Source organism: Streptomyces sp. NPDC006393, from assembly GCF_040628575.1.
In the GTDB taxonomy this organism is placed as follows: domain Bacteria; phylum Actinomycetota; class Actinomycetes; order Streptomycetales; family Streptomycetaceae; genus Streptomyces.
The window spans coordinates 1-47,031 of sequence record NZ_JBEXZD010000058.1; the positions used below are offsets into that span (position 1 = coordinate 1).

Sequence of the window (47,031 nt, forward strand, 5' to 3'; positions counted from 1 at the left end):
GCCGATCCCCGCGATCATGCCGCCCGCGGCGACGGACAGGACCACCGCCAGCGGATGGACCCGGACCGCCCGGCCCAGGATGAACGGCTGGAGCACATGCCCCTCGATCTGCTGCACCGCCAGCACCACGACCAGCACCATCACCGCCGTGAACACACCCTGGGTGACCAGCGCCACCACCACCGCCAGCGCGCCGGACACCACCGCGCCCACCAGCGGGACGAACGCGAACAGGAAGATGAACACCGCCAGCGGCACGGCCATCGGCACGTCCAGGAAGTAGATCCCCAGGCCGATGAAGATGGCGTCGATCAGCGCCACGATCACCGTGCCCCGCACATACGCCGTCAGCGTGCGCCAGGCGCGCGGACCGGCACCGGCCACGCCCGGCCGCGCCGCCGCCGGCACCAGCTTCAGCGTCCACTCCCAGATCCGCCGGCCGTCGTAGAGCAGGAACAGCGTGGAGAAGATGGTCAGGAGGATCCCGGTGAGCGCCTCCACGACCACCGTCACGCCCTCCAGGCCGGCCGAGGTGATCTGGTCGGTGTTGGCTCCGATGGCCTCGCGCAGGTTCTTGGCGATCTGGTTGATCTGCTTGTCGGTGACGTGGAACGGGCTGTTCAGCAGCCACTTGCGCAGCTCGTCGATGCCGTCCTGGACCTGGTTGGAGAGGTTGTCGATGTTCTCCATGACCTGCCAGGTCACGAACCATCCGATCAGGCCCATGATGACGAAGCCGAGGATGGCGGTGAGCGCGGTGGCGGGCCCGCGCGGCAAGCCGTAGCGCCGCAGCCGCGCCACGGTCGGCTGCATCAGCGCCGTGATGAGCAGCGCGCCCACGAAGGCGAGGACCACCAGCTGGACGGCGCTGATGACCCGCATCAGCACCCACACCGTGCCGGCGAGCACCAGCACCCGCCAGCCGGCCTCGGCGGCCACCCGCACACCCCAGGGCACGGCCTGGGCGGGATCGGGCCGGGCCGGCCCGACGGTCACGTGGTCGGGAACCGGCGTGGCGTCCACGGCGGGCTCCGGTCCGGGCCCGGTGTGCTCCTTCTCCACCTCGGCACGGCGCTCGTCCAACCGCTCACCCATCTCGGTCAGCCCCGCGCCGAGCCGTCCGAGCCACCCTGGCACTCGCGACATGATCCGTCCTCTTCCCCCGTCTCTCCCCACCACTCCCCCCCTGGAGTCGTCCCGTCAGACGCTACATGGCAACAGCCCCTCTCCCTAGGACGGGGAGGGGCTGTGCAGGGTTGAGAGGCACGGGGCGGAACCCGGGCCGGACCGGAAGTCCTTCGGGCTCCGTCGTCCCGGTACCGGTGGTCCGGCTCAGTACCAGTGGTTGGCCGACCAGAACGACCAGGCCTCGCACGGGCTGCCGTAGCGGCTGTTCATGTAGTTGAGGCCCCACTTGATCTGGGTGGCCGGGTTGGTCCGCCAGTCGGCGCCGGCGGAGGCGTACTTGCCGGCCGGCAGTGCCTGGAAGAGGCCGTAGGCACCGGAGGAGGCGTTGACCGCCTGGTAGTTCCAGCTGGACTCGTGGTTCACGATGTTGCTGAAGCACTGGAACTGTCCGCTGGGCACCATCTGACGCGCCATCGCCTGGATCTGCGCGACGCTGTAGGAGCTCTGGACGGGGAAGCTGGAGGAGTCGCGGGCCGCGCTGCGGCTGGCCGCCTTCTCCAGTTCGGCGCGCTCCTTGGCCTCCTTGGCGGCCTTCTCGGCCTCGGCCTTCTTCGCGTACGCCGTCTCGGCGGCCGCCTTGCGCGCGGCCTCCTCGGCGTCCTTCTTGGCGCTCGTGTCCGCGGCGATGGCCTGGGCGTCGGCCTGCTGCGCGAGGGAGGCCGTCTGTACCTGGGCCTGCTGACCCGCGGGTATGTCGGCGAGCAGCGTCGCGTCGGCTGCCGTCGCTTCGGCGTCGTTGTTCTGCGCGGTGCTGCCCGAGGCAACGCCGACGACGCTTCCGACAGCGGTGACCGCGGTGGCCGAGGCCACTGCGAATCCCCGGACCGAGATCCGGCTCACACGGTTTCCTTCCAGCATCGCCCGCTTCGGTGACCCTGGCGGACGCAATCGTGCCCCTGGCACTGGCCTCCCAACTGCGGGGTCACGGGAGGCGCGGGCCCGGTGGGCAACTCCCGTCACGGGAGCGCCGCGTGGTGCTCGGGCGGCATACGACGACGCTATGCAGTTGGGGGTGGTGCTCAAGTGGTGCTGCACCGCTGGGGGTACAGGTGTGTCGTATGCGGGGCCTGACAGGAGTGAGACTCTGCCGTACCCCGACACCGCAAGGCAATTCTGAGTTGCGTGTGAAAGCTCACATCCCGTTTGGACCACGCGATTCCGCGAATGTCCCACACACGAAGGCGCCGCCCGGCTAGGCTCTCGGGCTTTGCCCGAGCCGCCGGACGGCGCCAACTCCCGCACATGTGCCCGATTGTGGGACAGCGGTGCGAACGAGGATCAACGGATCAGATGTGCCCGTCCTCCAGCATTTCGGTCACCAGTGCGGCGATCTGCGAGCGCTCGGACCGGGTCAGCGTCACATGGGCGAAGAGCGGATGTCCCTTCAGCTTCTCGACCACGGCGACCACACCGTCGTAGCGGCCGACCCGCAGATTGTCCCGTTGTGCCACGTCATGGGTGAGAACCACCCGTGAACCCGCGCCGATCCGGGACAGCACGGTCAGCAGGACGTTCCGCTCCAGCGACTGGGCCTCGTCCACGATGACGAACGCGTCGTGCAGCGACCGGCCGCGGATGTGGGTGAGCGGCAGCACCTCCAGCATCCCGCGCGCGGTGACCTCCTCGATGACCTCCCGGGAGGTGACCGCCGACAGCGTGTCGAAGACCGCCTGCGCCCAGGGGCTCATCTTCTCCGCCTCGGTGCCGGGCAGATAGCCGAGCTCCTGCCCGCCGACCGCGTACAGCGGGCGGAAGACCATCACCTTCTGGTGCTGACGGCGCTCCAGCACCGCCTCCAGCCCCGCGCACAGCGCCAGCGCCGACTTGCCGGTGCCGGCCCGGCCGCCCATGGACACGATCCCGACGTCCGGGTCGAGCAGCAGGTCGAGCGCGATGCGCTGCTCGGCGCTGCGGCCCTTGATGCCGAACGCCTCCCGGTCGCCGCGGACCAGCCGGACGTTGCCCTCGGCCGTCACCCGGCCCAGCGCCTTGCCGCGCTCCGACTGGATCGTCAGACCCGTGTGCACCGGCAGTTCGGCGGCTTCGGGGACGTAGACGTGCCCCTCCTCGAAGAGGATGTCCACCTGTTCGCCCGGCAGGGTGAGTTCGGACATGCCGGTCCAGCCGGAGTTCTCCGTGATGGCGAGCTCGGCCCGGTACTCCTCGGCCAGGAGCCCCACGGAGGACGCCTTGATCCGCAGCGGCAGGTCCTTGGAGACGACCGTGACGTCGTACCCCTCGGCCTGGAGGTTGCGGGCGACCGCGAGGATGCGGGAGTCGTTGTCCCCCAGGCGGTAGCCGGTGGGCAGCACGCTGGGGTCCGAGTGGTTCAGCTCGACCCGGACCGTTCCGCCGAGGTCCCCGATCGGGATGGGGGCGTCGAGGCGGCCGTGCCGGACCCGGTAGTCGTCCAGCAGGCGCAGGGCCTGCCGGGCGAAGTAACCGAGTTCGGGATGGTGCCGCTTGGCCTCCAGTTCCGTGACCACGACGACGGGGAGCACGACCTCGTGCTCGTCGAAGCGGGTCAGGGCGTTCGGGTCCGCCAGCAGGACGCTGGTGTCGAGAACGTAGGTGCGCCGATCTGGCTTGTGGCGCTTTGTGCTGGTCACCACGGAAGGACGTACCCCCTCGGATGAGGTCGGGGAGCGACGAAGCTGATGCCGGGCCGGGAGGGCGGGGGCATAGGGGCCGGTCGCCGGCCCCCGCACACGGGGGCCGGGAACCGGCCCTGAAGCGTCCTTCTCCGTGCTGTGACCGCACGGTGCGGCTGGTGCAAAGGGCCTCCCGGGCGGACGGCTCCGAGCCGCCCGCTGAGATCCGACACCCGTGGTTCGGGTGTCGACCTGTCTGGCTTATGCCCTCGAACATGCGCCGCCATGCAAATGCATGGAACGGCACACGGATGAACTGCTGGTGACCAGCGGGTACGTCGCCGGTGGCCGGCGCCTGCCCGTCAGCCGCCGTAACGGCGGTGGCGGGCCGCGTAGTCGCGCAGCGCGCGCAGGAAGTCGACCTTGCGGAAGGCCGGCCAGAAGACCTCGCAGAAGTAGTACTCGGAGTGCGCGGTCTGCCAGAGCATGAACCCGGACAGCCGCTGCTCGCCGCTGGTGCGGATGACCAGGTCCGGGTCGGGCTGGGCCTTGGTGTACAGGTGGCGGCCGATCATGTCGACGTCGACGGCCTCGGCGAGGTCCTCCATGGAGACGCCCCGCTCGTGGGCGTCGTGGAGCATGGAGCGCACCGCGTCGGCGATCTCCTGGCGGCCGCCGTAGCCGATGGCGACGTTGACGAGTATGCCGTTGACGTCGGCGGTGGCCTCCTCGGCCTCCTTCAGGGTGGCCTGCATGCCCGGCGGGAGCAGGTCCATGGTGCCGACGTGGTGGACGCGCCAGCGGCCGTCGGCGGCCAGCGAACGCACGACGTCCTCGATGATGCCGAGGAGGGGGACGAGTTCCTCCTGGGGGCGGTCGAAATTGTCCGTGGACAGCAGCCAGAGGGTGACGACCTCGACGTCCGTCTCGGAGCACCAGCCGAGGAACTCCTCGATGTTGTCGGCGCCCGCCCGGTGACCGTGCACGGTGGTGGAACCCGCGGCCTTCGCCCAGCGCCGGTTGCCGTCCATGATGACGCCGATGTGCTTGGGCACCTGAGCGTGGTCCAGGTGGCCTTCCACCCGGCGCGCGTACAGCCTGACCAGCAGGCCGCGCAGCTTGTCGCGCAGGTTCACGTGTTCGTCAGCCCCTCCGTATGGATCGGACAGGCGCGGCCGGGGTGTTCCCTGTCCGTGCGGCGGCCTGGTCCGTATGGCGGTCCCCGGGGGCGAAGCCTACCCCCGGTACACCCAGGGTCTCCCAAAGGGTTGTCATGCGCGCCCTGAAGCGGCGTCCGGTTCCCACTTGTGGCAGAGCCGTGTCGAAACCCGTACCCGCGAGACGTGTATCAAACGGGGGCCCGGTCGCTCGTACAAGAAAACGGGCCGGTCCGTGGGGGGGAGACGGACCGGCCCGAGGGGGGGTTTCCACCATAACCCTTCGTAAGTGATGCTGCGTGCATCAGCGCGCCACAACTACTCTCCGAAATCGTCCGGCGACGCGTCGAGAGCGCTGGAAGCGGCCATTCCGCACCGGATCATGGCCGGATCACAGCGGATTCACAGGAAAAACGGGCGGGATACGGCGGGATCCGGAGGGATTGCGCCATCTGGGGACCACTCGGCGAGTTGTTCCCGCGTCCCTCCCACGGGCGACCGGGTCGCGAACGTCCGCTTGACGCCGACCACCGCCCGGCCTCGGCCGTCCTGGGCACGCGGAGCCGCCGCCATCAGCGGGCACGGCGTCGCGCAGCCCCCTCCACTGCGCGATGCCACCCGCGCAGCTTTGCTCACGCGAATTACGTTGGTCTGAACTTACTCGAGCCATGGTGGTGAGGGGAGAGGCCTGCGGTAACGATGTGGAAACTGTGACGCCCGAGTGGGCGCCCGGGTGCGGGTCGTCCGGCGCGTCACGGCCTCAACCGGACCTACGGGCCTCGACGAGATGGCGGGTGCTGTGCGCCACGAACGGGCCCTCCTGCCGGATCCGCTCGTGCAGCTCCCGGAGCCGTTGCCCGTACGCCTCGACCGTGAAGCCGGGGACCATCCAGATCACCTTGCGCAGGAAGTGCACGACGGCTGCGATGTCGTGGAACTCCACGCGCAGCCGCTCGGCGCGCAGATCGACGACCTCCAGACCGGCGGCCTCCGCGTCCGCCCGCTCCCGGTCGGGGTGCCGGGCGCCACGCGACTCCTCCGGTTGCGGCCCCAGGAAGTACTCGACGAGCTCGAAGACACTGGCGGGCCCCACATGCTGGGCGAAGTACGTACCGCCGGGCTCGAGGACACGGGCGATCTCCTCCCAGTGCGGGCGGACGGGGTGCCGGCTGACGACGAGGTCGAAGGCGGCGTCCGCGAACGGCAGCGGCGCGTCCTCGGCGGAGGCCACGACCACCACCCCGTGCGGACGGAGCAGCTCGGTCGCCTTCGTCACATTGGGCGGCCATCCCTCGGTGGCGGCGAGCAGCGCGGGGCGGCGGCCGGCGCGGCCGAGGGCGAAGCCGAGGACCTCTCCTCCGCCGGTCTGCACGTCGAGCACGGCGTGCGCGCCGGACAGCCGGCCGGCCATCGAGACGGCGTACCCCCAGGACGGCCGCGCCTCGGTGGCCCGCCCCTCGAACCACGAGAAGTCCCATCCCTCGGTGGGCACGGCGGCCCCTTCGGCGACGAGGTCTTCGAACGAGCGGTGCTGCGGGTCTGCTGCCATGCGATGATCGTCGCAGGCGGGGACGGTGAAGGCTCCTGATTTTCGCCCGGCGCCGCGAGCAGGGCCTGTCGCAAGCACGGGGGCCTGTCGCAAGCACGGGGGCCTGTCACAAGCACGGGGGCCTGTCGCAAGCAGGCAATGTCGCGAGCAGGACATACGGTCACGGCACCAGTGGCCGTACCTCCTCGGCGGTGAAGCGGATGAAGCCCTCGGGGTCCGGTTCGTCGGCCGTGGGCTGGAGGATCACCGTGTCGGCACCGGCGTCGGCGAGGGCCCGGACGGCCTGGGCGACGGCCGCGGCGTCCCCGGCCGCGCCCAGGCCGGGGACGTCGGACCGGCCCTCGGCGGCCAGCTCGGCGCGCAGCCGGGTCTCGGCGCCGGGACCGGTCGCGGTGAGGAGGTAGACGACGACGCGGTGCGCGTCGGTGCGGCCGGCCGCGTGGCGCCCCTCGTCGATGCGGCGGCGGGCCCGGCGTACGCCGTCAGGGGGCGTGACCGCGGTGAGGATCGTGCCGTCGGCCGCCTCGCCGGACAGGCGCAGCGTGCGCGGGCCGGTGGCTCCGGCGAAGACCGGGACGGCGGTCTCCGGTGGCGGCGGCCAGTCCAGGGCCACGTCGTCCAGACGGACGTAGCGGCCGTCCTTGGTCGTGACCCGCTCCCCGCGCAACAGGGCCCGCAGGGCGCCCAGGTGTTCGCGCAGCAGGGTCAGCGGGGACTCCGCCCGCGCGCCGACCTGCTCCATCCAGTCCTGGACGCCGTGCCCGACGCCGAGGATCGCGCGGCCGGGGAAGAGCCGGTGCAGCGTGGCGGCCTCCATGGCGGTGACGGCGACATTGCGCAGGGGCACGGGCAGCAGGCCGACCCCGACCCGCACCCGCTCCGTCCAGGCCAGCGCGGCGGCCGCCGTGGAGATCCCGCCCTCCAGGAAGCAGTCCTCCCACAGCCACAGTTCCTCGAGGCCCGCGTCGTCGGCGAGGCGGGCGATCGAGCGCAGCCGCTCGGGGGGCAGTTGGGGCCGGAAGACAGCACCGAGTCCAGTCATGACGACTTACTCCCCACCGGCCCCACTTCTCACGCCCCGGGCCTGATCCTCAGCCCGGCGCCACGCTCCTCAGCCGGGCGCCACACACATCACGCCGCGCCCCTCGCTCATCACGCCGCGCGCCACGCTCCTCACGCCGCCACCCCGCCCCTCACGCCACCGCGAACGCGCCCAGCAGCAGCCCCGTGAACGCCCCGCCGATCATGAACGGCCCCAGCGGCATCGCGGACCTGCGCCCCGCCCGCCGCAGCACGACCAGGCCGAGCCCGTAGCAGGCGCCGTAGAGGATCCCGGCGAAACCGCCCACGACCAGGACGGACCAGCCGTACCACCCGAGGACCGCCCCGAGCGCCAGCGCCAGTTTGACGTCGCCGAAGCCCATCCCGGAGGGATTGACGAGGAAGAGGACGAAGTACGCGGCGCCCAGGGCGAGTCCGCCGAGCAGCGCCGTCGGCCACGACCCCGCGGCGGCCGGCAGCAACGCGGCGACGCCCAGCAGTACGGCGGTCGCGGCGGCGAGCGGCAGCGTCAGGACGTCCGGCAGTCGGTGCACCCGGTGGTCGACGAGCGCGAGCAGCACGCCGACCGGCGCGGCGAGCAGCCAGACCACGACCTCCGGCCGGGGGCCGGTCGCGGCGGCGAGCGCCGCACAGACGAGGCCGGTCACGGCGCCGACGGCCGGGCTGCTCGGCCCGTACGCCCCACAGCCCGCGGCGGCGGTGCAGCGCGCCCGCCCCGCCCAGCCCCCGAACGGCCCCGTGATCGCGTGCCCGTCCGGGCACTGCCCGCGCCACGCCTCGCCGGCGTCGACCGAGAACCGGTGGGCGGCGCGGGGCACCAGCAGCCCGGCGCCCGCGCCCCACAGGGCGGCGAGGACGATCAGCAGTACGCGCACGCCCGGACCCTAGTCCCGGTCCGCCGGGCGCGGCATGGGCCCGTGGGCCCATGTGGGGCCCACTGCCGTGCGGATACGGTCGCTTGGCGACACGAGAAGGCAAGTGGGGAGGCGGCAAGTGGGGAGGCGGCAAGTGGGGAGGCGGCAAGTGGGGAGGCGGCCGGGGATGGGGCGACGCTGGCGGGACGGACGGGGTGAGTTGGTGGTGCACGGTCCCGGGCAGCGGACCGACCGGGAGGGTGCGGCGCCGGTGGTGGTCCCGGTGGAGCTGGCGACCTCCTACCGCGCCCGCACCAAAGGGCTCCTCGGCCGTGACACGGTCGACGGCGCGATCCTCCTCTCCCCCGCGGGCAGCGTGCACACCTTCGGTATGCGCATCCCCATCGACGTGGCCTACCTGGACCGCGGCCTGCGCGTCCTGACCGTCCGCACCATGAAGCCCGGCCGCCTGGGCCTGCCCCGCCTCCGCTCCCGCCACGTCCTGGAGGCGGAGGCGGGCGCCATGGCGGGGTGGGGGCTGCGGGCGGGGGCGCGGGTGGAGGTACGGGCGGAGGTACGGGCGGAGGCGGAGTAGGGCCGGGCGCCTGCGGTGGGTCAGGTCGTTCCACGGCCGCGGCAGCTCGCGCGGCGCCGCGGGCGGGAGGTGACCGGTCACGGCGGATCAGCCGTCCTCCAGCTCCACGATCGGATGGTCGGTCACGGCCGCCGCGAGGACGAAGGGCGCGTCGCCGTCGCTCTGGTTGACGGAGACGGCGAGCCAGCGGTCGCCCCGGCCGGGTCCGGCCTGCGGCGGGCCCCACACCGCGAGGTCGCCGAGGAGGTCCTGGGCGCACAGCGCCTCGAAGAACGGGGGCATCGGCTCACCGGCGATCCGGCGGAACAGCGGCACCCGCATGCCCACCGGCCGATGAGCGCCCCAGCGCCGGTCCAGCGCCCCGGCCAGCGCGGCCAGATGCGCGTGTGCCGTCTCCTCCGCCGTGTTCCACTCGGGCGCGTACACCCCGACGAGGGAAACGCTCTCCCAGAGCGGTACGAGCACGAAGCCCTCGCCCCGGGTGACGGACCACTCGCCCCTGACCGGGTCGTCCTCGCTCGTCGTCGGTCCGTGCGCGGGGACGTCCGCGGCGAGCAGGCCGTCGACATCGCGAAGAGCCCGGTCCAGGGCGAACGGCTCACCGGCGCGGGAGGTCACAGAGTCGCCCGGTCCATGGGGCGGGGCAGGGGCCGCAGCGCGCCGGCGTCCCGCAGCCGCTCATGGACCCGGACCACGGGGGCTGTGTCGCCCGGGGGCGCGATGTCGAGCAACACGCCGCCCCCGCGCACCTCCTTGCGCGGCACGGCCAGCTCCTCGGGCAGCAGAGCGGCCCGCGCCGGGGAGAGATAGCCGGCCCACCCCACACCCGGGTCGCCGACCTCGTGCCCGGCCTCGTCCTCCAGGGCGTCCATCACGTCGTCGTCCGTCACGTCGCCGAAATCGGGCGCCCAGGCCTCGGCCACGACGGCCAGGAGTTCGATGCCGGGCAGTTCCACGTCCGCCGGTGCGCGGAGGCCGATCACGAGCGACTGGAGGAGGAACTCCGGAGTGCCGCCCGCCAGCCCGCTCACCTCGACCTCCCAGCCCGGTGCTCCCGCGGCGACCAGGCGCAGCGCGATGCCGTTGCCCTCCGACCAGTCGTCAGCCGCCCGGGCCGCGGACAGCGCGTCGAGCAACGCGGGCTCTGTTCCGGACACTTGACCAGCCGGTCCGGCAGCGCGGAGCACGTCCCACGTCCCCGGCAGATCCGCCTGGGGAAGCAGCCGGGCCAGCTGCTCCAGCGTCGCTCTCCAACGGCCGGCCAGTTGCTCGACCGGTTCCTCCCGAGGGCCCCAGAAGCCCCGCACCAGACGTCGCATCCCCACGCCTCCGTCGTCGCCTCTCGTGTCAGGTCCGATCGCCGTCACCATAGTCGAGCCGCTTGCCGCGCCCGGGCTACCCGAACGCCCCGGGCCTGCGCGTCCCGCCGACCGGCTTCTGCTCGGTGTGGACGACCTTGATGTTCAGTCCCTCCTCGCGGAAGGCACGGCGTGCGGCCCTGGCGACCTCGGGATTGGAGAAGTGCCATTCCACGGTCTTGCCACCGGCCGCCGCCACCTGCCTCTTCGCCTCGGCGACGAATTCGGCCTTGCCGGAGGGAGTGAGTTCGCCCGGACTGCTCTTGGAGAGGTAGCCGTCGTAGCCGTTCTTCGCCTCCAGGTACGTCTGCCTGCTCGAGTCCCAGCCGTCGAACTCGACGTCGGGCACCCCCTCCTTGGGGTACGGAACGACGTACTCCTGGCCGCGGACCGTGCCGGTGACCTGCTCCTGGTAACGGAGCCACGACTCGTTCTTCCAGTTGGGCGCCGGGTTGCGGTCCCGGCTCGCCCAGTAGCCGTCGCCGTGGTCGGCGTCGCCGAGAGGGTGGTTCTTCAGGTTCTCCGCCCAGTCCGGCGGGTTGTAGTTGCGCGGGTCGGACGTGTCGTCGTGCTTCGGCTCGGGGTACTGCTTCTTGTTCTGCGCGGCCTTCGCGGCACGCCCGGGCTCCTCCGCCCGCTTCTTGGCGAGGTAGGCCTCACGTTCCTTCTTACGGGCCTCCTCGGCCGCCTTCTTGGCCTCCTCGTCGCAGCCGCCCTCGGCGAGGACGACGTACGGGGTGGAGGCGCCGGCGGCCAGGACGGTGGTGCCGGTGCCGGAGGAGCCGGTGAGCGGGCCGCCGGGCTCCTCGCGCGGGCCGTCGCCGTACGGGACCCTGCGCGCCGGGGCGGAGAGGACGCAGCCGGACTCCCGGGCCTTCTTCTCGGCCTCGTCCGCCGCCTCGTCGGCACGCTTGGCCGCCTTCTCGGCGCCCTCGACGTCCCCGGCCCCGGCCGCCCTCTTGGCGTCCTCGGCCGCCTCTCCCGCCTTCTCCGCGAGCTTGCCCAGCTTCCCGAGCCTGCCGATCTTCCCCAGGTCCCCGACCTTCTCGACGACCTTGGCGGCGTCGTACCCGGGGATGAAGAGGGAGCCGATGTTCCAGATGACGTGGGTGACGGCGCGGGTCTTGTCGCCGTTCTTCCAGTCACCGGCGGTGTCGTCGCCGACGAACGTGTCGTAGAGGACCGACCCGCCCGTCTTCAGCGTGGAGCCGCCCCAGTCCAGGACGGCCCCGAAGTAGTCGCCCTTGGACCATTTGTCGCGGGCGCCCGCCGAGTTGTCCCACCAGTCCTCGCCCAGCTGCTTGCCGTAGCCGCCGATACCCTTGAGCGTGTCGAGGGGGTGGCGGGCCATGTCGTAGATCCCGGTGACGTCACCCCACACCCCGTCGACGAAGAGCCCTTGCCCGACCTGCTTCACCTGATGACCGGCACAGCCGAAGAAGGCGCCGACTCCTGAGAAGCAGCCGTGGTCCTCCTTCTCGCCGCTGCCGGGGTGGGCGTCGCCGGCGTTGCCGCTGGGCTGATTGGTCTTTCCGCTGCTGCCGTTGGCGTTGCCGCTGTCGACGCCCGTGGGGCCGGAGGCGTCGGTGCTCGTGGGGCCGGAGGCGTCGGTGCCCGCGGGGCCGGAGGCGTCGGTGCCCGTGCCGTCGGTCGTCGCGGCCGGGCACCCCATGCCGGCGACCTTGCAGACCTGTGTCTGGATGCCCCCGAGTATCTGCGTGCCGAGGCCGCTGACCACCAGCGCGAGCACGATGGCCGCGACGATGGCGACCAGCCCCGCGTACTCGACGGCGGTCTGCCCCTCGTCCCCCCGCCGCCACCGAATCATCCGGGCGAACGAGAACGGCCGGCGCTCGGCCCGCTCCGCCTCGGGGAGCCGGTACCACTCCCGGCTCTCGCCCTGGAGGAGGAAGCAGAGGACAAGGAGGGGAAGGAAGACCTGAAGCGCGCCACGCGTCGACCCGCCGGCGAGGTTGGCGATCCCACCCAGGACCAGCCACACCTGAACCCCGACCAGCCCGCGCCGGACCCGCTCCCCGCCCTCCCGGCTCCGCCGGGCGAGCCACCAGCCGAGCACTCCGGGCGCCGCCGCATAGGCGGTGAGGGCGAGGACACCGCCGTCGAGAGTGCCGTACGACCCCGCGGTCAGCAGCAGCCCGACCCCGCCGAGGACGGTGGCGGCGAACAACACGTGCACGAGCACGAACGCCATGGAGAGGGAGCGGGGCAAGCCCCTCCGCCCCCCGGGCCCGCCGGTCCCGGCCGCCCCTCCGAACTCCGGCACTCCCCCGCCCGAGGCCATGTCGCCTCCCCCAACTCGGGTGCACAACCTGGCCCGAGGTTAGGAAGAGGCAGAGCACCCGACATGGGCCCGCGGACCCAATACGGTGCCCAATCCTCGGGAATCCAAGGAACTCGCGGAGCGCGGTCGGCCGGGAGTCTCTCCGCCATCCCGGTGGCAGAAGTCGGCACCAGTGGAGAATTTGTGCCAACGGTCTACCCAAAAGGCCTGGTCCGGGGGGAGGTGGCGTGGCACCAATCCTCCACTCGCTCCTCCCTCTCTCAGGTCTGCGGCACACAGCGGCCGGAGAGGTAGGCGCGAGCACCAGCCCTCGGCAGCACCACCCACATCCGCGTGCCGCCACCCGGCTCACGGGCGTCGCCGAAACCCCAGTCGCCGCCACAGGCACGGACCACGCACGCCGACAGCCACAGCGTCGAGCGACGGTGGGCGTCGCAGGCCTCGGTGAGGCGGGGTGGGTGTGGCGCGGATGCCCGTCGTAGAGGACGACGCGGAAGGCGCCGTCCCGGTAGCGGAGACACACGTACACCTCCGGCGAGGCACTGAAACGGCAGGCACAGGCGGCCAGTTCGCTCGCCACCTGGACGGCGGGTTCGGTGATGTCGGCAAGACCGTGGGCGCGCAGGACCGTGCGGGTGGCCGCACGAACGATCGCCGGGGTGCGCGGGGCGGCTGGGAGGGTGAGGCTGTAGCAAAGGGTGAGCAACTACGGATGCGCGGACCAGGCCCTTGTCGAGGCTTTGTCCGCCATGGCCGCAGATCGCGACAAAGGGTGGTGGGAGGCGTATCGCGGCCAACTGCCCGAGGGCTTCCTGGACATCGCGGAGATGGAGTGGCACGCCGAACGGGTACGGATCGCGGTGAGCGTGCACCTGCCCGGCCTGCCACAGACCGAGGAACACGCGCATGCCGTCTTCCAGGCGGTGATCCCCGCCCTGTCGGAGTCCGACATCGAGGTCCGCGTGTCGCAGCGCATGGACCGACAGCAGGTCTTCGACCGCCCGGTCCCTCCCCGGCTCGACGCCATCGTCCACGAGGCCGCCTTGCGCATGGAGTTCGGCGGCACCGCCGTCGCCCGCAGGCAGCTGGAACACCTCTTGCGAACGTCTGAGCGCGACGCCGTGACGCTACGGGTAATCCCCTTCAAAGCGGGAGGCTTCCCCGGAGCCGGGCAGTCGGTCGTGTACGCCGAGTCGTCCGTACCCCAACTCGACACCGTGGAACTCGACAGCACTCACGGGCCCGAGTTCATCGATTCGGAGCCCCAGCCCAGCAAGTACCGAGCCGCCCTCGCAGCAGCGGAGTCCGTGGCCCTGCCCCCGACGCGTCACGCGACTTCATCCGCGCCCTCGCCACCGACCTCTGAGGAGCCCTCACCACCATGCCAGCCATCACCTGGGAAGACCCCTTCTGCGGAGAGGGCGCCAGCTGCTTCCGCATAGGCACCGACGCCGAAGGCAACGCCTACATCGCCGGACCGCCCCCTGACCGACAGCCGGGACGCCCTCCGGGCCTTGATCCGGGAGATCAAGGCGGGGAGGGCGGATCACCTGCTGTAGGTCTCGTCAGCGGTTCAGGTCCATGACCCCGACTCCGAGGCCGACGTAGGCCTCCGGCTGGACCGAGGCCACCAGCGCCCCGTCGGGGATCGCCGGGTTCGGCCGCGCCACGTGCACGGCCGCGGCTACACCGAAGGCGACCCCGTCGCGGAGCAACTCAGCGATGCTCATGGCCATCGCGTAGTCGTCATCGATGACGCGGAGCACATCCAGGAGCAGGCCGACGTGAGCGACGACCCCCGCACGCTCGCGCTCGGCTTCCAGAAGGCACAGCACGGGTGCCCACAGCCGCACGTCATCGCTGGACGCCGCTGCGTGGATGAGACCCGAAACCTGCTTGTTGCCACCCATCGCCAGCAGTGTGGGGGTGTCGAGGACGTAGTGTTCGATCATCTGGCTCAACCGGACGACTCCGTCCCCGCAAGAGCAGCACGGTGGGCGGCGGTGGCTTCCCGCATCTTGCGCCGCATCTCGGCCGACTCCTCATCCGTCACGTAGTGCCCGAAGCGCTCGGCGAGGAGAGCGCGGGTGCGTTCGGCCCGCTCCTTGATCTGCTCGGGAGTCAGTGTCTGAGCAGCTATCTCCTGCATGAGGGCCCGCAGACTGGTCCCCCGCGCCTCGGCCACGGCGGCAAGCTGGTCACGGACTTCAGCGGGCACACGAATCATGACGTCGGACATGACGCGAGTATACGTGACGTATACGCCCGGCGGGTGGTTCAGTGCCCCAGTGGTCCGAATGGTGCGAGGCCCGGCGCCCCGATTTACCCCAGCCCTCATCCGCCCGTCCGGCCGGGGACCGGGCGCTGTCTGAGTACAGATACTCAGACGAGCTGGTGGCCGATACGGATGGGTGGGTCACGCACCGTCACTACCGTGTTACGCGACCACCGCAACGTTGCGGTCAAACGTTCACGGCGAGCTACGGCACGACACGGGGGAGGGTCCACGCATGGCGTGGGAGGAGTGGGAGCAGCTCAAGGCCACGGCGGCCCAGCGGCGATCCACGCAGATGCAGCTCAACCAGCTGCCGGCCGACCAGGGCAGCTCCGACTCGGGGGGCGGCGCTGATGCCGACCTGCGGATCAGCAAGACCCCATGGACAAGTGCATCCAGGGTGGCAGACGAACTTCGCACCGCCACCACCAGCGGACTGACCGACCTGAGGCCGGCCAGTGTGGGCACAGCGGCCGGCACCGAGGGGTTCGCCTGCACGGCCGCACTCAAAGAGACACGCACGACGTGGGAAGCGCGACTGACTGCCGTGCGGGACGAATGCGGGCGGCTGCATGGCACCCTGGCGAAGACCGGCAGGCACTTCGGTGAGGTAGACCACCAGGTCAAGGGCCGGGCGGATGGTGTTCGCGTGGGCAACACCCCGGCATGGGCCCGGTGACGTCGATGCCCACCTGGCAGCAGTTGCGTGACCTGAAGCTGTCCGAGTACCGGGACACGGCCCACGGCTGGGGCAAGGTCAGCCACCGCGCCGACGCCGCCCGCTTACGGGTCGACCGAGAGATGAGCATTCCCGTACGGTCCACCCAGAAGGGCGAAACGGCCACCACAGCAGCCGGTGAGCTCGACCGCCTCAGCCGCAACTACCAGTACATCCACAGCGAGTGCGGCCTGGTCCGAACGACCCTGGAGTCCCTCGCCGCGGATCTCGAGGCACCGCAGAGGAACCTGAAGCAGGCACTGGAGGACGCCGAGACCTTCAAGTTCACAGTGAACGATGACGGTTCGGTGACCTATCCTCCGCCTCTCGCGGACAGCGGCACGTCGACATCCGGCCTTTATGGACCGTACGCGCCGGGCGCTGCCGGAGGCACCGCGCATCCCGGTGCCCCCGTCCCCGTTCAGCCCGGCAAGGGCGAGGGCGGAGGTAATCCCAACAAGGCCAAGGCCGAGGACATCGCCGAGCGGATCGCGAACGCGGTGCGTGAAGCCGGAGAGATCGACGACCGTTACGCCGCGGTGCTGCGCAACCTCAAGGCGCCGGCCGGGCTGGACGTCACTGACGCCATGCTGGTGGACGCCGCCGAGGACATGAAGGCCGTCCGCAAGGCCGTCGGGGACTTCCTCCGCGAGGAGGACATCCCACACGGGAAGTCCCCGGGCGAGAACAGGAAGTGGTGGGACAGCCTTACCGATGAGCAGCGCGACGAATACGCGACGCTCTACCCGGCCGAGGTCGGAGCGCTCGACGGCCTGCCGTCCGAGGTCCGCGACACCTCCAATCGGTTGGTGCTTGCGGAGACGCGGGCACATGTGTGGCAGCAGTACGAGCGTCTTGGCCCTGAGCCGCCGCAGTACGTCCAGGTCGGCGACCCTCCCTCAGCCGTCGTCAACCCGATCTGGCAGCAATGGAGGGAAAAGGGCGGGGAGCAACTCCGGTCCCAGCTCAAAGGCATGGACGCGATCCAGGACCGCTTGGACGCCAGCGGGGTTCCAGGCAAGAACGGCGATCCAGGCCTGCCCCAGGCTTACCTGCTCGGCTTTGACACGAAAGGAAACGGGCACGCGATCATCGCCAACGGAAACCCGGACACGGCGGACAACACGGCGGTGTACGTTCCGGGGACGGGGGCGGGACTTGAGGGTGCGGGCAAGGACATCAAGCGGATGACGGACGTATGGCAGGAAGCCCGGACGCAAGCCCCGACTGAGTCCACGTCCACCATCACGTGGATCGGTTACGACGCTCCTCAGAACGTCCTAACCGACTCCCCGAGTCCGATCTACGCCTTGGACGCGGCCTCCGAACTGAACAATTTCCTGGGCGGCCTGCAGACTGCCCAGGGTGGTGACGCCGCCAGTCATACAACCGTGATCGCTCACAGCTACGGCACCACTGTCGTCGGGGCCGCGACCATGGACCACCGGATCGCCGCTGACGACATCGCCGTCGCCGGTAGCCCTGGCATGCTCGTCGGTGATGCGGGCGATCTCGACGTGGGCAGAGGTCATGTGTGGTCCGAAGCCGCCCGCACCGACCCGGTTCCCTACCTCGGTCGAACCTTCCTGGGAGGTCAGAAGTGGGGTGTCGAGTACTGGCACGGGGTCCCATACGCCGCGGGCTACATCACCACGATCCCATCCGACGAAGCGTTCGGAGGACACCGGATGGATGTGGACACCAGTGGGCACAGTGGCTACTGGGACAAAGGGTCGGTGTCATTGCAGAACCAAGGTGCAGTTGTCGTCGGCAACTATGGTGACGTTAAGGAAGAAAAGTGAACCCGCTCAGGCGCCGGCCACCACGCGGATGGCTCACTCTTTGTGCTCTGGCAGTTGTTCTACCCCTTGTCATGACGGGATGCGCAGAAGACGTGAAGAGCAAGAACCCCCACGACTCAGGTGCCGAGCCCATCACACTGGCTGTTGACAAGGCCAGAGCCAAAGCCAACCACATGTCCAGCGAGATTCTCGACATGATCAGCATCAGGGATGGCAAAGTGACAGAAGGAGGTGCTGGTGTCTCTCTCTGCGACGAAGACCCCGATCACCTCTACCGCATGCGCCACTCCTGGTCGATCTACGGGGTGGCGCCCGACAAGCTGGAGGCCGGTTTCCAGCGCTTGCGGAAAAGCCTTCCCCAGAACGGCTGGAACGTCGTCGAGTACGGCCACGACACCAGCCAGAACAAGAACCTGGAACTCACCGCCGATTCAGACAAGGAGCCATTCTCCGTAAATACCTCCCTGCACATCACTGGCTCCTCAGGCACAAAGCAACCGATGATCCAGGTTCGCGTTGTTTCCGGCTGCTTCCGCGCCCCCAAGGGCACAGACCTCGACAAGGAATACTGACCCGTTTCGCACCCTGTAAAGTTCCACAACCTGCTGTCAACCGGCACACTATTGACCACCACCATGCGCCGAGCGGCAATAATTTCCAGGTCGACATCTCACCATCTCACCGAATCGCTTGCACTACATCTATTCTCCTGGTACTGACGGGCTGTTCGGCCATGAAAAGCACTGAGGCTGCGGAGCGTATCGCGGCGGTCATGGCGCGCGTGGGAGCGCGCGGTTTCTCCACGTATGTGAGTGCGGCCGTCGACCGGCAGATACAGCGTGATCTGCTGGAGGAACTGCTCCAGGAGAAGGAAGCGGAGATCGGCCCGCCCACGCCCGAGGTCGAGCAATGGGCCGCGGAGATCTTCCGTGACGCCGAGTCGATGGCGGCGCACGAGGAGGTCGCGCGAAGCCAGGGAGAGGACACCGGTCCGCAACGGCATGCGCACAAGGCCGACTGAGCCATGGCCTGCTGCTTCTCGGCAGCGAGGGCCTCAGCAAGGTCATGGCCAACGACCCGTACGTCACGGGGCTCGTCCGTACCGCCCAGGCCAAGGACACCTGCCGACGAAGGCACAGGGTGATCCGGGGGCACGGCGGCGGATCAGGTCTGCGTGCGCGGGAACGTCACCTCCACCCGGCGGTTCTTCTTGCGGCCGTCCTCCGTCGCGTTGTCCGCGATGGGGTACTGCTCGGCGTAGCCGCGTACGTCGAACGTGATGTTCGGGTCGTTCAGCTCCTGGGCCAGGACGTCCTGGACGGCGTTCGCGCGCTGCTTGGACAGGACCACGCCGTGTTCGTGGGTGCCCAGGTTGTCGGTGAAGCCGAAGACGCGGACCTGGCTCGCGTGCTGCTTCTTGATCTCCTGCGCGATCCCCTCGATACGTGCCCGCGCCTGGTCGCTCAGCTTCGCGCTGTCCTTCGCGAACAGCACCTCGGCCTGGAGCGCGAACGTCACGTCCGTGTTGGTGTCCTCACGGCGCTCCTCGCCGCCCTGGTCCTCCACCACCGACTTGATGTCCAGCACCTTGGGGGCGGCGAGCGTGGCCCCCTCGGGCAGCTTCAGGTCCGGATCGTTCGGGTCCACCTTCACGGGGGCGGAGGCCGATGGTTCGGTGCCTGGTGGTTCGCTCGGGCCCGTGTCGGCGTGGGCCGCGACGGTGCCGTAGAGGTTCGCGGTGATGAGCAGGGTGGCGGTTGTGAGGGTGAGGGTGAGGCGGGTTCGGGTGTGGGTCATGGTGGCCGCCTCAGCCGGAGATCTTGATGGTGCCGCTGGAGAAGGTGGGGAGTTGCAGGCTTACGTCGGTGACGTTCGCGGGGGGTGAGGGGAACTGCATGAAGACGGGGATAGTTTGACCTGCGTCTACCGTGCCCAGCCCAGTCGTCGTCAACGGGCGCCCCTCTGTGTCCCGCAGGACGTAATACCGCTTCTTGCCCTTGGAGTCCACCAAGGTGGCGCCACCTAGCGAGATCCCGTGCTTGATGATTTCGGTCTCGTCGCCACTGACTTGGGCCGGAATGGGCACGGACTCGGCGCCGTCATTCTTCAGGTTGCCATTCACTGTGACGAACCCTCCGGAGTCCCGTTGGGCTGCGACGATCTGAATCAGCAGGCCATCTGTGCCCCTGAGCTCAGCCAGGGGTGCGGCTGACTGCCCTTGCTGAGCACTCGGCTCGGACCCGCCATCCTCGGAGGCAGAGGCCGTAGCCTCCGGCCTCTTGTCGTCACCGCCCCCACCACAGCCGGCCGCGCCCACGGCAAGACCAGCCGCAACGATCAACGCGGCCATCCCCCTGCGGGCCTTCGCAGTGAACCGAATGCTCATCACTCTGCTTCCTTCATCGCTCGTTGTTCGCTTGTCAGCCGACCAGGTGGACGTCGAAGAGGTCTTGGGCCTTGGGCAGATCGGTGAGCTCCTTCGGGTCGATGTCCCAGTACTTGCCGTCCTTGCATGTGAGGCGAGGCAGCACTTCGGACCCGGCGTTCACGGGCAAGGGCTTGAACTCACAGAGCCGCGTGATGACGGCTTCGGCATGTGCCTTGGAGCGCTTGCTCTCCGTGATGGGGACAACCGACTTGCCCATGGTCTTGTTCGTCTCGACGTCAACCGTGAAGTCCAGCGGGCCGTGCGGACTACAACCAAGCATGCGGGCGTCGTTCTGTGAGGCTAGTTCAGACGCGCGCCAGCAGGGGGAACTGAGCTCTTGACCGTCGCCTTCGAAGATCTGCTGCCACTTGCTCGGATCGAGTACGTCCTTCGTCCACTCGGCCACAAGCTGGTCACGCCTCTCCTGAGCCGCCGCGAGTGCCGCCGCATCGGCCGCCGTCTGTGCACCGCTTCGATTCACCGTCGCCTGGCCGACCGCGAAGTATGCGAGCGCAAGAAAGAGCAGGCCCCCCACCACCGTGATGTAGATGGGGAAGGCCTGCCCTGCGTCGCCGTAGCGTCGCGGTCGCGTCAATTGCCGACCTTGCCGATCAGGCCGGTGATCTTGGTCAGAATCGTCTGACCGATGCTGGTCCCCGTGATAGCCAGCACGATCGCCACCACCACCGCGATGATGCCCAGGTACTCGACCGCGGTCTGACCCCTGTCGCCGGCGCGGCGCTGGAGTGCCTGGGCCGTCGTGTTCTTCCAGCCGTTCACGCGGACCTTGGTCGCAACCGCGGTCTTCAGCATCAGGTCGCTCATGGTGTTCCCCTCCGGGTCGAGTCGTCGCGCCGCTTGCGACACCGGAAAGGTAGGGCGGAAGGCCCCTGCCGCCGGAGGGTCCCTGGGCCCATTCCCGGGCCCAAAGGGAGACCCAGCCGCCTCTCCCCCGTACCGTCGTCATCTCACGTCACCTCAGTCCTCGCGCCGACGGGCCCGGGGCCGTGCCGAGCCACTTCGCGGCGGCCTCGGCGCGGCTGGTGCTGTGGAGCTTGGCGAAGATGCGGTTGATGTGGTTCTTGACGGTCTTCTCGCTGATGAAGCAGGTGGCGGCGATCTGCTGATTGGTCATGCCGGACGCGATGAGGTCCATGATCTCCGCCTCCCTCGCGCTGAGTTGGAACCTCGACCTGTCGACGGCGGCCGGGCGGCCACCACCTGTCCACCCAGACGATGACTGTCCCACATTCGGTTGCAGTTGCGAAAGAGGTTCCGCAAAACTGGGGCTCGGACCCGGCATTGGAGCTTCTGGGGCGTGTGCAGTCGCATCTCCCAATCCCTCCGGGAGCGAGCTGGACGGCCGGTCCCGGCGCAACTGGGCCAGCAACGCTCCCGCCGCCGTGGGGGTGAAGTGGGGCCTGCCCTCCTTGATGTCCCGTACGGCGTCCACCAACTGGTCCGCCGTGAACTCGCCGTGGACCAGGTAGCCGCCCGCGCCCCGGCTCAGGGCCTCCTGGACGATCTGGGACTCGCGGCTGTAGGTCAGCATGAGGACCGGGGCGATCCGCACCAGGTACGGGAGTGCGGAGATGCCGTCCACGCCCGGCATGCGGACGTCGAGCAGGACGACGTCCGGGCGGTGTGTGTGGGCCGCCTCCCAGGCCGTCCGGCCGTCCGCCGCCTCCGCCACCACCGTGATGTCCGGGCGTCCGGAGAGCAGCGCCGTCAGGCCGGCGCGGACCACCGGGTTGTCGTCCGCCACGACCACGCGCAAGGGTGTGGGTGGTGTCGCGGACGGCAGGGTCTCGAAGGGGTTCGGTGTCTGGTCCTGCATTCGCGCCTCCTCCTCTCAAGTCCTGGGTGTCGTCGGTGCTGTCGGTGCTGTCGGTGCTGTCGGTGCTGTCGGTGCTGTCGGTGCTGTCGGTGCTGTTGATGTCGTCAGCGCGCCCACCGGGAGTTCCACCCGGACCTCCGTGCCCTTGGGGTGGTTGCCGCGGCCGACGCGGATGCGGGCGCCCACGGAGGCGGCGCGCTCGACCATGCCGACCAGGCCGAAGTGGCCCGTGCGACGCAGTTGTTCCAGCGTGGTGCCCGGGGGCAGGCCCCTTCCGTCGTCGTGGACGCTGATGCGCAGCAGGTCGCCGTGGACGCCCGCCTCCACGTCGACCCGGGTCGGGGCCGCGTGGCGGTGGGCGTTCTCCATCGCTTCCGAGGCGATGGTCAGGAGCTGACGGGCCACGGCCGGCGGGATGGGCGGTACGCCGGGGGCGCCCGTCGGGCGGTAGGCGGCGGGCAGGCCGGTGCGGTCGGCGAAGTCGCGGGTGCGGGCGGCGAGTTCGACCAGGACGTCCGTGCCATGGGTCGGGTCGTGCTCGCGGCGCAGGTCGGTCAGCAGTTCGCGGGCCTCGGCGGCGGCTCTGCGGGCCGAGCGGGCGACCAGTTCCGCCTGTTGTCTGACCAGGGCCGGGTCCATCCCGTCGGTACCCGCCGTGCCCGCCAGACCGTCGGCGGCCATCGCCACTCCGTGCAGGGTCTTCGCCACCGAGTCGTGCATCTCGCGGGCCAGGCGGGCGCGCTCGGCGCCCACCGCCTCCGTGACCGCCAGGCGGGCCTGGACCGTGGTCAGGGCGCGGGTGGCCTCACCGAAGCGGAGCAGCAGGGTGCGCTGGGTGGCGCCGACCGCGCCCGCGATCAGGCACAGGCCGGGGAACAGGGCGGACTGGGCCGCATTGGCGTGCAGTTCCCTGTCGCCGGCGTAGACGACCAGCAGGATCAGCGACTGGAGCGAGGCGAAGACGGCCGCTCCGCGCCAGCTGTAGACGAGGCCGGCGAGGAGCGGTGTGCAGACGCTGACGTAGGCCAGGGTGCTGTCCGGGCCCGCCGCGACCAGCAGCAGCGAACCGAAGAGGGTGTCCACGGCCAGCAGGGTGGGGTGGCGCAGGAGGAGCGGGCCGAAGCGTTCCCAGTCCCTGAAGAGGACGTACGAGGCCATGAAGGTGACGACGACGGCCGCGCCGACCAGGCGGGTGGGAAGGCCGGGGGCGGCATGGACCAGGGCGGCGGGCGCGGACAGGGCGATCATCGCCAGGCGGAAGGCGAAGACGTGGCGGCACATCGCCTGAAGGGCGCTGATCTGGATCTTCTCCGGGGCGGGGCCCAGGCCCTGCGGAGGCTGGGCCCCCTGTGGGGCTTCCCCGCCCTCGGCTGTCCGCCCAGGCGGCAGCGGCAGCGGCGGCGGCGCGGCGCCCTCCGCCGGTTCCCAGCCGGGTGGCAGGGCCGGGGTCGCCGATGTGACCGGGATGTCGGGGGCGCCCGTGCGGACGTGGGCGGGGAGGACCGTGCCTGCCGGGGGTGTGGTGATCTCGGGGGTTCTCGGGCGGCGGCGGAGCAGGCCCGTGCGTTCCGTGCGGTGCGTGCCGTGTGCCTCCGTGGTCGTCATCGTGTCCTCGGGCCCCCTTCCTACTTGCCCGTGACCGAGCTGAAGTCCACGCCGGAGCCCAGGAGCAGGCCCGCGGTGAGGAGGATCATGGTGGCCGGGACCATGAAGGTGGTGATCATCATGGTGGCCTTGGGGACCGCGCGGGCGGCCTTGCGGCGGGCGTTCTGCGCGTCGGTGCGGCGCATGTCCTTGGCGAGGGCGACCAGGGTGTCCACGATGGGCGCGCCCAGTTCCTCGCCCTGCTGGAGCGCCGTGACGAACATGGCGACCTGCTCGGAGTCGTTGCGGCGGCGCAGTTCCGCGAAGGCCTGGCGGCGGCTCATGCCGAGGTCCATCTGGCGGAGGGTGATGCGCAGTTCGTCCGCCCAGGGACCCTCGTACTTGGAGGCGACCCGGTCCAGTGCCTGGCGGAAGCCCAGGCCGGCGCTGACCACGACCGCCAGCACGTCCAGGAAGTCCGGCAGGGTGCGCTCGATCACGTCCTTGCGGATGCGGATGGCCGACCAGATGCCGACCTCCGTCCAGAACGCGCCGAAGGCGAAGAGCAGCAGCGCCACCAGGAACTGGCCGCGCAGCACGAACACCAGACCGCCGACACCACCCAGGAAGCCGTACACCGCCCGTCGGGCCGCGTAGCGGTCGATCGTCAGGCCGCCCGGGTTGCCCGCCAGGTCGATCCTGCGGCGGTACTTCGCCACCAGCTTGGGGCCCATCAGACGCAGTACGGCCGGGGCGTAGCGCATGCCGAGGCGGTCGATCACGGAGTCCACCGCGCCGGTGCGGGTGGAGCCCACCTCCAGGGCCAGCGCCAGGTCGTCGGGCAGTCTGGCGTCCGCCCGGTACATGCGGATGCCGGCGAAGACGCCCCAGACGCTGAGGCCCGTCACCAGTGCGAGCAGCAGTGCCATACCCGGTTCCCCCTCTCTGGGCCTGGACTCAGACGTCGATACGGGACAGGCGTCGGATGAGGACGAACCCGACGGCGTACAGCGCGAACGAGATGATCACCGCGGCCTGGCCGACCGGGGACCCCGTCATCCGGTCCAGCGCGCCGGCTTTCACGCCGTTCATGAGCAGGAGCGCGCCGATGCCCAGGACGGGGACGGCGTACGAGGTCATGTTGACCTGGGAGAGCTGGGTGCGGATCTCGCGGCGGGTCTCCTTGCGTTCCTCCAGGGTCTCGGTGAGGTTCCGCAGGGCGCTGACCACCTGGCCGCCCGCCCGGTTGGACAGGACGAGCGTGGTGACCAGGACGACCAGTTCGCGGGAGGGCAGGCGGTCGGCCAGCTCGCCCAGCGCGTCGTCCATCGAGGCGCCGAGCGCCAGTTGGTGGGCGACCTTGCCCAGTTCCTCGCCCGCCGGGGCCTCCAGTTCCTCCGCCGCCATGCCGATGGCGGTGCGCAGGGCGAGGCCGGCGTGGGTGGCGTTGGCGAGGATGCGGGCCAGTTCGGGCAGCTGGTTGATGAACTTCTCGATGCGTTTCTGGCGCTGCCAGCTGAGGAACTGCATCGCCGCCCCGACGCCGAGCAGCCCGGCCGGCGGGCCGAAGAAGGGGGCCAGGGCGGCCTGGCCGATCAGCCACAGGGCGGCCACCGTGGCGAGCATGCAGGCGAAGAACTCGCCCGGCGTGACGTCCAGGCCCGTCGCGGCCAGCCTCAGTTCCAGCCTGCGGCCCAGCCGGGTGCGGCGCAGCCGGCGGTCCAGCGTGCGGAAGCGGCGCCGGCGGCCCACCGTGACCTGGCCGGTCTGGGACAGCCGGTCGACGAGTGCCGCCCGCTGGGCCCGGCCCATGGCGTAGGCGTGCAGGCCCACGACGGCCAGGACGCAGGTCAGCAGGGTGACGCCGGTGGTGAGGGTGACGAGGGTGCTCAGATCCATGGGGACGCTTCCTACCTGCCTACCTGGCTTCTCGGGTGGCCAACTGGTCTGCGGACTGGGCGACGCCGAAGGCCTGGGGGATGGGCTGGCCCGCCATGTAGAGCCGGTCGGCGGTGCGGCGGGGTAGCGGGTGGTGCTCGAAGGCGCCGTGGATCCGGCCGTCGGCCGTCATGGGCTGGGCGGCGAAGCGGGCCACGGTCGCCAGCCGGTACGGCTCGCCGCCGTGGCTGTCGAGTACGGCGATCTCGGTGACCCGGCGGGCGCCGTCGGCGAAGCGGGTGAGCTGGACGATCACGTCGACGGCGCTGTTGATCTGGTCGTGCAGGGCGACGAAGGGCACCTCCACGTCGGACATGGAGGCCAGCGTCTGCAATCGCATCAGCGCGTCCTCGGCGCTGTTGGCGTGCACGGTGGCGAGGGAGCCGTCGTGGCCGGTCGACATCGCCTGGAGCATGTCCAGCGACTCGCCGCCGCGGACCTCGCCGACGACGATGCGGTCGGGGCGCATGCGCAGCGAGTTGCGCACCAGATCGCGAATGGTGATCTGGCCCCGCCCCTCGACGTTGGGCGGGCGGGACTCCAGCCGGATCACATGCTGCTGCTGGAGCTGGAGTTCGGCGGAGTCCTCGATGGTGATGATGCGCTCGCCTCCGGGGATCAGCCCGGACAGGGCGTTGAGCAGGGTCGTCTTTCCGGTGCCGGTGGCGCCGGAGACGATGATGTTGAACTTCGCCTGCACCAGCCCGGCCAGCAGGAACAGCATGTGCTCGTCGAGCGAGCCGAAGCCGATCAGCTCCTGGAGGGTGAAGGAGCGCGGGAAGCGGCGGATGGTGAGGGTGGGGCCGGTGAGCGACAGCGGTGGGATGATCACGTTGACACGCTCGCCGGACGGCAGCCGGGCGTCGACCATCGGGGTCGACTCGTCCACGCGCCGGTTGACCGTGGAGACGATCCGCTCGATCGTCTGCATCAGCTGGTCGGTGGAGGCGAAGCGGATCGGGAGCTGTTCGACCCGGCCACCGCGCTCGACGAAGATCGCGTCCGGGCCGTTGACCATGATCTCCGTGATGGAGGCGTCCTCCAGGAGCGGTTCGAGGATGCCGAGGCCCAGCGCCTCGTCGACCACCCGGCGGATCAGCTGCGAGCGCTCCACGGTCGACAGGACCGGGCCCTCCCGGCTGATGATGTGCCCGAGCACCCGCTCCAGCCGCATCCGCCGCTCGGCGGCGGCCAGCGAACTCATCTCCGCGAGATCGATCTCCTCCAGCAGCTTCGCCCGGTAGGAGGCGACGAGATGACCGTCCTCGCCCCGGCCGGCGTGCTCCTCGGGGGAGTTGATGCGTGCGCGGAGGCTCATGGTTCCAGGGCTCCTCGTCCTCGGTCAGTGGTCGAGCGGCATGGTGGCCTTCTTGCTGACTGTGCCGAAGGCGTCGTCCCAGGCCGGGATGATCGACGGGATGCGGACGGTGGCGGTGACGGTGACGGTGTCGCCGCCCGGGGCCTCGGCACATGTCGTACGGCCGCTGAGCGCGTCGGACACCGCCTCCTGGCAGCCCTGCTGGGCACTTCTTCCGAGCGAGGCCGCACGTGCCCCTGCCCGCGCCGCCGTCCCCGCCTGCAGGGCGGCGTAGGCGACGAGCCCGATCTGGATGACCGCCACGGCGACCAGCATCAGGATCGGGATGAATCCGAGGTACTCGATGGCGACTTGGCCGCGATCGCTGTGCCTGCGTCGGCGTCTGCGGGCGTACGGCATGTCAGTTCGGCACCTCCTTCACGGCACCGGCGTGGGCGTGCACCGGGATCGGGAAGCCGATCAGGCCGGGCAGGAGGACGGGGACCTTCAGCTTGACGTCGGCTGTGACGTATCCGGTCCCGGACCCGCCGCAGTCGATCTCGGCGCCCTGCCACGCGCCCGGCAGATCCTTCTCGCCCGCCTGCTGACATGACTCCCCCACCGCCGCAGCCCGCACCGCCTCGTCCGCAGCATTCCCCGCGAGCGTGTACGTGTACCCCAGCAGCACGCACTGCCACAGCAGCACCAACGTGATGATGATGGTCGGCGCCATGCCGAGGAACTCGATGGCGACCTGCCCGCTGTCCGAGCGGAGCCGCACCCGTAGTCGCAGCCGTAGTCGTGGCCGCAGCCCTGGTCGTGGTCGCAGCCGTAACCGCCGTCTCACGGCGACCGCACGTCCCCTCATCCCCCCACCCCTCTGCGCCGCCGGAAACTCACCGACCCTCGGTCGCCCTTCAGCCGGCCGCCGGCCCGCCGGTCCCCCTCAGGCGCCTTGACGATCCCGAGTTCGCCCGCGAGGCCCCACAGGGCCTGCTTGACCGTGCTCCTGTTGTCCAGCTCGTGGATGCGGCCGGCGTCGACCGCGCCCTGGAGTTCCTTGAAGTTCGCGGGGATCGCCGTGCCCGCCACCGCCGTGCCGGTGATCTTCTGGATGAGCGGCGGCTGGATCTCCGTACCGCGAGTGTGGCGGTTGACGACGATCACCGTCTCCTCGGCCTTGCGGATCTGGAGCCGGTCCCACATCCGTACCGTCCGTTTGGCGCCGCGCACCGCGACCACGTCGGGGGTGGTGACCAGCAGGGCGGTGTCGGCCATCTCCACGGCGGCCGCGCCGGCGCCGCTCAGCTGGGCGCCGCAGTCCAGGACGACGACCTCGTAGCGGGAGCGCAGGGCGCTGACGATCTGTCGGGCCGCGCGGTCGGTGACCTCCTCGCCGCGTTCGCCCTCGCCGGGGGCGAGCAGCAGGGCCATGCCGGTGTCGTGGCGGAAGACGGCGTCGGCCAGGACCCGCGGGGAGATGTCGGTGATGGCGGCCAGGTCCACGACCGAGCGGCGGAACTGGACGTCCAGGTAGGAGGCGATGTCACCGGCCTGGAGGTCCATGTCGACCAGGGCGGTGCTGTGCCCGGAGGCCTGTGCGGCCAGGGCCAGTTGGATGGCCGCGACCGTGGCCCCCACGCCGCCCTTGGCGCCGCTCACCGTGACCGCGCGCCCGCCGGTCCCGGTGAACACGTCGCCGCCGTGCCCGAGATGGCGCCGTACGCCCACCGACCACTGGGCCACCGCCTGCACCCGGCTGACCAGCTCCTCGTAGCTCAGGGGGAGGGCCACGAGGCCCCGTGCCCCCGAGTCCATGGCGGCCGAGAACAGGCCGGGGCTCGCGTCGGAGGTGACGAGGATGACGCCGACCGCCGGGAAGCGCAGGGCGACCTCGCGGATCAGCTCCAGGGCCGGCACCGGGCCGATCCGCTCGTGCACCACCACGACCTCGGGCAGCTCGTCGATGGACTCCGCGGCCAGGCGCGCGAGGGTGTCCACGAGCTGGGTGGAGTCGGCGACAGGGGTCACCGGCTCCGCGTCGGGGAGCTGGCTGAGCAGTGTCGTGAGGGACCGGACCGCGTCCGCGTCGCCGACTGCCGGGAGGATCCTGGTGGGCATGCGTGCGGGCCTCTCACTTGTCGTTCGCGAGTTCGTAGGTCCGGTCCTTGGCCGGGACGCTGGTGTCGCTGCCGGGCGCGACCAGCGCGAGCCTGACCCGCTGGGCGAAGGACTCGGCGTAGGTGATGCGCTGGGCGTCGATCGTGGAGAGCGCGAAGGTGATGGGGACGGTCTCGGTGGACTGCTGGTTCTTGTTGTCGGCGTTCGGGTCCAGCGCGGTGATCTCGCCCACGTCGAGCACCTTGGCGCCGGTCACGATGATCTTGGACTGGGCGGGGTCGCCCTCACGCTGTCCGGGGAAGGTGGCGTACACGTTGACCGTGGAGCCCGGTGTGATCTTGCCGGCCACGCCGGTCGCCGCGTCGATCATGATGGCGACCTCCTGCTGCCCCGGCTGGAGGGCGGGCTGGTCCACGATCATGTCGCTCTGGAGCAGCGAGCCGTGCCGGAGCGTGGTGACCGCGATCTTGCCCCGGATCCGGGCGAGGTCGGTGACCGCGTTGGGCGACAGCCACCGCTTGGGCATCCTGATCTTCTCGAACTGGCTCGCGTTCAGCGGCGTGTACGGCTTCACATCGCTCTTGAGCTGGTACGCGGTGACCTCGGGGCCGACCTTGGACTTGACGTCGCTGATCACGGAGAGCACGCCGGCGAACGCGCCGATGGCGCAGACGACGGACAGGAGCAGGAGTATCACGCCGCGGCGCTGACGGGAGTTCATGGACCGTGCAACCTCATCGGGGATCTCGGACGAGCGGGGTCTGATGGTGGGGGCGGTGACGGTGGCGGTCGGCGAAGTCGGATGGCTGTGGCGGTCGGCGAAGTCGGATGGCGGTGGCGCTCGGCGGGGGCGATCGAGGCCGGCGGTGGGCGGGACGGTGGCCGTGGCGGTGACGCCGGCGGTGCGGCTCACCCGCGCGGGCGGCCCACGGCCGACGGCGCACGGCGCACGGCTCACGGCTCGCCCAGGGATGCGTGACTGTGCTGGACAGGTCTGTCGGGACCCGGCGGTGTGGCGGAGCAGAAGACGCAGCGGTCCCCGATGACGTCGATGCCGCACCAGTGGCACACGCTCTGGCGCACCGAGGTGACCAGCTGGTACAGCACGGACAGCTCGGGCAGGTAGGTGCAGAACTCGACCAGCCTTCCCGTCCCCCACCAGGCGGCGGACTCGGCCGGGAGCGCGGCCTCGCGCAGCCCGAGCACGCGCCAGGCCGGGGCGAGAGTGGTGGTGACCCAGTCGGACTGGAGCTGACCCCTGGCGACCAGCATCCAGGTGGCGAAGTCCGGCCCGGCGAGGACGGCTTCCGGCCCGATCCGCACCAGTTGCGGCTCCGGGTGGGCGATCACGCCGAACTGGCTGCCCGGCACCCAGGACTTGGCATGGGCCTTGAGCCCTACGGGGACGCGGTCCAGGCGGGTGACGGAGTTGAGTACGGCGCCGCAGTGGACGTAGTGGGTGAGCAGGCGGCCCGCCGAGGCGAGGACGCCGGGGCCGAGGTCGCAGGAGGCCAGCTGCCTCAACTGGCGGGCGAGGACGGCGATTCCGAGCGGGGGAAGTTCCGGGCGGAACAAGGCGATACGGTCGCTCTCCAGCAGCGAGCGGACGGTGTGCAGCCGGCGCCGGACCCCGTCGGGGACGGCCGGCGAGCAGACGACGACCACGTGCCCGTGCTGGTCGAGCAGGGCCCGCATGCCGTCCAGCGTCTGTTCCAGCGGCTGCCGGTCCAGGTCCTGGAGGACGACCGCGGGCACGGTGCGCTCGTCCTGCGCGGGCAGCGCCATGTCGGCGCCGGTGACAGCGATCGCAGTTGACACGCCAGCTCCCCGTTTGACGCCTGTCGGCGCACCGTCGTGTTCCTCCAGTGCACCCAGTTGACTTCACTGCGTGACTACCTCAGCACTGTATCCACGCCTCTGTGACCGGAGAACAGCGAATCCGTAGCTGGGTGACAACTGCTGTTGCACAAGTCACGGCAAAACGGGGCAGCTTGAGCATCGGGAACGGCCCGAAAGCGTGGGCCCGGCGGCCGCCCATTGACCCTGGGCCGAGCGCATCGGTCGAGGAAGTGTCAAACAGGGACAGGACCGGGGAAGTTGGTCTGGACCTCTTGACAATGCAATTGGTCTGGACCAACTTGTACGGCTAGCGGTGGCCACCGTCACCCCGCACTTCCCTGCACTTCCCCGCACCTCCTCGCACTTCCCCGCACCTCCCTCCCCTCCCATCCCACCTCTCCCTTCCCCGGAGGCCTCAGTGGACCGCGTACCAGGCATGCCCACGAGCAGACGGCTCCGGCCGCTGCGCATCTGGTCCGGAGCCGTGACCGCGGCCGTCGCCCTCTCCCTCGCGGGCACCGGCCAGGCGTCGGCGGCCGACGTCAACAACGCCAAGAACGCCGGATTCGAGTCGGGCCTGGGCAACTGGACGTGCTCGGCCGGCAGCGGTACGACCGTCTCCTCCCCGGTGCACAGCGGCACGGCCGCGCTGAAGGCCACCCCGGCGGCGCTGGACAACGCCCAGTGCACCCAGACGGTCGCGGTCAAGCCCAACTCGACGTACACGCTGAGCGCGTGGGTGCAGGGCGGGTACGCCTACCTGGGCGCCACCGGCACGGGCACCACGGACGTCTCGACCTGGACGCCCGACACCCCGACCTGGAAGCAGCTCCAGACCACCTTCACCACCGGCTCCTCCACCACGTCGGTGACGATCTACCTGCACGGCTGGTACGGCACGGCCGCCTACTACGCCGACGACGTCTCGGTGTTCGGCCCGGACGGGGGCGGCGGCGGTGACCCGGCCCCGACCGTTCCGGCGGCCCCGAGCGGCCTGACGGCGACGGGGACGACCTCGTCCTCGGTGTCCCTGTCCTGGAGCACGGTCTCGAACGCGACCGGCTACAACGTCTACCGCAACGGCACGAAGGTCTCCTCGGTGACGGGCACCTCGGCGACCGTGACCGGCCTGACGGCCTCGACGTCGTACTCCTTCCAGGTCACGGCGACCAACGCGGCGGGCGAGTCGGCGAAGTCGGCGACGGTGACGGCCACCACGGCGGGCAGCGGGGACCCCGGCCCCGGCCCGGTCACCGGCCTGCCCAAGCACGCGGTCACGGGCTACTGGCAGAACTTCAACAACGGCGCGACCGTCCAGAAGATCTCCGACGTCCCCTCCGCCTACGACATCATCGCGGTCGCCTTCGCCGACGCCACGACCACGCCCGGCGCGGTGACCTTCAACCTCGACTCCGCGGGCCTGGGCGGCTACACCGTCGACCAGTTCAAGGCGGACATCAAGGCCAAGCAGGCGGCCGGCAAGAAGGTCATCGTCTCGGTGGGCGGTGAGAAGGGCACGGTGTCGGTCAGCGACTCGACATCGGCCACGAACTTCGCCAACTCGGTCTACTCCCTGATGCAGACGTACGGCTTCGACGGCGTCGACATCGACCTGGAGAACGGCCTGAACCCGACGTACATGACGCAGGCGCTGCGCGCTCTGTCCGCGAAGGCCGGGCCCAACCTGATCATCACCATGGCGCCGCAGACGATCGACATGCAGTCGACCTCGGGCAGCTACTTCAAGACGGCCCTGAACATCAAGGACATCCTGACGGTCGTCAACACCCAGTACTACAACAGCGGCGCGATGCTGGGCTGTGACGGCAAGGTGTACTCGCAGGGCTCGGTGGACTTCCTGACCGCCCTGGCCTGCATCCAGCTGGAAGGCGGCCTCGCCCCGTCCCAGGTCGGCCTCGGCCTCCCCGCCTCCCCCAGCGGCGCCGGCGGCGGCTACGTCTCGCCCACGACCGTCAACAACGCCCTCGACTGCCTGACCAAGCTCACCAACTGCGGCACCTTCAAGCCGTCGAAGACCTACCCCGACCTGCGCGGCGCCATGACCTGGTCCACCAACTGGGACGCGGCGGCCGGCAACGCCTGGTCCAACTCGGTCGGCGCACACGTCCACGCGCTTCCGTAACCTCTCCCGCCCGACCCGACGCGACGCCCGGACCCACCAGGGTTCGGGCGTCGCCCGCGTTCTCGGGCGGATGAAACATTCCGGGGGGTCCGGCGCATCAAAGAGGTGAGAGTGCTGGAGACGAGCGGGAAGCGGGGACGCATGGGGCTGGGGCGGGGAGAGGGGTACGACGGGTATCCGGAGTTCGCCGCGGCGCGTGCCGGGCATCTCTACCGGTCCGCCTGTCTGCTCACGGGTGGGGACACCCATCTCGCCGAGGACCTCGTCCAGGAGACCCTCGGGCGGGTGTACGTCCGCTGGGGCCGGATCTCCCGGGTGGGCAATCCGGCCGGGTACGCCCAGACCGTCCTCACCCGGACCTTCCTCGCCCACAGGCGTCGCCACAGCAGCCACCGGGAGCGCGCCACCGAGGTGCTCCCCGATGTCCCGGGGCCGGACGCGGGCGGTGACGCTCCGCTGCGCCTGACGCTGCTGGAGGCGCTCGGACGGCTGTCCGCCAAGGACCGGGCGGTGGTCGTCCTGCGCTACTGGGAGGACCGCAGCATCGAGGAGACGGCCTCCGCGATGAACACCAGCTCGGCCGCCGTACGGACGCGCTGCGTCCGCGCGCTCGCCCGGCTGCGTCTGCTCCTCGGCGACGCCCTCGGCGAGTACGCCCGGCCCTGACCCGCTCCTCCGGCACACGCATCATCGACCAACGTCCCAGAAACGGCGGTTCGCCATGCCTGCTGAACACCACGACGAACACCACGACCCCTTCGAGGAACGGTTCGCCGACGCCCTGCGCGACACCGGCACCACGTTCGCGACCGACCGGCAGGAGCTGGCCGCCGGCGGTCAGGCGCGCGGGCGGCGGCTGCGGGCCCGACGACGGGCCGCCGTCGCGGGCGGTGTGACCGCGGTCGCGCTCATCGGGGTGGGCGCCGCCCTGGTCCTGCCCGGCGGGCAGGGGGGCGACGGCCGGCAGCGGTCCGTGGCCGGAGGCCAGTCCCCGGGGCGGGCGGACTCCGCCGCGTCCGCGTCCGCCGGCTCCCAGGCCTCCGGCGTCTCCGGCGTCTCCGGGGCCCAGCTCGTCCGCACCCTCGAAAAGCTGCTGCCGGAGGGAAAGTTCAGCGACACGACGGGGAGCGGCACCGACGAGACGAACGGGCACGGGCCCTACAAGAGCCCCTTCGCCCAGGGCGTGTACGACGACGGCCACGGCAAGGCCGCCGTCGCCGTCTCTTTGGGCCTGGTCCAGCCCCGCAGCCAGGAGGCCGCCGAGACCACCGAGTGCCCGGAACCGGTGTACATCGCCTACGACAGCTGCGCCACCACCAAGCTGTCCGACGGTTCCGCCCTGATGATCCTCAAGGGCTACGAGTACCCGAACAAGCGCAGCGGAACGAAACTGTGGCGCGCCGAACTCGTGACGCCGACGGGCGCGCACGTCAGCGTCCAGGAGTGGAACGCCGCCGCCGAGAAGGCCTCGCCGGTCACCCGCGCCCAGCCGCCGCTGTCCGCCGAGCAGTTGAAGAAGCTGGTCACCGCGCCCGAGTGGCGTGCCGCAGCGGGCGCCATCCCCGTCGATCCCCGGATGACCGCCGCGCCCAGCGCGACGACGGCCCACCACGGCTCGGTCCCGGCGACGCTCGCCCGGCTGGTGCCGCACGGGCTGAAGGTGGTCTCCCGGAGCCGGTCGGACGACTACGAGTTCGGGTACGTCGTCGTCGACGACGGCCGGGGCAAGAGCCTGGTGCAGATCAACGTCCAGCCGGACATGCGGGACGTCGAGGGCGAGCTCTTCGGGGCCGGGAGCAGGACCCTGCCCGACGGGACCAAGGTCGTCCGGCGCAAGCAGGAGGGCGAGAAGGGCATCGCCGGGATCGTCATGTGGACCGTGGACACCATCCGGCCCGACGGCCGCCGTGTGGTCATCAGCGCCTTCAACTCCGGCGCGCAGAACACCCCGGCGACCCGTCAGGCCCCGGCCCTGACCATGAACCAGCTGGAGGCGATCGCCACCGACCCGAAGTGGCTCAAGATCGGCTGATCGCCGTGTCCTCGTCCGTCGCGCCGGAGGGACGGTCCTGCTCCGCCTCTCCGGAGGCGCGGTCCTGCTCCGCCTCTCCGGAGGCGCGGTCGTCCTCCGCCGCGCCGGATTCGTCCGTCGCGCCGTCCTGGTCGTCTGCCGCGCCGTCGTCGAAGTAGGCGTCCAGGACCGCGTCCAGCCGGCTCTCCCACTCGCCGAAGCGGGACCTGGAGGGTGCCTCGATCTCGATGGGGTACCAGCGGCGCTCGGGCGTGTGCACGGTGATCGTGAACCGCTTGCCGAAGCGGGGCGTGGCCGTCTCCACGGCGCCGATCTCGTCCCAGCGGAACTCGCACTCCTGGTCGTCCAGGCCGAGGCGTACGCCCCGGTGGTCGGCGACGATCCGGGCGCGGCGGTCGGCGGCCTCGAAGACGGGGCCGTCGGGGACCTCGTCGTCCGCGGCGGCGGGCTCCTCGGTCCCTTCCACCGCGGCGGGCTCCTCGGCCCCTTCCGCCGCGGGCTTCTCGGGCCCTTCCGCGGCGGCGGCCTCGGTCCGCTCCGGCCTCGCGTCGTCCGGTTCCTGCTTCGCGTCGTCCGGCTCGGCGTCCTCCGGCTTCGCGTCGTCCGGCTCCTTGGTCGCCGGAGTCGTGAGGCCGGGGATGAACGCCGGGTCGAATCCGGCGCCCGTCACGGGCTCGTTCTTCAGGGGCTGGCTGCTCGAACCTATGCGCTGCTCCACAGCGGGCAGTATGGTCGACGATCCTGTGCCCGGCACAGCCAGCCCCTACTTCGTTATCGGATGCCTACAACGGCACCACCTGACACACGCTCACACGAACACGCTCACACGAACAGGCTCAGCACGGCGGCCACCGCGAAGCCCGCGACCGACAGCACGCTCTCCAGCACCGTCCATGTCTTCAGCGTGTCCCGTTCGCTGATGCCGAAGTACTTCGCCACCATCCAGAAGCCGCCGTCGTTGACGTGCGAGGCGAAGATCGAGCCGGCCGAGATCGCCATGATGACCAGGGCGACGAAGGCCTGCGAGTGGTGTCCCTCGGCCAGCAGCGGGGCCACGATGCCCGCCGTGGTCACGATCGCCACCGTCGCCGAGCCCTGCGCCACCCGCAGCACCAGCGAGATCAGGTAGGAGAGGACGATCACCGGCAGGCCCACGCCGTTGAAGGTGTCCGACAGGGCCTGCGCGACCCCGCTCGCCTTCAGGACGGCGCCGAAGACGCCGCCCGCGCCGACCACCAGCAGGATGTTGCCGACCGGCTTCAGGGACGCCGTGGACACCGTCTCCAGCGACTTGCGGGACCAGCCCCGGCGGATGCCCAGCAGGTAGTACGCCAGCAGCAGCGCGATCGTCAGCGCCACGAACGGGTGGCCGAAGAACTCGATCACCGACCGGCCCGTGGACGGGTCCAGCGCGACCGAGGAGAAGGTGGCCGCGAGGATCAGCACCAGGGGCGTGCCGATGATGCCGAGAACCGTCGCGAGGGCCACCGGCTGCTCCTGGGGCCGTACGCCCGAGCGGCGCTGCTCCTCCAGGACCGCCCGCTTGGCCTCGTCCGCCGCGTCGACCATGTCCTGCGGCACCTCGACGAAGATCCGCCTGCCGATCCACGCGGAGTACGCCCAGGCGGCCAGCACCGCCGGGATGCCGCAGACGATGCCCATGAGGATGATCCAGCCGAGCTGCACGTGGAGCAGGCCGGCCGCGGCCACCGGGCCCGGGTGCGGGGGCAGGAAGGCGTGCGTCATGGACAGGCCCGCGAGCAACGGCAGGCAGTACAGCAGGATCGACTTGCCGCTGCGCTTGGCGGCGGCGTAGACGAGGGGCGCGAGCACGAAGATGCCCACGTCGAAGAAGACCGGGATGCCGAAGATCAGACCGGTCAGGCCCATGGCGAGGGGTGCCCGCCGCTCGCCGAAGAGGTTCAGCAGCCTGCTCGCCAGCACCTCGGCGCCGCCACTGACCTCCAGGATCGCGCCGAGCATCGTGCCGAGGCCGATGATGACGGCGACATGGCCGAGGATGCCGCCCATGCCGGACTCGATGGTGGAGACGGCGTCGGAGCGCTGGACGGTGCCGAAGAGTTCGGTGACGGACAGGCCGGCGAGCAGGCCCACGGCTATCGAGACGGCGAGCAGCGCCACGAACGGCTGGAGTCTCGTCTTGATGATCAGGAACAGCAGCAGGGCTATGCCGAGGGCGGCGACCAGCAGGAGTCCGGTGGTGCCGTCGACGAGGAGGAGCAGGCCTCCGGTGTGGGGTGGCGCGGCGGGAGCGGGGGCGGCGAGCGGATGGGACATAGGGGGTCCTCTGGGTAAGTACATACGGCTTTCGAGCAGGACGGATCGCGGCACGGCGCCCGAGGGCTGGTGGGCGCCGTGCCGTGCAGGAGGTGCTGAGGGGGGGTGAGGGGGGTGAGAGCGGCGTCAGCCGAGTACGGCGAGCGCGTCGATCTCGATGAGGAGTCCCGCGGGCAGGCCGACGTAGACCGTGGTGCGCGCGGCGGGCGGCTGGGTGAGGCCCTGCTCCTCGAAGTAGGCGTTGTAGATGCCGTTCATCTCGGCGAAGTGGTCCACGTCCGTCAGATAGACGCGGATCATCATCACGTCGTCCCAGCTCGCGCCGCCCTCTTCGAGGATCGCCTTGACGTTGGCGAGGGTCTGGAGGGTCTGCTCGCGCAGGGTGGGGCCGGCGGGCGTGGGGGCCTTGCCCTCCTCGGCGGGCAGGAAGCCGACCTGTCCGGCGACCTGGAGGATGTTGCCCTTCTTCACACCGTGGGAGAACTTCGCGGGCGGGGTGGTGTGGGTCTTGGGGGTGAGCGCGGTCTTCTCGGTCATACGGTGTCCCTGTCTGGGGTGCTTGCGGGGCTGGTCACGGGGGTTCTCCCGGAGTACTCGCCGCTGATGGCGTCCGCGGTGCGGCGCACCAGCGGGAGCAGGGTGAGGAGTTCGTCGGCGGTGACGACGACGTTCGGCGCGGAGACCGACATCGCGGCGACCACCCGGCCGTCGGCGCCCCGGACGGGGGCGGCGACGCAGTTGATGGACTCCTCGTGGCCGCCGAGGTCGGTGGCCCAGCCCTGTTCGCGCACCGTCGCCAGCTCCTTGAGGAAGGCGGCGGCGTTGGGTGTCGAACGGGCCGTGTAGAGGGGGTAGTCGAGCCTCTCCGCGACGGTGCGGCGCTCGGCCTCGGGCAGGTCGGCCAGCAGCAGCTTGGCCACGGCGGCGACCGTGATGGCGACCGGCTTGCCGATCCGCGAGTACATGCGCACCGGGTAGCGGCTCTCGACCTTGTCGATGTAGAGCACCTCGCCCTCCTCGTACACGGCGAGGTGGACGGTGTGTCCGCAGCTCTCGTTCAGCCGGGTCAGGTGCGGGTGGGCGATCTCGCGGATGTCGAGGTTCTCCATCGCCTCCTGGGCGAGGGCGAAGAGGCGGGCGCCGAGGCGGTAGCGCTGGTCGGACTGCCGGTAGACCAGGCCGTGCTCGTGGAGGGTGCGCAGCAGCCGCAGGGCGGTGGACTTGTGGACGCCGAGGCGGTCGGCGACCTGTCCGAGGTCGGCGGGCCCCTCGGCGAGCAGCGGCAGGATGCTCAGCGCTCGGTCGACGGTCTGGCTCATGGCGTACGTACCTCCTCGTCGGCCCCCTGGGCGGTGCTCGTCCAGCCGGGGCCGAGTCGAAGTGTCCCCCACGCACCCTCGTCGAGGGCGGTCAGCCGGTCGGCGTGGTCGCGGGCGGGGGGAGCGGCGAGGTCTCCGGGGACGGTGAGCGCGGCGGCGGCCATGAGGTGGCCGTGGCGCAGCCGGTCGCGTACGGGCAGCCCGCGCAGAGTGGCGGACAGGAAGCCGGCGGCGAAGGCGTCCCCGGCGCCGACGTGGGCGACGACGTCGACCTCGGGGGCCGGGACGAACGTCGCGTGGCCGTCGCCGTCCTCCAGGCCGTCGGTGTCGCTGTCGAACGCGACGGCTCCGCCGGGGCCGTACTTGACGACGACGGTGTCCGGCTCGGGCAGTGCCTCCCGGATCGCCCGGCCGCCGTGCAGGCCCCAGGCCTGGCGGGCCTCGTCGTCGCCGACGAACACCAGGTCGGCGCGGCGCGCCAGCTCCAGCAGCACCCCCGGCCCGTCGGCGTCGCGCCACAGTCCGGGCCGGAAGTTGACGTCGAAGGAGACCAGCGGGCGTCCGGGGCGGGGCGCCGTCAGCTCGCGCATCAGCTCGAGGCAGTCGTCGGAGAGCGCCGCCGTGATGCCCGACAGGTGCAGCACGCGGCACGCGCGCAGCGCGGCCTCGTCGACGGTGCCGACGGCCATCGCGGAGGCGGCCGAACCGGCCCGGTAGTAGGCGACCTCGTGGGCGTCGGTGGCGCGGTCCCCGGCGGTGCGGAAGTAGATGCCGGTCGGGCGGGCGGGATCGCGCCGTACGGCCGAGACGTCGACGCCGTAGGAGCCGATCGTCTCCACCAGGTGGTCGCCGAAGCCGTCCGCGCCGACCCGGCCGACCCAGCGCGCGGAGTGCCCGGCGGCGGCGAGCGTGCAGGCCACGTTGGACTCGGCGCCGCCGATGGCCCGTTCGAAGGCGGGTACGTCGGCGAGGCGGCCGGGGCGGGTGGGCAGGAACGTGACCATGGACTCGCCGAGCGCGACGACGTCCACGACGTCGGGGCTGTTGCAGGGTCCGGTGACGGTCACGATGCTCGTGGCTCCTCGGTCAGGTGAGTGCGGTGACGGGTCGCGGGACTTCCGTTCGTTGACCTCGCGTGGCCAGGATGTTAGACAGCAGTAAGCGATGCATGCAATGGGCATTGCAAAATATGCAACACACCTGATCAGGAGGTTCCATGAAGAGTGAGGCGCTCGCCCGTCTGACCGAGGAACGCGTCGACCACCGGTTCAAGGGGCTCCCGCCGGACGCGGACGGGCTGACCGTCGGCGAGCTGGCCGCCCAGCGCCGCAACCTCTTCACCGACGGCTTCGCCACGCCCGTGCTCGCGCTGTCCGCCGAGCGCCTGGAGCACAACCTGAAGCTGATGGAGACGTACGCGGCCCGCCACGGCCTCGCCTTCGCGCCGCACGGCAAGACCTCCATGGCGCCCCAGCTCTTCCACCGGCAGATCGAGCACGGAGCGTGGGGCATCACGCTAGCCGTGCCGCATCAGGTGCGCGTCGCACGGGCGTTCGGCGTCGAGCGGGTCTTCCTGGCCAACGAGCTGGTGGACCCGGCCGCCCTGCGCTGGATCGCCGCCGAACTGACCGCCGACCCGTCCTTCCGCTTCGTCTGCTACGTCGACTCCGTGCGCGGCGTCGAACTGATGGACACGGCGCTGCGCGAGGCCGGCGCCGCGCGTCCGGTCGACGTGGTCGTCGAGCTCGGCGCGGGCGAGGGGGCGCGCACCGGGATCCGTACGGAGACGGAGTGCGCGGCCGTCGCCGACGCGGTGGCGGCCACCGGAACCCTGCGGCTGGTGGGGGTCGCCGGGTACGAGGGCGAGGTCCCGCAGGCGGACCCCGAGCGGGTGCACGCGTGGCTGCGCCGACTCGTCGCGCTCGCCGTGGACTTCGACAAGGCCGGGCGGTTCACCGGGACCGACGAGATCGTGGTGAGCGCAGGCGGAAGCGCCTGGTTCGACGCGGTGGCCGACGTGTTCGCCGAGATCCCCGAACTGTCGCTGCCGGTGCTCAAGCTGCTGCGCTCGGGCGCCTACGTCTCGCACGACGACGGCCACTACCGGAAGATCACCCCCTTCAACCGCGTCCCCGCGGAGGGCGCCCTGGAGCCCGCCTTCCGCCTGTGGGCGCAGGTCGTCTCGCGTCCCACCGCCGAGCAGGCGTTCGCCAACGCCGGCAAGCGGGACGCCGCCTACGACCTCGACCTGCCCTTCGCCCAGGTGGTGCGCCGGGCCGGCGAGGGCGGCGGCGAACGCCCGGCCACCGGCGTCACCGTCACCGGGCTGTCCGACCAGCACGCCTGGCTGCGCACCACACCGGAGGCCGGCCTCGAGGTCGGCGACTGGATCGGCATGGGCCTGTCGCACCCGTGCACGTCCTTCGACAAGTGGCAGCTGATCCCGGTCGCGGAGGCGGACGGCACGGTCGTCGACTACATCCGTACGTTCTTCTAGCAGCCACAGAAGCCGGAGGCGTTCTTCCAGAAGCCCCTTCAGGACCAGAAGCCAGAAGCCAGAGACCAGAAACCACAAGCCCCCAGGAGGAGACCCCCATGGATCCGGTCGAGCTCGCCGATCTCACCGATCTCGTCATCCGTGACGCGGACGTCGTCGACGGCACCGGCGCGCCCTCCTACCGCGCCGACGTGGCGATCAAGGACGGCCGGATCGTGTCGATCGTCAAGGAGGCCGCGGCGGCCGGCTGCCAGCGGCCCCGGGCGCGCCGGGAGCTCGACGCGGAGGGCCTGGTCCTGTCCCCCGGCTTCATCGACATGCACGCCCACAGCGACCTCGCCCTGCTGCGCGACCCCGACCACAGCGCCAAGGCCGCGCAGGGCGTCACCCTGGAGGTGATCGGGCAGGACGGGCTGTCGTACGCGCCGGTCGACGACCGCACCCTTCAGGAGGTGCGCCGGGCGATCACCGGCTGGAACGGGTACGGCGACGACATCGACTTCGGCTGGCGCTCGGTGGGCGAGTACCTGGACCGCCTCGACCACGGCTTCGACGGCGAGGGCATCGCCGTCAACGCGGCCTATCTGGTCCCGCAGGGCACGGTCCGCGCGCTCGCCGTGGGCTGGGAGGACCGCGAGGCCACGCCCGAGGAGCTGGACCGGATGCGGCAGCTGGTCGCCGAGGGCATGGAACAGGGCGCGGTCGGCATGTCCTCCGGGCTCACCTACACGCCCGGCATGTACGCGAAGGACGCCGAACTGACCGAACTGTGCCGGGTGGTGGCGGCGCACGGCGGCTACTACTGCCCGCACCACCGCAGTTACGGCGCCGGGGCGCTCGAGGCCTACGAGGAGATGGTGTCCCTCACCCGCGAGGCGGGCTGCCCGCTGCACCTGGCCCACGCCACCATGAACTTCGGCCCGAACAAGGGCCGGGCCCCCGAGCTGCTGACGCTGCTGGACGAAGCGCTCGCCGCCGGCGCCGACATCACCCTCGACACCTATCCCTACACCCCGGGCTGCACCACCCTGGTCGCCCTGCTGCCGAGCTGGTCGAGCGAGGGCGGCCCGGAACGCATCCTCGAGCGGCTCGCCGACGAGGCCACCGCCGAGCGGATCCGCCACCATCTGGAGGTCACCGGCTCCGACGGCTGCCACGGTGTGCCGGTGGAGTGGGAGACGATCGAGATCTCCGGGGTGACGGCGCCCGCGCTCGCGGAGTACGTCGGCCACACCGTCCAGGCCTCGGCGGACCGCCGCGGCGAGAGCCCCTGGACGGTCGCCCGCCGCCTCCTGACCGACGACCGGCTCGGCACGACGATCCTCCAGCACGTCGGCCACGAGGAGAACGTCCGTACGATCATGCGCCACCGCGTCCACACCGGCGGCTCCGACGGCATCCTCCAGGGCACCAAGCCGCATCCGCGCGCCTACGGCACCTTCCCGCAGTATCTCGGCCGGTACGTACGGGAGTTGGGCGTGCTGTCGCTGGAGGAGTGCGTCGCGCACCTCACCGGTCGTCCGGCGGCCCGGCTCCGGCTGCCGGACCGGGGGATCGTCCGCGAGGGCCACCGGGCCGACCTGGTCCTCTTCGACCCGGCCACGGTCGCGCCGGGCTCCACCTTCGAACAGCCCCGCGCGCTGCCGACGGGAATCCCGTACGTCCTGATCGACGGCCGGTTCGTGATCGAGGACGGGCGGCGCACGGACGTGCTGGCGGGGCGGGCGGTACGCCGTACTCCGGCGTGACCGCCCGCCGTGGCGCGCGGTACGGCCCTCGTGCCGGCTTACGGCTTGGGCAGGACGCAGCCGCTCGCGTTCAGGTCGAGCCTGTTGCCGGTGGTGAAGCAGGCCGGTATCTGGTACGTCTCCTCGGCGTAGTTGATGCCCTGCCGGACGGTGACGTTGCCGCTCTCGTCGACCTCGCACGGGTTGTTCACGGTGCAGCGCTCGCCGTCCTCGTTGCCGGTGTTGTTGACGGCGACGACCTTGCCGGTGGCGGTGTCGACGACGGGCGAGCCCGACGTACCGCCGATGGTGTCGCAGGCGGAGGTGTAGCGGACGGAGTCCTTCCAGGTCCAGTCGCCCTCCTTCAGGCGGTAGACGAAGCCGTCGACGGAGCAGCTGTAGACGCGCTTCCAGTAGCCGGAGACGACCTTGATGGCCGTGCCCGCCACCGGGTGGGTGTCGCTCAGGGTCAGCGCGGAGATGCCGTACGAGCCGCGGATCTGCGCGTAGGTGCGGGTGAGTTGGTAGATCGTGACGTCCGTGTCGGTCATGGTCGAGTAGGCGACCTTGGCGGCGCGGAGCGTCGCGACCCGGGTGCCGGCCGAGTTGAGCAGGCCGAAGGAGCGGCTGGAGGACTGGCCGACGATGACCTCGCCGGGCTCCGGGAAGCCGGTCTCCAGGCAGTGGCCGTTGGTGAGCACGAGCGCCGGGTCGCTGTCCGCGGAGCCCGGGAAGCGGATCAGGGAGCCGGAGCAGTTGCTGAGCGCGACGGTGCCGGCGAAGTCGACGGCCTTGAGCGCGGGCGCCGCGCCGACCGTCTTCGTCGCGGTCGCGGGCGCCGTACCGCCGGTCTGCGTGGCGGCGACCGCGGGTGCCATGCCCGCCCCGGTGATCACCAGGGTCGCGAGCGTGGCGAGGAGAGGCTTGTTCATGTGGGGGTCCCCTCTTTCAGACGCGGACGGCCGGAGATCTTCCGGTCGCCTGTCTTGTCATGCGCATTGTGATAGCGCGAGGGGGCCGCCACAAGAAGCCGTCCGGCCGAAGCCGACAGGCGGCAAGTGGCCAGGAGGCGAGTCGCCAGACGACGAGCCGTCAGGAGGCGGGCCGTCAGGCGACGAACCGTCAGGCAACGGGCCGTCAGGAGGCGCCGAGCCGTCGAACGCCGGGCCGGCGCTAGTGCCAGCGACCGCCGCCGTGACCCCCGCGACCGCGGCCGGCGGAACCCGGTGCGCTGGACGTGGGGGTGGGCGTGGGGGCGGTGGCCGACGTGGTGGAGGTGGAACCCGGCTGGGAGGGCGCCGCGCTCGTCGTCCGGGAGCCCGGCGCGCTCTGCGAGGCGGTGGCGTCCGCGCTCGACGTGGCGGCCGGGGACGTACGACCGTTGTCCGAGGCGGAGGCACCGGGGGCGCCGGCCGACGCCGGGGCCTCCGGGGACCCCGCGGACGGGGTGTCGCTCGCGGCCGTGCCGGTGTCCGCCGTCGACTCCCCGTGCTCCCGGTCGCCCCGGGATCCGCTCCCCGACGAGTTCAGCGCCGTGAAACCGGCGATCACGGCGAGGGACACGGCCCCCACGGCCCCGGCGGCGATCACCGCGCGCCGCGAGCGCCGGGCGCCACGCCGCCGCTCCGCCCGCCGCGCACGGCGTCCGCCGCCCGGCGCCGTGACGCCACCCGCCTCCGTGACGCCGTGCGGCTCGGCATCGCTGTCCGGTTCCTCACCGGGATACGGCTCCGCGGCGCCGTACGGTACCGCCGCGCCGTACTGTTCCGCGCCCTCGTGCCGCGCCTCGGCCGGCCGTGCCTCGGCCGGGGGCGGGTCCGCCGGCACCGGGGGCATCTCCCGTGTCTCGTCGTACGCGGTCTGCCACCCGTGGGCGGCCGCCGGGTCGGCGTACTCCTCGTACGCCGGGGTCGGCGCGGCATGCGGGTGGTACACGTTCGGCGGCCCCTGGGGTCCGTCACCCGAGCGGGGGACACCAGGAGTCTGGGGAGGCATGGACATGGCTTGAAATCCTAGGTACCCGAGGGGCTGATGGGACAGCTACCGCCGGTAATCGTCCGTTCCGGCCGTCTCGCGTGGCGGATGACACGAGCCATGGGGCGTTACCAAGCCGTAAGCTCCCAGACATGCAGGTGATCCAGTCGACCAAGCTCGCCAATGTCTGTTACGAGATCCGGGGCCCGGTTCTCGAGGAGGCCATGCGGCTTGAGGCGGCGGGCCACCGCATCCTCAAGCTCAACACCGGCAATCCGGCCGCGTTCGGCTTCGAGTGCCCGCCGGAGATCCTGGAGGACATCCTCCGCAACGTCTCCACGGCCCACGGCTACGGTGACGCCAAGGGACTGCTGGCCGCCCGCCGCGCGGTCGTCATGCACAACCAGACCCTCGGCATCGAGACCGACGTCGAGCACGTGTTCATCGGCAACGGCGTCTCCGAGCTGATCGTGATGGCGATGCAGGGTCTGCTGGACGACGGCGACGAGGTGCTCGTACCGGCGCCGGACTACCCGCTGTGGACGGCCGCCGTCTCGCTGTCCGGCGGCACCGCCGTCCACTACCGCTGCGACGAGCAGTCCGACTGGATGCCCGACCTCGCCGACGTGGAGCGCAAGGTCACCGACCGCACCAAGGCGATCGTCGTCATCAACCCGAACAACCCCACGGGCGCGGTCTACGACCCGTCGGTGCTCAAGGGCCTGACGGACATCGCCCGCCGGCACAACCTGCTGGTGTGCTCCGACGAGATCTACGACAAGATCCTCTACGACGGCGCCACCCACACCCCGACCGCCGCGATCGCTCCCGACCTGCTGACGCTGACGTTCAACGGCATGTCCAAGGCGTACCGGGTGGCCGGTTACCGGGTCGGCTGGATGTCGATCTCCGGCCCGCGCGCGCACGCCGACTCCTACATCGAGGGCCTGACGATCCTGGCCAACATGCGCCTGTGCGCGAACATGCCGGGACAGCACGGCGTGGTCGCCGCGCTCAGCGGCCGCCAGTCCATCAAGGACCTGGTCCTGCCGGGCGGGCGGCTCAAGGAGCAGCTGGACGTCGCCTACGACCTGCTCACCCAGATCCCGGGCGTGACCTGCGTACGCCCCAAGGGGGCGCTGTACCTCTTCCCGCGCCTGGACCCCAAGGTCTTCAAGATCAGGGACGACCGCCGGATGGTCCTGGACCTGCTGCGCCGCGAGAAGATCATGGTCGTCCAGGGCACGGGCTTCAACTGGCCCGAGCCGGACCACTTCCGGGTCGTCACCCTGCCCTCGGTCGGCGACCTGCGCGACGCGGTCGGCCGGATCGGCAGCTTCCTGGACGGTTACGGCCAGCCCTGAGCCGGGCCGGGCCGCCTGCGGGCCACAGCCGACGCCTCGGCCGCGGCCGGCCCCGGTCGCCGTGTGCCTTCCCGTACGGTGCCCTGACGACCCGGCTGTGCGAACCGACTCAACTTTAGACGGATTCTAAGCTAGGATGCCTTCTGTCAGAGCACAGGAGGCCATCCACCATGTACGAACCGATCCGCACCAAGTCGGTCCACAGCACGATGGCCGGCACCACCTCCGACTTCCCCCATCGGTCCCGGGAGGAGGAGCTGGACATCCAGCTCGCGGGTCATCTCGCGGCCCTGCTCGCCACCACGGACGAGCTGCGCGCCCTGACCTCCTCCGCCGACCTGGACACGGCGGCCGAGCGCCTCGCCGGCCAGGTGGCCCGGCTGCGCGCGGGCCGAGCCCCGGTCCGCGCGTCGGTGACCGCCGATGCCGTCGGCCAGGGCCCGGACGAGGTGGCGGCGCTGCACCACAGGGCGCACGCGCTCGCCGGCCGCGCCCTCGTCGTCGCCGCCTCGCGGGCGGACACGGCGGCGGCCATCCTGGCGGCCGAGCGGATGGACGCGCACGCGGCCGCCGCCGAGCGGGGAGAACGCCAGGAGCTGAGTGGCGCCGCCTCATGAACGGCCCCGGTCCGCGTGCACCCGCAGCGACGCGCGGACCGGGCGCCATGACACCGTGCCGACGATCGTCGTAGACCGTGGGCCGGGGTGTCCTCCGGTCCGGCCCTCCGGCCTTCCGGTCCTCCGGGTTCCGGGTGAGCTGCGGCGGGCAGCATGCCGAGTTCGCGTCAGCCGAAGATCACCACGAAAACGATGAACGCCACGAGGATCGCGAGCACGATCATCCAGACCGGCCAGTTGCCGCGGCCCTGCGGCTCCTCGGGGCCGCCGCCCCGCGGACGGTCCTCTTCCAGGTCCGACGTCTCCGGGCGGTCGTGCTTGTAGAAGTCACCATCTCCAGCCATGTCCTGATCACGCTCCTTCACCGGGGTGACTCCCGGGTACCCCTGAGCTGACCCGGCCATACGACGGCGAGGGCCCCGCCGTACGGCCGCGGGCGACCCGCCGGCCCTCCTGGCACACAGAAGGGGCCGGACGCGCACGCCGTTGTGCGCGTCCTACGCAGCGGAGGCCGACCTCCCGGCGGGCGACACGGAGGCCCGGCACGCCTACCTGGCCCTGCGGG

At 70.9% G+C, this 47,031-nt stretch carries 47 protein-coding genes; 13 read left to right on the plus strand and 34 right to left on the minus strand.

Annotated features, from left to right (window positions below):
- The 7 genes from ABZ484_RS22910 to ABZ484_RS22940 all read right to left on the minus strand — a co-directional run.
- On the minus strand, positions 1 to 1,146 hold a 1,146-nt coding region (locus tag ABZ484_RS22910), incomplete at its 3' end, for an AI-2E family transporter (RefSeq protein ID WP_358867770.1).
- A 186-nt stretch (positions 1,147 to 1,332) separates the two neighbouring features.
- Entirely contained in the window at positions 1,333 to 2,028 is a 696-nt protein-coding gene (locus tag ABZ484_RS22915; protein WP_358867771.1) for a transglycosylase SLT domain-containing protein, read from the minus strand.
- A gap of 446 nt (positions 2,029 to 2,474) precedes the next feature.
- Positions 2,475 to 3,800, minus strand: coding sequence for a PhoH family protein (locus tag ABZ484_RS22920; RefSeq protein ID WP_030184275.1), 1,326 nt, complete (start codon positions 3,798 to 3,800; stop codon positions 2,475 to 2,477).
- Between the two features lie 341 nt (positions 3,801 to 4,141).
- Positions 4,142 to 4,915: an isoprenyl transferase gene (locus ABZ484_RS22925; RefSeq protein ID WP_358867772.1), complete on the minus strand. Its 774-nt coding sequence runs from the start codon at positions 4,913 to 4,915 to the stop codon at positions 4,142 to 4,144.
- 781 nt (positions 4,916 to 5,696) lie between these two features.
- Complete coding sequence (locus ABZ484_RS22930) at positions 5,697 to 6,485, minus strand: class I SAM-dependent methyltransferase (protein ID WP_358867773.1); 789 nt, start codon at positions 6,483 to 6,485, stop codon at positions 5,697 to 5,699.
- Between the two features lie 160 nt (positions 6,486 to 6,645).
- Entirely contained in the window at positions 6,646 to 7,527 is an 882-nt protein-coding gene (locus tag ABZ484_RS22935; RefSeq protein WP_358867774.1) for an LLM class flavin-dependent oxidoreductase, read from the minus strand.
- Positions 7,528 to 7,678: 151 nt separating this feature from the next.
- Positions 7,679 to 8,422: an A24 family peptidase gene (locus ABZ484_RS22940; RefSeq protein ID WP_358867775.1), complete on the minus strand. Its 744-nt coding sequence runs from the start codon at positions 8,420 to 8,422 to the stop codon at positions 7,679 to 7,681.
- A gap of 166 nt (positions 8,423 to 8,588) precedes the next feature.
- Between ABZ484_RS22940 and ABZ484_RS22945 the strand changes: the two genes are divergently transcribed.
- Positions 8,589 to 8,996, plus strand: coding sequence for a DUF192 domain-containing protein (locus ABZ484_RS22945; RefSeq protein WP_358867776.1), 408 nt, complete (start codon positions 8,589 to 8,591; stop codon positions 8,994 to 8,996).
- Positions 8,997 to 9,083: 87 nt separating this feature from the next.
- On the opposite strand, the gene ABZ484_RS22950 is transcribed toward ABZ484_RS22945, so the two are convergent.
- From ABZ484_RS22950 to ABZ484_RS22960, 3 genes are all read right to left on the minus strand, one after another.
- Complete coding sequence (locus ABZ484_RS22950; protein WP_358867777.1) at positions 9,084 to 9,614, minus strand: hypothetical protein; 531 nt, start codon at positions 9,612 to 9,614, stop codon at positions 9,084 to 9,086.
- Positions 9,611 to 10,315, minus strand: coding sequence for a hypothetical protein (locus ABZ484_RS22955; protein ID WP_358867778.1), 705 nt, complete (start codon positions 10,313 to 10,315; stop codon positions 9,611 to 9,613). The genes ABZ484_RS22950 and ABZ484_RS22955 overlap by 4 nt, the downstream gene beginning before the upstream one ends.
- A 76-nt stretch (positions 10,316 to 10,391) precedes the next feature.
- Positions 10,392 to 12,584, minus strand: a complete 2,193-nt coding sequence (locus ABZ484_RS22960; protein ID WP_358867779.1) for a Tox-REase-5 domain-containing protein — start codon at positions 12,582 to 12,584, stop codon at positions 10,392 to 10,394.
- Between the two features lie 821 nt (positions 12,585 to 13,405).
- Between ABZ484_RS22960 and ABZ484_RS22965 the strand changes: the two genes are divergently transcribed.
- Positions 13,406 to 14,098 (plus strand): DUF5753 domain-containing protein, encoded by a 693-nt coding sequence (locus ABZ484_RS22965; protein ID WP_358867780.1) that lies wholly within the window; start codon positions 13,406 to 13,408, stop codon positions 14,096 to 14,098.
- 123 nt (positions 14,099 to 14,221) lie between these two features.
- On the opposite strand, the gene ABZ484_RS22970 is transcribed toward ABZ484_RS22965, so the two are convergent.
- Both ABZ484_RS22970 and ABZ484_RS22975 read right to left on the minus strand, forming a co-directional pair.
- Complete coding sequence (locus ABZ484_RS22970) at positions 14,222 to 14,608, minus strand: hypothetical protein (RefSeq protein ID WP_358867809.1); 387 nt, start codon at positions 14,606 to 14,608, stop codon at positions 14,222 to 14,224.
- 5 nt (positions 14,609 to 14,613) lie between these two features.
- Entirely contained in the window at positions 14,614 to 14,895 is a 282-nt protein-coding gene (locus ABZ484_RS22975) for an Arc family DNA-binding protein (RefSeq protein WP_358867781.1), read from the minus strand.
- A gap of 271 nt (positions 14,896 to 15,166) precedes the next feature.
- On the opposite strand from ABZ484_RS22975, the gene ABZ484_RS22980 reads away from it, so the two are divergent.
- From ABZ484_RS22980 to ABZ484_RS22995, 4 genes are all read left to right on the plus strand, one after another.
- Entirely contained in the window at positions 15,167 to 15,610 is a 444-nt protein-coding gene (locus tag ABZ484_RS22980; protein ID WP_358867782.1) for an amino acid ABC transporter permease, read from the plus strand.
- A gap of 5 nt (positions 15,611 to 15,615) precedes the next feature.
- Complete coding sequence (locus ABZ484_RS22985) at positions 15,616 to 17,451, plus strand: alpha/beta hydrolase (RefSeq protein ID WP_358867783.1); 1,836 nt, start codon at positions 15,616 to 15,618, stop codon at positions 17,449 to 17,451.
- Positions 17,452 to 17,543: 92 nt separating this feature from the next.
- Positions 17,544 to 18,023 carry a hypothetical protein gene (locus tag ABZ484_RS22990; RefSeq protein ID WP_358867784.1) on the plus strand — a complete coding sequence of 160 codons (480 nt, stop codon included), beginning with the start codon at positions 17,544 to 17,546 and terminating at the stop codon, positions 18,021 to 18,023.
- A gap of 200 nt (positions 18,024 to 18,223) precedes the next feature.
- Positions 18,224 to 18,472 carry a CopG family transcriptional regulator gene (locus ABZ484_RS22995; RefSeq protein WP_358867785.1) on the plus strand — a complete coding sequence of 83 codons (249 nt, stop codon included), beginning with the start codon at positions 18,224 to 18,226 and terminating at the stop codon, positions 18,470 to 18,472.
- A gap of 143 nt (positions 18,473 to 18,615) precedes the next feature.
- Here ABZ484_RS22995 and ABZ484_RS23000 read toward each other — a convergent pair whose 3' ends face one another.
- The 14 genes from ABZ484_RS23000 to ABZ484_RS23065 all read right to left on the minus strand — a co-directional run bounded on the left by ABZ484_RS23000 (position 18,616) and on the right by ABZ484_RS23065 (position 30,441).
- On the minus strand, positions 18,616 to 19,248 hold the full coding sequence (locus ABZ484_RS23000; protein ID WP_358867786.1) for an OmpA family protein: 633 nt from the start codon (positions 19,246 to 19,248) through the stop codon (positions 18,616 to 18,618).
- A 10-nt stretch (positions 19,249 to 19,258) separates the two neighbouring features.
- Positions 19,259 to 19,837, minus strand: coding sequence for a hypothetical protein (locus ABZ484_RS23005; protein ID WP_358867787.1), 579 nt, complete (start codon positions 19,835 to 19,837; stop codon positions 19,259 to 19,261).
- A gap of 34 nt (positions 19,838 to 19,871) precedes the next feature.
- Entirely contained in the window at positions 19,872 to 20,474 is a 603-nt protein-coding gene (locus ABZ484_RS23010) for a pilus assembly protein TadG-related protein (RefSeq protein ID WP_358867788.1), read from the minus strand.
- Positions 20,471 to 20,704, minus strand: a complete 234-nt coding sequence (locus ABZ484_RS23015) for a hypothetical protein (RefSeq protein WP_316740263.1) — start codon at positions 20,702 to 20,704, stop codon at positions 20,471 to 20,473. Before ABZ484_RS23015 ends, ABZ484_RS23010 begins: the two co-directional genes overlap by 4 nt.
- A 148-nt stretch (positions 20,705 to 20,852) precedes the next feature.
- Positions 20,853 to 21,716 carry a response regulator transcription factor gene (locus tag ABZ484_RS23020; RefSeq protein WP_358867789.1) on the minus strand — a complete coding sequence of 288 codons (864 nt, stop codon included), beginning with the start codon at positions 21,714 to 21,716 and terminating at the stop codon, positions 20,853 to 20,855.
- 15 nt (positions 21,717 to 21,731) lie between these two features.
- A complete protein-coding gene (locus ABZ484_RS23025) occupies positions 21,732 to 22,997 on the minus strand; it encodes a histidine kinase (protein WP_358867810.1) in 1,266 nt (421 codons plus the stop codon).
- A gap of 344 nt (positions 22,998 to 23,341) precedes the next feature.
- Positions 23,342 to 24,229, minus strand: a complete 888-nt coding sequence (locus ABZ484_RS23030) for a DUF5936 domain-containing protein (RefSeq protein WP_189895553.1) — start codon at positions 24,227 to 24,229, stop codon at positions 23,342 to 23,344.
- A gap of 28 nt (positions 24,230 to 24,257) precedes the next feature.
- Complete coding sequence (locus ABZ484_RS23035) at positions 24,258 to 25,199, minus strand: type II secretion system F family protein (protein ID WP_358867790.1); 942 nt, start codon at positions 25,197 to 25,199, stop codon at positions 24,258 to 24,260.
- A gap of 19 nt (positions 25,200 to 25,218) precedes the next feature.
- Positions 25,219 to 26,556 (minus strand): CpaF family protein, encoded by a 1,338-nt coding sequence (locus ABZ484_RS23040; protein ID WP_358867791.1) that lies wholly within the window; start codon positions 26,554 to 26,556, stop codon positions 25,219 to 25,221.
- A gap of 24 nt (positions 26,557 to 26,580) precedes the next feature.
- Positions 26,581 to 26,955, minus strand: coding sequence for a TadE/TadG family type IV pilus assembly protein (locus ABZ484_RS23045; protein WP_358867792.1), 375 nt, complete (start codon positions 26,953 to 26,955; stop codon positions 26,581 to 26,583).
- 1 nt (position 26,956) lies between these two features.
- Positions 26,957 to 27,268 (minus strand): pilus assembly protein, encoded by a 312-nt coding sequence (locus ABZ484_RS23050; RefSeq protein ID WP_358867811.1) that lies wholly within the window; start codon positions 27,266 to 27,268, stop codon positions 26,957 to 26,959.
- A gap of 131 nt (positions 27,269 to 27,399) precedes the next feature.
- Positions 27,400 to 28,656: an AAA family ATPase gene (locus ABZ484_RS23055; protein WP_358867793.1), complete on the minus strand. Its 1,257-nt coding sequence runs from the start codon at positions 28,654 to 28,656 to the stop codon at positions 27,400 to 27,402.
- A gap of 13 nt (positions 28,657 to 28,669) precedes the next feature.
- Positions 28,670 to 29,377 (minus strand): Flp pilus assembly protein CpaB, encoded by a 708-nt coding sequence (cpaB, locus tag ABZ484_RS23060; protein ID WP_358867794.1) that lies wholly within the window; start codon positions 29,375 to 29,377, stop codon positions 28,670 to 28,672.
- Between the two features lie 233 nt (positions 29,378 to 29,610).
- Positions 29,611 to 30,441: a hypothetical protein gene (locus ABZ484_RS23065; RefSeq protein ID WP_358867812.1), complete on the minus strand. Its 831-nt coding sequence runs from the start codon at positions 30,439 to 30,441 to the stop codon at positions 29,611 to 29,613.
- Positions 30,442 to 30,931: 490 nt separating this feature from the next.
- On the opposite strand from ABZ484_RS23065, the gene ABZ484_RS23070 reads away from it, so the two are divergent.
- The 3 genes from ABZ484_RS23070 (at position 30,932) to ABZ484_RS23080 (ending at position 34,670) form a co-directional block, all read left to right on the plus strand.
- Positions 30,932 to 32,638 (plus strand): glycoside hydrolase family 18 protein, encoded by a 1,707-nt coding sequence (locus tag ABZ484_RS23070; protein WP_358867795.1) that lies wholly within the window; start codon positions 30,932 to 30,934, stop codon positions 32,636 to 32,638.
- Positions 32,639 to 32,779: 141 nt separating this feature from the next.
- Positions 32,780 to 33,304: a SigE family RNA polymerase sigma factor gene (locus ABZ484_RS23075; RefSeq protein ID WP_358867813.1), complete on the plus strand. Its 525-nt coding sequence runs from the start codon at positions 32,780 to 32,782 to the stop codon at positions 33,302 to 33,304.
- Between the two features lie 55 nt (positions 33,305 to 33,359).
- The gene (locus ABZ484_RS23080; RefSeq protein ID WP_358867796.1) at positions 33,360 to 34,670 is read left to right on the plus strand and encodes a hypothetical protein; all 1,311 of its coding nucleotides are present in this window, start codon (positions 33,360 to 33,362) and stop codon (positions 34,668 to 34,670) included.
- On the opposite strand, the gene ABZ484_RS23085 is transcribed toward ABZ484_RS23080, so the two are convergent.
- The 5 genes from ABZ484_RS23085 to ABZ484_RS23105 all read right to left on the minus strand — a co-directional run bounded on the left by ABZ484_RS23085 (position 34,657) and on the right by ABZ484_RS23105 (position 39,354).
- Positions 34,657 to 35,388 (minus strand): hypothetical protein, encoded by a 732-nt coding sequence (locus tag ABZ484_RS23085; protein WP_358867797.1) that lies wholly within the window; start codon positions 35,386 to 35,388, stop codon positions 34,657 to 34,659. The genes ABZ484_RS23080 and ABZ484_RS23085 overlap by 14 nt on opposite strands.
- 104 nt (positions 35,389 to 35,492) lie before the next feature.
- Entirely contained in the window at positions 35,493 to 36,968 is a 1,476-nt protein-coding gene (locus tag ABZ484_RS23090) for a gluconate:H+ symporter (RefSeq protein WP_358867798.1), read from the minus strand.
- 126 nt (positions 36,969 to 37,094) lie between these two features.
- A complete protein-coding gene (locus ABZ484_RS23095) occupies positions 37,095 to 37,505 on the minus strand; it encodes a RidA family protein (protein WP_358867799.1) in 411 nt (136 codons plus the stop codon).
- A complete protein-coding gene (locus ABZ484_RS23100; protein ID WP_358867800.1) occupies positions 37,502 to 38,287 on the minus strand; it encodes an IclR family transcriptional regulator in 786 nt (261 codons plus the stop codon). Before ABZ484_RS23100 ends, ABZ484_RS23095 begins: the two co-directional genes overlap by 4 nt.
- The gene (locus ABZ484_RS23105) at positions 38,284 to 39,354 is read right to left on the minus strand and encodes a sugar kinase (protein ID WP_358867801.1); all 1,071 of its coding nucleotides are present in this window, start codon (positions 39,352 to 39,354) and stop codon (positions 38,284 to 38,286) included. The genes ABZ484_RS23100 and ABZ484_RS23105 overlap by 4 nt, the downstream gene beginning before the upstream one ends.
- A gap of 149 nt (positions 39,355 to 39,503) precedes the next feature.
- Here ABZ484_RS23105 and ABZ484_RS23110 point away from each other — a divergent pair, with 149 nt between their 5' ends.
- Together ABZ484_RS23110 and ABZ484_RS23115 are read left to right on the plus strand one after the other, a co-directional pair.
- Positions 39,504 to 40,784 (plus strand): amino acid deaminase, encoded by a 1,281-nt coding sequence (locus ABZ484_RS23110; protein WP_358867802.1) that lies wholly within the window; start codon positions 39,504 to 39,506, stop codon positions 40,782 to 40,784.
- A 98-nt stretch (positions 40,785 to 40,882) separates the two neighbouring features.
- On the plus strand, positions 40,883 to 42,532 hold the full coding sequence (locus ABZ484_RS23115; RefSeq protein WP_358867803.1) for a D-aminoacylase: 1,650 nt from the start codon (positions 40,883 to 40,885) through the stop codon (positions 42,530 to 42,532).
- A gap of 38 nt (positions 42,533 to 42,570) precedes the next feature.
- Here ABZ484_RS23115 and ABZ484_RS23120 read toward each other — a convergent pair whose 3' ends face one another.
- Both ABZ484_RS23120 and ABZ484_RS23125 read right to left on the minus strand, forming a co-directional pair.
- Positions 42,571 to 43,443: a serine protease gene (locus tag ABZ484_RS23120; protein WP_358867804.1), complete on the minus strand. Its 873-nt coding sequence runs from the start codon at positions 43,441 to 43,443 to the stop codon at positions 42,571 to 42,573.
- A 241-nt stretch (positions 43,444 to 43,684) separates the two neighbouring features.
- Complete coding sequence (locus tag ABZ484_RS23125; protein WP_358867805.1) at positions 43,685 to 44,512, minus strand: hypothetical protein; 828 nt, start codon at positions 44,510 to 44,512, stop codon at positions 43,685 to 43,687.
- Between the two features lie 125 nt (positions 44,513 to 44,637).
- On the opposite strand from ABZ484_RS23125, the gene ABZ484_RS23130 reads away from it, so the two are divergent.
- Both ABZ484_RS23130 and ABZ484_RS23135 read left to right on the plus strand, forming a co-directional pair.
- A complete protein-coding gene (locus ABZ484_RS23130) occupies positions 44,638 to 45,849 on the plus strand; it encodes a pyridoxal phosphate-dependent aminotransferase (RefSeq protein WP_358867806.1) in 1,212 nt (403 codons plus the stop codon).
- Positions 45,850 to 46,019: 170 nt separating this feature from the next.
- A complete protein-coding gene (locus ABZ484_RS23135) occupies positions 46,020 to 46,466 on the plus strand; it encodes a hypothetical protein (protein WP_358867807.1) in 447 nt (148 codons plus the stop codon).
- Positions 46,467 to 46,633: 167 nt separating this feature from the next.
- Here the strand turns inward: ABZ484_RS23135 and ABZ484_RS23140 are convergent, their stop codons facing one another.
- On the minus strand, positions 46,634 to 46,810 hold the full coding sequence (locus tag ABZ484_RS23140; RefSeq protein WP_358867808.1) for a hypothetical protein: 177 nt from the start codon (positions 46,808 to 46,810) through the stop codon (positions 46,634 to 46,636).
- Between the last annotated feature and the right edge of the window lie 221 nt (positions 46,811 to 47,031).

Bases quoted from the DNA above. Each gene is read 5' to 3' on its own strand.
- ABZ484_RS22930 (WP_358867773.1), bottom strand. From the start codon at position 6,485: ATGGCAGCAGACCCGCAGCACCGCTCGTTCGAAGACCTCGTCGCCGAA.
- ABZ484_RS22935 (WP_358867774.1), bottom strand. From the start codon at position 7,527: ATGACTGGACTCGGTGCTGTCTTCCGGCCCCAACTGCCCCCCGAGCGG.
- ABZ484_RS22945 (WP_358867776.1), top strand. From the start codon at position 8,589: ATGGGGCGACGCTGGCGGGACGGACGGGGTGAGTTGGTGGTGCACGGT.
- ABZ484_RS22955 (WP_358867778.1), bottom strand. From the start codon at position 10,315: ATGCGACGTCTGGTGCGGGGCTTCTGGGGCCCTCGGGAGGAACCGGTC.
- ABZ484_RS22965 (WP_358867780.1), top strand. From the start codon at position 13,406: ATGGCCGCAGATCGCGACAAAGGGTGGTGGGAGGCGTATCGCGGCCAA.
- ABZ484_RS22970 (WP_358867809.1), bottom strand. From the start codon at position 14,608: ATGATCGAACACTACGTCCTCGACACCCCCACACTGCTGGCGATGGGT.
- ABZ484_RS22975 (WP_358867781.1), bottom strand. From the start codon at position 14,895: ATGTCCGACGTCATGATTCGTGTGCCCGCTGAAGTCCGTGACCAGCTT.
- ABZ484_RS22980 (WP_358867782.1), top strand. From the start codon at position 15,167: ATGGCGTGGGAGGAGTGGGAGCAGCTCAAGGCCACGGCGGCCCAGCGG.
- ABZ484_RS22985 (WP_358867783.1), top strand. From the start codon at position 15,616: ATGCCCACCTGGCAGCAGTTGCGTGACCTGAAGCTGTCCGAGTACCGG.
- ABZ484_RS22995 (WP_358867785.1), top strand. From the start codon at position 18,224: ATGGCGCGCGTGGGAGCGCGCGGTTTCTCCACGTATGTGAGTGCGGCC.
- ABZ484_RS23000 (WP_358867786.1), bottom strand. From the start codon at position 19,248: ATGACCCACACCCGAACCCGCCTCACCCTCACCCTCACAACCGCCACC.
- ABZ484_RS23005 (WP_358867787.1), bottom strand. From the start codon at position 19,837: ATGAGCATTCGGTTCACTGCGAAGGCCCGCAGGGGGATGGCCGCGTTG.
- ABZ484_RS23015 (WP_316740263.1), bottom strand. From the start codon at position 20,704: ATGAGCGACCTGATGCTGAAGACCGCGGTTGCGACCAAGGTCCGCGTG.
- ABZ484_RS23020 (WP_358867789.1), bottom strand. From the start codon at position 21,716: ATGCAGGACCAGACACCGAACCCCTTCGAGACCCTGCCGTCCGCGACA.
- ABZ484_RS23025 (WP_358867810.1), bottom strand. From the start codon at position 22,997: ATGTGCCGCCACGTCTTCGCCTTCCGCCTGGCGATGATCGCCCTGTCC.
- ABZ484_RS23030 (WP_189895553.1), bottom strand. From the start codon at position 24,229: ATGGCACTGCTGCTCGCACTGGTGACGGGCCTCAGCGTCTGGGGCGTC.
- ABZ484_RS23035 (WP_358867790.1), bottom strand. From the start codon at position 25,199: ATGGATCTGAGCACCCTCGTCACCCTCACCACCGGCGTCACCCTGCTG.
- ABZ484_RS23040 (WP_358867791.1), bottom strand. From the start codon at position 26,556: ATGAGCCTCCGCGCACGCATCAACTCCCCCGAGGAGCACGCCGGCCGG.
- ABZ484_RS23045 (WP_358867792.1), bottom strand. From the start codon at position 26,955: ATGCCGTACGCCCGCAGACGCCGACGCAGGCACAGCGATCGCGGCCAA.
- ABZ484_RS23050 (WP_358867811.1), bottom strand. From the start codon at position 27,268: ATGGCGCCGACCATCATCATCACGTTGGTGCTGCTGTGGCAGTGCGTG.
- ABZ484_RS23055 (WP_358867793.1), bottom strand. From the start codon at position 28,656: ATGCCCACCAGGATCCTCCCGGCAGTCGGCGACGCGGACGCGGTCCGG.
- cpaB (WP_358867794.1), bottom strand. From the start codon at position 29,377: ATGAACTCCCGTCAGCGCCGCGGCGTGATACTCCTGCTCCTGTCCGTC.
- ABZ484_RS23065 (WP_358867812.1), bottom strand. From the start codon at position 30,441: ATGGCGCTGCCCGCGCAGGACGAGCGCACCGTGCCCGCGGTCGTCCTC.
- ABZ484_RS23070 (WP_358867795.1), top strand. From the start codon at position 30,932: ATGCCCACGAGCAGACGGCTCCGGCCGCTGCGCATCTGGTCCGGAGCC.
- ABZ484_RS23075 (WP_358867813.1), top strand. From the start codon at position 32,780: ATGGGGCTGGGGCGGGGAGAGGGGTACGACGGGTATCCGGAGTTCGCC.
- ABZ484_RS23080 (WP_358867796.1), top strand. From the start codon at position 33,360: ATGCCTGCTGAACACCACGACGAACACCACGACCCCTTCGAGGAACGG.
- ABZ484_RS23090 (WP_358867798.1), bottom strand. From the start codon at position 36,968: ATGTCCCATCCGCTCGCCGCCCCCGCTCCCGCCGCGCCACCCCACACC.
- ABZ484_RS23095 (WP_358867799.1), bottom strand. From the start codon at position 37,505: ATGACCGAGAAGACCGCGCTCACCCCCAAGACCCACACCACCCCGCCC.
- ABZ484_RS23100 (WP_358867800.1), bottom strand. From the start codon at position 38,287: ATGAGCCAGACCGTCGACCGAGCGCTGAGCATCCTGCCGCTGCTCGCC.
- ABZ484_RS23110 (WP_358867802.1), top strand. From the start codon at position 39,504: ATGAAGAGTGAGGCGCTCGCCCGTCTGACCGAGGAACGCGTCGACCAC.
- ABZ484_RS23115 (WP_358867803.1), top strand. From the start codon at position 40,883: ATGGATCCGGTCGAGCTCGCCGATCTCACCGATCTCGTCATCCGTGAC.
- ABZ484_RS23120 (WP_358867804.1), bottom strand. From the start codon at position 43,443: ATGAACAAGCCTCTCCTCGCCACGCTCGCGACCCTGGTGATCACCGGG.
- ABZ484_RS23125 (WP_358867805.1), bottom strand. From the start codon at position 44,512: ATGTCCATGCCTCCCCAGACTCCTGGTGTCCCCCGCTCGGGTGACGGA.
- ABZ484_RS23130 (WP_358867806.1), top strand. From the start codon at position 44,638: ATGCAGGTGATCCAGTCGACCAAGCTCGCCAATGTCTGTTACGAGATC.
- ABZ484_RS23135 (WP_358867807.1), top strand. From the start codon at position 46,020: ATGTACGAACCGATCCGCACCAAGTCGGTCCACAGCACGATGGCCGGC.
- ABZ484_RS23140 (WP_358867808.1), bottom strand. From the start codon at position 46,810: ATGGCTGGAGATGGTGACTTCTACAAGCACGACCGCCCGGAGACGTCG.